We start from the raw sequence: 57671 nt of genomic DNA, 5'->3' as shown, positions 1-57671 counted from the left end.
ATCATAATAGAGTCTAACAATATTATCCCAAAAGAGTTAGCATATAACAATCTTCTTCCTATACTAACTGTTTTTACATCTTCGTTTTCCATTTTTATAAAAGTGTTTGAAAATCAGTATTAGATGATTTTATTTTTATAATATTTTTAATCAAATCATTTGCAAAATTTAGGTCATCCTTTTTTACAGGAACTATAACTTGTGTCGCTTTTGTTTTTACAATCTGTATGAAATACTCTTTCTTATTGTAAAACAGAGCACCACAACTAAAAAGCAAAAGAAAAAGTAATCCTATTGGTGTAAAAATCAATTCATCCTGAATAAAATAGAGGGCAATAAATACGATTATACCAACTGTGGCAAAAAACACATTAAATAAGACATTCTGTTTAAAAATCAACCTAACATAGGATATGTCATTAAGCAAAATATCTTCTTCACTTACCTTTTCTATCGTAACCTTATTTCCTATTACAGAACCTATTTTATTTGAATAATAATATTCTTGTTTGTTTTTTTTTAAATCCATTTTGTTTAAAAAAATATTTATTTCATGATTGAACTTATACATTACCTAATGAATTTTATCTTTCATTTTATAAGACAAAACTAGTTGGTTAAAAGAGACATAGAAATACCTCTTATGGTGGGTTTTTATAACTAATATTGGTGTAAACATTTAAAAAAACTAATATTCAGAATACTCAAATTTTTACAATCACAAGAATGTTTTAAATCTGAAATACTTTGAGTTCATATAAATTTTTTTTCGAAATTATACTCACTCAGTTATTACTCTAATTGATAGAACAATTTTATTAATGAGCTATTCAAAACTATCAACTCTAAATTTTTAAAAAATGTTACTTGGAAATAATCAAAATAGTCTGGCTAAAAATCAGCCAGACTAAATGACCTTTTAATACTCCTATCTTCTTATTCTACTAGTAGATGGATTAACTGGAAAACAAGGTAAGCCACAAAGTAATGGTTTGTAAACAAACATGATATACTTAGTTGAATTTGCGTCTAAAGTTAAACCAGATAGTTCCCAATCACCACTACCATTTAAAGTCATTGCATATTGTTGTTGATTAGCATTAACTGTAAAGTCAGCATTATCATTAACAACCATATACAAGAAGTTATCTGCTGGTATAGCTGGTAACTTAGTTGTAGCTATACTTGTACTTCCTGGAATAGAAATATATAATTCTGGTGCTTGTTTTGTAGTAACAACTTTCCATGTTCTATCTACTTTACTTGCACAAGTATTTCTGGATAAAAGTGCAGGTAGATTAGTTGTATTCCACGTTAAATCACCATTATTATCTCCTAAAACCACATAGGTTCTATCTTCTGTGCCCCAAGGTGTAACATCTTGGCTATTTTCATCTAACATTTCACCATCAACACTAATCTTAATCATGCTACCTGATAACATTGAAGTAGATTGGTTTTGAGTTAAACAACCTGCAATATGACGACCTACACCAAATACTCGATTACCATATGTAGAAATATCGTACAATGTTTCTGTAGCAGCATTGGTACCATCATAACCTGGCGCAAAATAGTTATGCGCTAATGTTTGACCATATTTTATAGCTAAATAGGTGTTGATTTTTTGAACTTCTACATTACTTAAACTCCTATTATAAGTAAACGCTTCTGCAAGACCATAAGTTGCTAAATTACCAGTTGTTACAGGTGTCATTGATGCAAAGCGTAATCTATAGCTGACCGCCGGAGGCAAGTTAGCTGCTGTTAATACAACTGAACTTCCTAAAATTCCATTATTCCAAGTGGCATGGTTTTTTGTTGCATCAGTTGTTCCTGGAGCTGTATTGGCAACCAAAATATTTGGAAGACTTGAAGATGATGGATAATTATTAGTTGCATTATTGAAAAAAGAAGAATTTGCTGCCAAACCAGTTCTATTGAATGGATTGGAGATTCTTCCAAATCCAAACAAGTCTTTATTTGTACCATTACCAACTCCAAACGTTGTTCCTGCATTTACAGAATAAACAGAAGTTTCATTTAAAGCATCACTTTCGTAGTAAATAGCCCCATTTGCTGGTAAATATCTATTGTAATTAAATAAAGTTGATGTACCTGATGTAATATTTTGAGCAGGAACTGGAGCACTACTAGTTACTCTAGTCATATTAAATCCATTACTTGAATTATCGTTTAAAGTTACAGTTGCACCCAGAGCTTGACTACTCATTTTATACCAACTTGTCAAACCACTTGATATTCCGCCTGGTGCTATACATGTAGTTTTAGTAGCAAACGTAAAGTAATCACCATCAGTAAAATTATAGTTTGTATTCCAGTTTGTACCACTTAATAACATTTCTACAACAGCTGTTGGTGAAGTAAAGTCATTAGTACTTGAAACTAATAAATAAACAGATGTGTCTTCAGTTGGTAATTTAGTTGTAAGTGAACTAGAATTATCTGGCACTTCTAAATAAACTGAACCTACTGTTCCTGTTTCTTTTACTCTAAATGTTCTATCTAATCTCACATAATTTTGTAAATTGTAAGTAATAGCATCCTGATCTGTCCAAGTTACATCACCATTATTATCACCAAATAACAAGAATGTTAAATTGGTAGTAAATTTTGCAGGATTCGCAAAGTTTGTTGCTGCTAATCCATTTGGATCATTAGAAATTTTAACTAAACCACCTGTCTCTTGGCTAAATGATTGTCTTTGTTCAAAAGCAGAACAATCATCCATACCAATACCTGTAATTCTATTCCAGTGAGAAGTGTGATTATAAGTAACTGTACCATCACTAGCTATATATTGACCTCCCATTGCAGTTTGGTCTAGTGTAAAACCATACTTAGTAGCCATATAAGAATGTATCCTACGCATATCATAAGAAGTGCTAGCACCTTTATCATCACTGTAAATTACGAATTCTCCAAAGTTGAATCTTCCTGCATTAGTACCGGTATTTCCAAAAGAAAAGCTTCCTATTCTAAATCTACCTGATTCATTTGTAGCATTACTATTTCCAGTTGTTCCCGATCCTACAGTAGCAAGATTACTATAAAGTCTCCAGCTTCCGCCAGCGGTATTGGCAAATGAATAAATTTCTGGTTTTGTAACCGCTGGATTTCTTGTCAATGGATTGGTATTGTTATCACTCCAAAAAGCTTGATTTCTCTCCAAAGTTGTTTTACGACCACTACCATTTGCATCATGATACCAATATACATTTTGCGTATTATTTCCAGAATCTAAACCTGTAAAGACACTTGTCATTTGATTTATTGATCGGTAATCTAATGTTGTAATATTTCCACTAGTTGCCAAAACATCATTTATACCATCAAACAATACCCCTGTGTTGTAATTGAATTGCCCTGGTTTGTATAAAGGATTAGCCCCAGCAACCACTTCTTGAACATTTGCGAATGCCGCACCTGTTTTCATGTTATTGATACTTCTAACAACATCACCATCATTAACTGCTCGGGTAGTTTGTGCCACATCTGTAAAGACATCATAATCAACGTTGAACCAAGTCGTCATATTAGTTTTAACTCCACCAGGCGCTGCTTGAATAAATGCAAGAGTAAAATACTGTCCGTGTGTAAAAGTCACATTATCATAAAACACTTCTCCATTAGAGTTTGATGTATAATTATATATAGTAGCATTGGTAAAATCTGTTGGGCTATTTCCAACAAGCAATACCGGTTTAAATAATGATGCATTAATAGTAACTAAACCTGCTTTACCCATCTTAACAGTTACTGCACCAGGAGTTCCTACTACTTGAGCTTGCCATACACGAGCAAAACGATCATAACAAGTTGTTGTAGAGAGAGCTGCAGGCAATTGCGTACTTACAACACTTGAAAATCCAAGTGATAAATTATTGTGACTCCAAGTTAAAAAACTATTGTTCACAGCAAAATTTCCAGTGTTTAAAGCATTAGTAGTTTGAAAAGTTCCTGTAGACATCGCTACAATATCCTCCCCATCTGTGCTTGTACTTTGCCTCTGGTTCAAGTTACCACAGTCGTCACGACCAATACCTGTTATATCATACTTGAATGCTGTATTTAAAGAAGCATCCCACATTTTTGTAACCCCATCACTAGCAATATAACTAGTTGGCGCTGTTTGATCTAAAGTAGTACCCCATTTAATTGCCAAATATGAATTTACCTTTTGGCGCTCTGTAACCGTTAAGTTCCAAGGGTAATAAATTACTTCGCTGTAACTACCATCCCAGCCATTTGCGTCAACTCTATCAGGAGCATTACCAATTTCTAATTGAGATTGGTCATTCATCCAAGTATCCCATGTTGTTCGGGTACTAGAAAGAGGATCAGACGTAAGAAGACCATTAGCATATATTGCTCCATTGCTAGTAGTGGTAATGTTACCATTAGCGTAAATACCTGATAATATATCTGTTCTTCGTGTTGCACCGTAAGTAAATCCACTTAAATCATTACCCCAACCTCTTAATGATAATACATCTGATGGGGTTTTAAACAGCATAAAATCTCTGTCTGTTGTTTCATCCTGACCATAGCCCGTCAAATTCTCTGAAGCATTACTGGCAAACATATCTGCTACAGCAAAAACGGATTTACCTTGTTTACCAAACGCAAAACCGTTTAGATAATTAAAGTTGCGCATTCTGTCATTTGTAAAGGCAATAACGGGATTAAAGTTACGTAGCTGAGTTACCGTAGTGCTGTAATACGTTGGATTATTTGAAGCTGCTGTGGTAAGGGTATTTGCGTTACCAGAAATATCGTTCCAAGTAGATACAGTTGCACCATTAGCAAAATCACTAGACAGTATATTATCATCTGCAGCATACCAAGCTGATGGGCCTTGAGCCTGAGTAAAGAAGTTGGTATCTGGTATGACAACAAATGAGGTTCCGCTACCGGCATTCCAAGTTAAATCAAAATTCTGTGCACCTGTTAATTCTCTACCACGAATGATAATATCATGATAACCTGCAGAGAGATTAACATTAGATGAATTAGTACCAGTACTAGTTGATGTAATATTTAAAACAGTAGTCCCATCAATAATCAATGCTAGTTGGTCATCGGCAGCACCTCTGAATCGATATGTTGAAGAACCAGTTGGAATAAATAATTTCCCTGTCAATTCTACACCATAACCATCTGCTGCACCATAATCTTGTACTAGCTTGTTAAATGGAAAGTTATGAAAAGAATTGGTATTAGGAAAGTAACCTGAACTTAATAAAACGGGCGAAAACGAACTAAATCCTGTTGAAATACCAGTTCCTGATGTTGTGTTAGTTTTGTATAACTTGTAAGCTAAACCATTTACATTACTAGTTGTGAACCCACTAACTGGAGCTACTATTCCAATCCCAGTTGGTTTACTTACCCCACCAGGAAAACCAAGTGTATAACAAACCGTAAAAACAGCACCGTCTGGCAATGTTACATTATCAAAAGTGGCTACACCAGCAGTAATGTTTGAAGCAGCAACTAATGTTGTTGTACCTGATGCAAATGTTGCATCACCAGCACTATTAATCGCCAATGTTACATTACTCCAGTTAGAGCCTATTCTATTAGTTGCATCACCAATTGCAATTTGTAAAGCATTTGTGGTATTATTAGTGTTTTGAACTTTCCAATTACGGGTATAACGGTAGGGATTACAACTTAAAGATAAATAATTTCCTGGAATGTTATCAGTAGTTCCTGCAAAACTACCACCATCGTTACCTACTACAATAAATTGCTTGTTGGTCGCAAATGTGCCAACATTAGCCGTATTGGTTGTCGCTAATTTAGTTAGACCAAATTTAACATTATCAGTACCGTCAATATAGGTTTTAGATTGTTTCTGAACAAGACCAGAGCAATCATCTCTACCAATACCAAACATACCAAATTTATAGGTAGAATTCCCTGTCCAGATTACAGTTCCGTCACTAGCCAAATAATCAGAAGCAGATGTTCCTAATCCATCTCCCAGCGGTATGCTGTATTTGATACCCAAATAGGAATTTACTTTTTGTATGTCAGTAGTTGAAAGATTGGTGTTGTAGACTATCAACTCCGGAACATAAAATCCATTAAAATTGCCATCACCGCCATCAACATCAGTACCTATCCTGAAATTACCTGATAAAGACAAATTAGAGGTTGTATTGTTTGTAGCTCTTATAATCCCATTAGTCCTCAGCAAGGCCTGGGTACCTGTTGCATTATTACTGTATAATCCAAGATTTGCCATTGTAGGGCCAGCAGCAGCTGAATTTTGCGCAGTACCCTGTCCATAAGCACCATAAGAACCGTTGTTTAATCCAACGGCACTATTCTCCCAGCGATGAACACCGCCTCCAAGGGTTATAATCTCATCGAAAGCTATACCAGATGTAAAAGTTCCTCTCAGGAGATAAAACTCTGAATACGTATTATCACCATTCATACCCAAAGAACTGGAACTTTGAAAATAGGTATTATCTCCATCGAAAAATCGAACGGCTGGATTGTAGTTAAATACATTATCTTCTTTAGTAATTGTACTACCAACTCTTGTTAAGTTGTTACCACTAACATAATCATTCCAAGTATTAATATTTCCTGTGACTAATGAAGTATCATCTGCCTTAGACCATAATTTCAGTCCAGCACTCACTCCACCAGGACTAATTACTGTCCAAGCAATAGTAATTACAGCTCCGTTAGGAATGGAAACATTATCAAAAGTAGCCACACCACTAGTTACAGAAGTAGCTGGAAAAGTATTAACTGTACCATCGGTAAAATCACCATTTCCATCTGTATCAACTAATAAAGTTACACCAGCAGCATTGTTTGGAAAAACATAAGAACCTGAAGTCGTACTACCTGCCACTACCGTAATAGCACCTGGTGCTCCTGTTACTTGTGCTTTCCATTCTCTTCCAATTCTAGCAACATTACATCCCGCTGTGTTAGCAAAAGTTGTAGGTATTTCTGTAGATTGAGCAACTAAGGCACCTGCATTATCTCCTAAAAGTAAATAATCATTATCTGCCAAAACGCCAGTATTAAGTGCATTGGTTGTAGCAACAGTGCCTTTAGAGGTTACTAAAAAATCATAACCTATTGTAGATGTCATTTGCGATTTGCTTTGTTTTTGGTTCAATCCTTCAACCGCTAGTTCACGACCGATTCCAAAAATTCGGTTTTTATAACCCGTATTTGTAGTTCCAGCTACATCAAAAACGACAATTCCCGAAGTATTGATATAATCATGAGCCAAGGTAATACCATATTTTATAGCAAGATATGTATTTACTTTTCTTTCTTCAATCTGACTTAATGCAAAAGGGTAATATATTGCCTCTGGCAAATTTGCTCCATTCATGTTGGCGAAATATAACCCAGCTGCATCATAATCTGCATTCGAAAAAAGAGATGAAGTTGAACCACTATTTCCGTTAGAACGCATTGAAAGAGGATTTGTTCCGTTTGGAGCTAAACCTCCAGTAACTTGATCTAGAAAACCTCCCAGTAATTTAGGTTCATTTGCCGTGTATGTTGAAGCATTTGTAATTCCTGAGCCTTCAACTGCAAACTGATTTCCAGAAGCATCAATTTTATAAAACCCTATTCTTTGGTTACTACTGTTGTCTCCGTGAAAAAACATCCATATGTTTCCTTGTCCAACATTATTTGTATAATTGTTTACCAAGAACATACTTTTAGTAGCTCCTCTAAGACTAAGTCCTTTGATAGTAGCACCAGAGTTAAAAAAATCATCTCCATTAAAGCGAACTGCTGGATTGAAATTCAACAACCTTGTATCATCTTTCTCCGCACTACCAGTACCTGAATAAGCTAAATTACCATTTCCTGTGTAATCCGGTGCCATATTTACAAAAGAGTTTACTTTATCAACTCCGGGACCACCATAATTAGGTGTAATTGTAACATCAGAAGCCTTATACCAAGCTGTCAATTTAGAGTTGTCACTACGAACAAAACGGCCGTCAACATCATGACTAACAGTAATACCTGCCGGATTGGCTCCAAATTTAAGCGTTGCAAAATTTGCTCCTCCCAACTCATACATTTTTACTTTAATAGTGTGATCTCCTACAGAAAGCGCTACACTTCCTGAAGCTGCTACATTAGGAGTTGCCTGTGCTATTAAATTTCCATCAATGTAGAGCCAAGCACGGTCGTCACCTGTTATATTGAATGTATAGTTTCCTGCTACAGTTATTTCAAGTGTACCACTATATTCTAAAGCATAGAAGTCTCCATCAATTGGTTGAAATTCATCCCCTGTAATTTTGTTGCTGTATGCTGTGTTTGCCGGAGTAGCATTAGCCGTTCCTTCTCCAAAGCCGGTTTGATTATTAAACGTTCCGTTATAATAATCTACCTTATACCCACGTGTAGTTCCTGAGGAAACCCCACCAGGATACTGGGCATAAGTAGTATTCGTAATCATCAGCGTAATGATTACAAATAGAAAGTATATGTATTTTGATTTATATTTCATATTATAATTTATTATTTAACAACAAATACTATATTAATAAATGAACAATCTGAAGCACCTGATAAAACATCATAAGTTAACACACCTGATGCTGATATTGAGACATTTTCTAAAACGGTGTTGTCATAATAGGTTATGTAATACTCTAAATCAGTTGGTGCATCAAAAAATGGTATGGTGCCAGCAGAACCTGAACTAGCAATCATAGGTGATGCAAACTGTGCTGCGTATTCTCCGTATAAAGATTTAGTTGCGCCTGTAATTGGAGATGATACATCAATTGAAACACTTGGCATATAGAAAAATTTCAATGCAGGCTTTAAATCTACATTTGGAGAATTTACCATGGCAGAACCAGTTGCTACGGTTGTTGTTTCTGTAGTTAACTCAATCCATTTAGTACCATCAGATTTAATTTTAAAAACAGTCATAGTTGGAATTCCATTAATCCCACCAGTTCCTCTATCAAATAGTGTTGCTCCTGACTGCACAAAACCGCTAGAAAAATTTACTAATGTGTATTCTCTTCCTAGACAAGTAGATGCAGTGGGGATAACAATTGTTCCTCCAGTTCCTCTAAACACTACTGTTTGGTGCGAAGCATCTAAAGCAAAAGCATTGGGATCTGTTATCTCTGTAATTTTTGTTCCAAAAGAACCGTTTACATCTAATGTGCTTTTTGGAGTAGTTGTATTAATACCCGTTTGAGCAAATGAAATTGCAGATGTTAACACTAATGCTAATTGTAATATTATTTTTTTCATTTTTTTATGTTTTAACTTATTTAATTTTTTTACTCTTATTCCAGAATTATAGAAACTCGTCTAGCCAAGTCTAGACCAGTTGTCGTTTTGGGAAACGAACTATCAACTCCTTGTCCTTCAATGGATAATCGATTTGAATTAATTCCTGAAGCTATAATAATATCGTATAATTTTTGAGCTCTTCTTGTTGAAAGAGCTTTGTTCTTACTTTCGTTTCCTCTTACATCCGCATAGCCTACAAGTTTCGCTTTTGCATTTGGATAATGTCTTAAGAAGTTGATTATTTGATATACATTATTAGTAGAGCCTACGTTAGGTGTATCAAGATTTACATCATAGAAAACGTTTACATATCCTTTTTCCATCAATGATTTGATAGCATCTGATTGACTAACTATTGTTTTATTAATACCATCCTTACCATTTGTTGATTTTTCTAATTCGTCAGGTGTGCCGTTATTATTGACATCCATAAAACGTCCTTTAGAATCAACAATAACCCCGTTAGGTGTATTGTTTTGAACATCTAAATAATCAGGAATTCCATCTCTGTCAGTGTCTTGTAACATCGTTTCTAAATCCGCAATTCTGTCCAAAGCTTCTTTATCTGTTGAATTCACAGAAGATTCAAAATACCAATCCGCATGTTTTTCTTTTTTACCTAAATAAAAAGTAAGCCCTAGATTAGTATTAAACATTAAACCCGATAAATTATTAGCATCGGCTGAATAGGTTCCATCCCAGTTAAAGTGCTGACGTACGTTGTTTATTGCAGTAAAATCTGCCGTAATGGCTAACCATTTAGCAATTCTAAACTGTGGTGTTAGTCCAACCATTATACCACCATTATCTTCGGTAACGTACTTGTTTACACCCATTTTTGGTGTGAATTGAGATGCTTGTACTCCAGCGTGGGCTAAAAGTCCAAAACGTTTTGTAAATGACTCGAAATTTAAAATGCTTCCTAAGTTTGCTACTCCTTGTAATCCAACTCTATACTGTTGTGATTTAAATGGTAAAGAACCACTACTCTTTTGATTTTTTATTTCATCAGACGCTATATCTAGTTTAAGACCAAATCTTGGATTGAACATATATCTAACTCCAAAATCAAAGTGATTTACACCACTAAAATTGAAATAATTGGTGGGATCAGACGAGTAATATCCCGATGTGAATGGTCTTACTGCTTTATTCTGTCCTGCATTAAGTTCAATAGACCATGAATTAAATGGCTTACCTTCTTTTTCTTGTGCAAAGACTCCCGAAGAAAAAAGTACAGGTAATACTACCATTGTTGTTCTGTAAATACATTTTATTAGCATTCTATAATTTATTAGCGTTAATTAATTTTTTGGTAAATATTTTCCCGTTATCTAGTTTAAGTTTAGCGATATAAACTCCTTCTGCATGATGGAAAGGATAGGAAAACTGAAGATTGTTCACTTTTTTGAAGTTTTCAACTAATCTTCCCGCTACATCATATATTGCTAGTGATTCAATGATTTCATTAGCTGAACCTAATACAACCTCTTTTGTCAAGAAAACATCAGCCATAATGTTATCATAATCTGTATTTGATAAGGCTTCCGTTTGATACACTACTTCAAAACGATCATTAGTCGCAGTGCCATTTATGAAGAAACTATAGGCACCATTATCGAAATCGTGGTATTGGTTTAATGTTTTATCGTGCAAATAAATTTTTACATCATCTGTTAAAAAAACACCTTCCTTTTCGGAAACAGTCATCGAATATTCCTGAACTTCAGAAGTATCTTTTGAAAGTCCTAACTTTACAATATCTGTTGCGTCAAAAACTCCTTTTCCGTTAATTGCTAACTTAGTATTATCGTCTAGTAAGGAATATAATTGAGAAGTGCTAGTTGAAAATTTAGTAGCGTCATATAATCTATCATAACCAGCAGTAGAATTTTCAGAATACGCAATTAAAATTTGACTGAATACATTATTTGAAGTAGTCAAATTAACTTTAAACTTATCTTTTGTTTCAGTAGTTTCTTCTGAAGCACTTGTTCTAAAGAAATTACCATTAGAACCTGTACTTGTCAAACGCATACAATTAGTAAAAGTCACGCTACCAGAATTTAAAGCTCTTACAATAAATCCTTGACCGCTTGCAATCTTTCCGTTGATTTCCGTGGGAATTGGTGATGTATTTACCGTTCCTGATAAATTCCAAGCCGCAAAATCAGCTTGAGTATAATTTCCAGTTCCTGGATATGGTGTTTTTGCAGCCCATAAATAAACCACACCGTCAATATCTGTATTTTCCTTTAAGAACAAACCAGCATCTATAGCAGATGGATATGGATTAGCTACTAAATTATGGTGTGTTTTAGAAGTTGGTGAAGTTGCTGCTGTGTTGTAAATAATGTTAACTTGAACATCTCCATTATTTGAAACTCCAGCAAATTTTAAATCTATGGCATTAGCAGTTGCATCGTCAACAAAAGGTGCTTGTTGCTTTACTCTCATGATATAACCTTTACCTGTTTCGGTAGTTGTTAGGTTTTGCCATCCATTACCTGGTGCTGGACCTGGAACAAATTTGTATTTAAGGTCAAATGCACCTGGAGTTATAAATCCTTGAGCTACAGCTCCATTCAATTGACTGAAAAAGTTTCCTGCAATTGGTGTTCCCCAATAAACATAATCATAGCGACGCATTGGGCGCGTTGATTTTGTCAATTCAATGTTAGGCGCAAGAGAAGTTGCATTTCGTTGTACAACAATTGCTTCTGAACTCATTATTATTTTTCCTGAACCTGTAACACCATTAACAATTTCAACCGACGTGTCGTCAGCTAATGTTACATTACTGTTCAACTCTAAGGAATTACATACAAATGAAGTTCCAGAATAAGGACTATTAATAATTACTGGATCAGCAAGAGTTGGCGGACTTGGAGACCAACCTCCATTCCAAGTTTTTATATTACCCGATGATGCAATCAATGGAGCGCATCCGTCTTTTCCTGCTAATGTAAAATATTGATAGGTTGCAAGATTTACTTCAGATGTTGATGTTATCGAACCCGATATAAGCGTTGATGTACCACCCAAAATAGAAACCGGGTCTAAACTTGAAGGAATTTCTTCCCACTGAGTTCCGTTCCAACCGGCTATAATTAAGTTCGGCAAATTATTTGCTGAGATAAATGTTGCATTAGAAGATGCTCTATATGTTAAAGTAATTTTAGAAGAAGAGCCAAGCACTCTCCAGTATTCAGTAGTACTAACACTTGAAATTCCAAATCCCAATGTCGTTCCAACCGCTGATGGAGCACTTGCAAAATAAGCACCATCAATTCCTAAATCATTAACAGGATCTACTCCAACTGGAGCAAATATACCTGATTGACCAACTGGTAAAATGAACAAATCTGGACTATATGATCGACCATATCCATCCAAAAAATGTGCATCTGAAGCGTTAATCCAACCCGAATTTTGGGTGAAACTAACTTTTCCATAATTAGCATCTGTTCGTGTTGTTTGTGTAGTAGCATTAGAAATGTTGTCAAAATCAAGATTTCCGTTTTGTATAAAATACTCCGAGTTATCAGAAACATAGATTGTTCCCGAATTTATACTCTGTCCACACAACGAATTACTTAAGAAACCAATCGCTAATAAAAATGTAATTTTTACTCCTCTCATATTTGAACTTTTTTAGTTTGTTGTTTATAACTATTTGAGGCTTTCTTTTGATAAAAAAACCAAACCAATACAAGCAAGATTAAAATTGCAGGTAGCAGATATTGATCAATTGGAGCTGGAGGTGGTTCTGGTGGTCCTTCCTCATCATCATCCATACAAAATCCTAAAAAGGGAGAAAGCAACAAGACAAGTGACATCACATATCTCATTCTTCTATAAACTTTTGCTTTTTTTTTCAAGGTGTTGAATTTCATTTATATATAAATTTAAATTTTAGTTTAAAGCAAAACTATTTCGTTTAGCATTATCTTAGTTATCAGAAATTGACATCAAATATTGGTTATTGACATTATTTTTCAATAAAGAATGAATTGTCATATGCTTTGTGAAGATGATGATGGATTCTTGACTTAATTCTATAAACTTCAGGAGATACACCAGCTATTTTTTTAAAGGCAATACTAAAATTACTATAGCTTTGAAAACCAGTTGCATAGGCAATATCCATTATAGGTTGGTCGGTTTCCTCTAATTTTACTTTTATATTTTCAATTTTCTTTTTAAGAATGTATTGATAAGGAGTTACTCCTATTAGATTAGAAAACATTCTTATAAAATGATGCGCTTTCCAATTTGTTAATTGAGCTAAGGTGTTAATGTCAATTTTTTCATTGATATGTTCATTTATATACTCAACTACACCTCTAATTCGAAATGGAACTTCATCTATACTATCTAATTCATGTTTATTGTTTCTTTTGGGATCTAAATCTCTAAATGAATAGTTATTTAGCACTAAGGAAACTGTAGTTACCAAATCCATTTCTTTGAATGGTTTAACTATAAACCCATAAGGTCTAGTATCTTTAACTCTTTCTAATGTAATTTTATCTGTATGAGAAGAAATATAGATATATGGAATATCATCTGAATTTAACAAATACTTACCTAACTCAATACCATCTTGATCTCCCTTTATACTAATATCTACTAAAATCAAATCGGGTTTCTTGTTCTGTATAATTTCTATAGCTTTTAAATAGTTGTCTACATTTACAATTACATCATAACCTTCTTCCTCTAAAATGTATCTAGCACTTTTTGCTATGAGAAAATCATCCTCCACTATTAGTATTAATTTTTTTTTCATATCACTAATTATTCTTTAGGAAATTCTATTTGATAAAATGTATTATATGTTGATTGAGCAGTAATTTTTGCTTTAATTTGTTTTAACAATATTTTTACCATTTCAATTCCTAAATTATCTTCTTTACGCTCAAGGTTTTCATAAATTGAATCATCAGAAAAACTCAATAGATAGTTTGCTCTTATTTCATCATACTCTAATAATATGCTTACGTTTAAATTTGATATTTTAGAGTTCAATAATGAGCTTAATAAAAACTCGTTAATTATTAAGCCTAATGGCAAAGCCAAATCCATTTTTAACTTGATATTATTAGCATTCAGTTGCAAAAAGCTATCCTCGTCTTTAACATCATATGCTTCTTTCAAATAGGAATATATTTTGTAGATATACATATCCATATCTACTATATTTTCTTTGTAATGAAAATCAATACTTTCATGCATCAACATAATTGAAACTACACGTTTTTGACCTAACTCTAGTTCACTTTTGACTTCATTACTTCTACTTTCTTTTGCCTGAATATTTAAAATACTAACCACTAATTGTAAATTATTTTTGATGCGATGATTTAGTTCATTATGATCTCTTTTCATGGTACATTTCTTCAACTATGTAAGCAAAATTTTATTTAAAAAAAAATAGGTTTTTTACTATATAAAAATCAAATTAACCATAATCAAAATAACATTTTGTTAAAAAATTATGGCAAATAAACAGTTCAGGAAATTATTTTGTTTACCGAAAATTGACTTCACATATCTAAAATTGATGTTAGTTTTGTCTATTTTTATGAAATCGAAATTATTCTACAAAAAAATATAGTTTTAATTCTACAGCATTGTAGAATTAGTTCTATATCACTATATTTGAATTGTTTAAACAAAAACAAAATTAGTGTCTGTAACCTGCTGCAGAAACACCAAATGTGATGGCTGAGATAACTAATATTGGTGTAATGATTTTAAATGTTTATTATGAAAGAGGAGATGGTACAAGAAAAAATTCTTATAGCTGTTGTAGATGATCACATCTTATTAGCCGATTCGCTAAAAAACGTTCTACAACAAGTTGATACTAATTTTGAAGTAGTAGTTTTCTATGATTTAAAAAAATTTGAAAATAGAATAAAACATAGAAATCCATTTAATTTTATATTACTCGATGTTTTAGTAGATGAAGAAAATGGTATTGTATTCTATAAAAATAATCCTGATTTTTTTTCTGAAAAAAATAACGTTATACTACTAACGTCTGTCCATAGCAAGAGTATTGTTATTGAAAATTTAAATTCTGGAATTAAAGGTTTTATGTGTAAAAACTGTGACATAGACGAATTATTAGATGCCTTTGAAAATATAAATAAAGGAAAAATTTATATCAGTGATTTTTACAAGGAACAAATTATATTTTCAAAAACTTCTACAAAAGATTTTAGTGTTATTTTTACACCAAGAGAACAAGAAATTCTCGATTTGCTTTGTGCTTCGCGAACAGCTAAGGAAATTGCCTTTGATTTAAACTTGAGTATAAACACAGTTCAGATGTATGTGAAGAGTTTGTTCAAAAAAACCCATCAAAACCGTACTACCGACTTAGTACTATATTCCATAAAAAATGGTTTAAATAACCCCATTTCATAATCACTAAATGGGAAATATCCCGCTTATCATAGTTCCTTTGTTTATGTTTGATTGAATATGTAATTCACCACCTAAAAGTGCAGCTCGCTCTTTCATATTTTCTAAACCAATTCCACCAGCCATATTGAGATTAAAACCAATTCCATTATCTTCAACTTTGAAATTGCAATTATTGTTTTCAAAACTTACTTCGAGTTTGGCTTTACTTCCCTTTGAATATTTATAAACATTGGTAACGGCCTCAGATAAAATCCTAAGCAGTTGATTTTGTTGATAAACGTTCAATTTTTCATCAACCTCTCTAAAATCTATTAAAAGTTCTGTTTCTATCTCAGAATTGTTTCTAATCATATTACTCAAAAAAATCTTTGAAAAACTAAACTCTTTTGTTCCTTGAGAATAAAGATGATGAATATACTTTCTGAAATTTTCATACAAGCTATTCACTTCCTCTTTTACTATATCAATTCTTTTCTTCTCTTCTTCGCTTTGAGAGCTTCTTACTTTATCGGCAATAAGAAAGTTCAATGCCGCTAATCCTGATGCCATGTCATCATGTAGATTTTTTGCAATTTCCATATTACTTGTATGCAATGCTTTTTTAGCAACCAAATCATTTTTAATTTGGTAAATATTTTCTAACTCTAGTTTTTCATTCATTTCTTTGTTATACTGAATTTCTGATGCAAGGAGTTTTTGTTTTGTTTTAAGTCCAGCATTTCGTTGAGCTAAAAGCACTAAAAATAATAACAATAGAATTAAGCCCAATGATACAGCTATTAAATAATTCTTTTGGCGTTCATTTTTGGCCTTTTCAAATTCAACTCGTTCTTGTTCTCTTGCTTCAAAAACATCGATAAGTGTATTTGATTTTTCTAAATCAACCATAGATTGATTATTAATTAAGATATCATTTAATTCATTTTTTTTATCATAATGAGCAGTAGCTAATTTATGCATTCCTTTCTGTCTATAGCCGTTTGCCAGAAACAGGTTTAAATCACCAAGTATGGGCTCGTCGTTTATTTCTTGATAATAAGGCAATGCCTTTTTACTATATTCAATTGCCATTGAAAAATAATCAAAATTGTGGCAAAATTGAGCTTTTTGAAAGTAGAACATTGATTTCTCAGGATGATTTAATTTTGAAACTACATCTTTTTCAATTCTATTTATTTTTTCCATCAACCCTTTTACATCCACATTATTTTCAACCAACATTTTACAATTCAGTTCATCAAAAAAAACATCTAAATAAAAAACCCAATCTTTTCTTTCCTTAGCGAAATTATATTGTTCATTAAAAATTTGTTGCGCTTTTTGTCTCTCACCAACTGTATAAAAATTTGTAGCTAAATTGGAGTAAAACAGTATTCGCTCCTTATAGGAAGTAGTATCTTTGTCTTTGTAGTAAAGTAACTTGTGAGCAATTTCATTATTTTTTTTCAGATTTTTTAAATATTGTTCTGCTTTATCCTTTTTATTTTTTTTAGAGATATTGTATAAGTCAGCATAATTTTCAGCTATTTTTACATAGGTAAAACCTTTTGGTGTATTTCCTAAGTCATATTTTTTTATTAATTGCAAAGCCTCTATTAGACTAGCGTTTGTCAAGTTGAATTGTTTTATTTCTGTATAAAGCTCTGCTAGATTATTATAAGAAATTACCTTTAACTTATTAACATCTTTACAGTCGGAATCAATGTCAATTACTTTAACACAATTTTTATAAAACTCACGATGATTACCTAATAAGTTGTGATATGATGATTGATTGACGTAATAATACGCCCAAAATCTATCATTTCCACTACCTGATTCTTTTAGAAGTTTTAAGAACTCTTTTTGCTTTTTTGCAAATTTTTCGTAATTGCCCGCATAAATTAATTCTCCTGTAGTAATAGCCAATTCATTTAATGCTTTAAACTTTGGATCAGGTTTCTTTTTTTTGTCTCGCTCACAACCCATTATAAGCAAAACTAAAAATAGTAAAATTATAGTTTTCATGTGGTTGAATTTTACGCTAAATTTAAATATAAACAACTAATTTTCAAAACAATAAAAAAAAATATTGATTAAAAAAATTAAAAAAATTACTAAAAGCTGTTAATTTTATTACAAATAATGCCTTCGTATTTTAAATTGGTAAAATACTAATTATCAACAGTAAATTAATTTACAATCTTTTACTTATAATTCATCAATTTAAAGAATATGATATTATTTACTTTTTCAAGTTCGGGAATGATTGGTCAAAAGAAGTCATATTTCTTTTCATTACTTTTACAACTGAAATAAAAACTACTAAACCTTACCAATGTTTGCATTTTTTCACTTAAAAAGAATACTCTTTTTTGCATTGTTATTCTTAACTACTTCTTATGCCCAAGAGAAAGCCATCGATTCATTAAAAACTGCTCTTCGAAATCCAAAACTACATGAGACAACAAAATTGCAAATGATTCACAATGTTGCTCGTACAAAATTCACGAACAACTTTGATCCGAAGTTTCATCAAGTAGTTGATATGCTTGGTGATTTGGCGTTGAAGAATTATAACAAAAAACAACCCGTTACTCCAAAAAAAATATACATCATGGCTAGCTACCTATTATTCTAGTCTTGCTACACGCTATCTACAAAAAGAAGAATATGACAAAGCTGTTGTTTATTATGACAAAGCCATTGCGCTTTATAAATCAATCAAGTCATATGAAGACATGTACACGGTTTATTTAACAAAATCTGGACTTTATAAAACAACTGGCGAAACTGATAAACAAATCGCATTGATATTTGAAGCGCTGAAATTTTATGAAAAAGATAAAAAGACCTATGTTCATTCGTTGTATTATGCTTACACTACACTAGCTTATGCGTATCGATATCAAAATGAATATGAAAAAGGAATTCAGTATAGTTTAAAGGCAATTGAATCTTGCGACTTGTCGTATAAAGAATATCCGAGCAATCATACCTTGAATTGGAAAGCTTCCAATTATCAAAATATGGCTTATTGCAATGGCAAGCTCAAAAAATATAAAGAAGCCTTGGCAAACACATACAAATCGTTAGAAATTACACGAAAACTTGGCGCGGACACACAAACTGGGTTGGGTTTGTCCGGCGCAGCTGATATGGAAATGAAGCTTGGAAATTATACAGCAGCCGAAAAGCTATTACAGGAAATGCTGGCTATGAAATCAACTTCTACCAACACGATGAGCTTGGCGGCAACTTATCATGGTCTTGGTGAAATCAGTTTTAATAAAGCAGATTTAAAAATGCTGAAGATTATCAAGAGAAAGCGTTTGAATTAAGTAAAAAAACAACCAATAAAACGCTTCAAAAAGATATTGCTGAGATGTTATATAAAATCAACTTAGCCAATAAAAATTATGAAAAAGCACTTCAGTTTTATGAATTTGATAAAAAAATAAATGACTCTACTCGAATTGAAACTTCTAAGAGAGAAATGACAGAGCAGCAGCTCAAATATGAGTTTGAAAAAAAAGAACTTCAGCAAAAAATAATCCAACAAAAGAAATTAGCAGCCGTAACGCTAGAACAACAAAAGCGAGTAGCTGCAGTTAAGCTAGAAGCGCAAAAGAAAACAGCTCTTGAAACGTCAAAAAACAAATTAGCACGTCAGCAATTACTCTATGATTTTGAGAAAAAAGAACTGAATCAAAAAATACTACAAAGCAAGAAAGTAACAGCACTCAAACTAGAAGCTGAAAAGAAAACGGCGGCAAAGAATAATTGGCTTATTGGGTTATCTTCTCTACTCCTATTACTTCTGTTAGGCAGTTATTTCTATTACCGAAACAACAGGCAAAAACAAGCGATAACCGTTTTAGAAAAAAATCAAATTAAGCAAAAGCTACTTATTACTCAGATGAATCCACATTTTATTTTTAATTCAGTACAAAATATACGAAGCTTAATAAATAATAAACAAAACGATGAAGCAGTTGATTATTTAGGTAAATTTTCAAAGTTGACGAGACAAATTCTTGAGAACTCAAACGAAAATTATATTTCGCTTGAAGAAGAAGTAGAAATGATTGAAAACTACCTTTCCATTCAGCAATTGTTGTATGAAAACAAGTTTACATTTACTATTGATGTTGAAGATGCTATTGAAACAGAATCAATATTCTTACCGCCAATGCTCGCGCAACCTTTTATAGAAAATGCTATTAAACACGGATTAAGTAATACTCTAGAAAACGGAAAAATTGCGGTTCATTTTTATTTAAAAGATGAAAAACTCTTCTTTGAAGTGACAGACAACGGTAAAGGATTTGACACAGATAAAAAGGTAAGTAATCATAAATCGTTAGCAATGACTATTACCAAAGAGCGATTGGTTACCTATACTAAAAACAAAGACTTTATTGTGCAAACCGACAACCTTTTCAATCCAGAAGGAAAAGTTGAAGGAGCAAAAGTTGTATTTGAGATTCCTTATATTTACGAAAATTAAACCCTACATATGTTAAGAGCTGTAGTTATAGACGATATTGAAAAAATCAGAAAAGAAAACATTACTATTATCAAAGCTAATTGCCCTAATATTTCAATTATTGGACAAGCCGAATCGGTAGATTCTGGAATAAAATTGATAAAACAGTTAACACCTGATTTGGTTTTTCTAGATGTTGAAATGGCTGATGGTACTGGTTTTGATTTGTTGCAAAAACTCAGTCAAATTTCGTTTAAAGTGATTTTTATTACTGGTTATGAAGATTTTGCTATTAGAGCTTTTCGTTTTTCTGCTATAGATTATTTGCTGAAACCTCTAGACAGCAAAGAACTAATCGATGCCGTTAAAAAAGCGGAAGATTCAATGAGTAAGGAAGTCTTTGAGATGAAACTTCACAACTTGTTCGCCAATTTAGAGCGTCCAAAAAACCTTCAAAAACTTGTACTTAAAACAGCCGATAAGATTTACTCTGTAAACATCCAAGATATCATCAACTGCGAGTCGGATAAAAACTATACTACATTCTATTTTATAAATGCACCTAAGTTAGTAGTTTCTACCAATCTAAAGGAATATGAAACGTTGTTAAGTCCGCATAGTTTCTTTAGAACACACAAATCGCATTTGATAAATATGGCTTATTTTGATTACTTTATTAAATCCGAAGGTGGCAATACAATTGTGATGAAAAACAAGTCGAACATTCCGCTATCCGTTCGTAAAAAAGAAGAATTTTTAGTTCTACTCGACAGTATGTAATGATTGTTGGTTTAAAACGGTTTTATCATAATTCACTACGTTAATCTTCTAAAAAGCTACGTTAATTCATTGACTTAAATTGTCGTTTTTATTTGATTTATTATTCTACTGTAATTCTTTCAAGTAAAGTTTTACAATTGGAATATTATATTTATTTATAAGTTTAATATTATTTATATTTTAGCAACCTATTTATACGATTGATTTTTTTTTCATTTATCAATAGTGTATATTATTAAAAAAAAATTATAAAAACTCCCTATTATAATGATTAGAAAAATTACTCTTTTAGTAATTGTAGCCAGCTTTACTTCGGCATTTTCTCAAAATTTAAGTTTATCAACAAAGCAGATAAGTCAATTGCTCGTGGTGGTTCAACAAGTTATAAAGACCAAAGTGATGATATCGTATATGTAGCAAATGGTTTTTCAACCGATCAACCCTATACATCAGAAATTGAAGCCTATAATTTCTATGAAAATTTATGGTATATCTACACACCATTAACTCCAACCATTGCCAAAAGTTATGGAAATATAGAAATTTTGGGCAATACGATGTATCTATTTAATATAACTACCACTAATGAAATCAACAATAAATTGGAACAAATAAATCTTGAAACAGGAATATTGACTGAAAACACAATATTAAATCCAAATCCCGTTTTTAGTGCTGGAAGTTCAATTTGGGGTGATAATATCATCAGTTTTGGAGTTTGTTCAAGCAACTTTAATGCTCAATATTCTAAAAAATTATACAAAATTTCACCTTGGGGAGAATGGACAGAACTAGCAGACATGCATGTTGGTTTGCAAACCAAAGGTGAAGTTGTTTATGATGGTAATTTCAACTCAAAATTATTTGAAACCGATGTAGCAAATCGACAATCTTCAAACATTTCTTGGTTAGTTTCAAGTCCAATTACTGCATCAAGTTCTGACCAAGTTTTTTTAAATTTTGAAACAAAAGATGGATTTAACAATGGAGAAACATTACAAGTTTATCTAATCACCAATTGGACAGGAGATATAACAACTTCTACTAAAACTTTATTAAGTGCTAACATTGCTAGTGGATCAACAGCTGGATATGATGCTAATTTTACATTTTCAGGAAATGTTCCGCTAACTGGTGATTTAAGCAATTTTAGAATTGGTTTTAAATATGTTGGCGGTTATGCTCCAACTCCAAAAACAACAACCTATCAGATTGATAATGTAAGAGTTTATAAAGCAAAAAAATTTTAACAATATTTACATTTATGATTTTTACAGCAACCAATGGACAACTTCTAATAAATTGTTGCAAATTTCATTATCCGCTTATGCTGTTGCTAAAGGAGAACTTAATGATACCAAACTTTTTATAACAGGTGATTATAGCAACCAAACCTTTACTGGTGTTTATAATACTACAAACGACACTTTTACTACTTTAACACAAACCAACATGATCGCTAGAAGAAATCATACTTCAGAGATATGGCAAGATAAACTTTTCATTTTTGGAGGAAATACAACAACTTTTATTTCTAGCTGTTTAACAAGTACTCAAAATGCTGATTTATCCGCTTTATTAAGTACTGCTCCGATTGCTATTTCTAAACTAAATGTATGTCAAAATCCTGTAAAAGACATTTTGAATCTATTATTTAATAAAGAAATTACAACTGCTTAAATTTACAATTTACTTGGTCAAGAAGTGCTTTCTAAATCAATCAACGCAAACGAAACTTCGATTGATGTTTCTCAATTGCCATCGGGAACTTATTTTGTAAAAGTACAAATAGCGAATACATCTAAAACAATAAAAGTGATTAAGAGCTAAAAACACTTTTTATTATAATTAAATCACAAACCCATTTGAATAAAAATACGTTTGGGATTTTTTCATTAATTTAAATGAGAAAAAAAATAAATTTATGTATGTATTTATTCACGTTTGACTTTTACAACAATTATAAAGATATAAATAAATGACTTCAACTTGGAAATTATTGGGTTTTTATGTTAGATAAATATCTTAACTAATAACTCTTTATACAAGTCGGCATCAGATAAATTAGCAGCTCCAACACCTTTGCTCTTTCCATCAATATCGCGCAAAGAGCTTATAATGGCACTTACTTTTTTCATTGGATAATTTTTGGCAGCAAGTACATAATCATTCACAAAGTATGGATTTACACCCAGTGTTTTTGCAATATTGCCTGGTGATTTGTCTTTTAATCCGTGTAGCGATAACAAGTTGGAATAAAAACTAAACAGTTGTGCTATAACCAAAACCATTGGATTATCCTTTGGATTGTTAGCAAAGTAATTTACAATCTGAAACGCTCGTAGTTCATTTCTATCGCCAAGAGCTTTTCGAAGTTCGAAAACATTATAGTCTTTACTAATTCCAATATTTACTTCAATATCATTTGGTGAAATAACGCTTCCTTTGGGGAGAATAATTTCAAGTTTTGTAATTTCGTTTGCAATTCGGCTCAAATCATTGCCAAGAAATTCCACTAACATTACAATAGCTTTTGGTTCAATTCCGTAACCTCTTCCTTGTAAAACACGTTTCACCCACTCGCCTACTTTGTATTCTTTTAGTTTAACACTTTCAAAAAGAACTCCGTGTTTAGTTATATTTTTTACCCATTTTTTTCGTTTATCAACTGATTTGTATTTGTAAGCAATAACTAAAACTGTTGTGGGTTGTGGATTATCAATATAACTCTCAATTTTATCAATTGTTTTAACTAATTCCTGCGCTTCCTTCACAATTACAACTTGACGTTCAGCCATCATTGGATAACGTTTTGCATTGGAAACAATATCATCAACAGTTGTATCTCGTCCATACATCACCATTTGATTGAAACCTTTTTCATCTTCAGACAAAATATTATCTTCAATATATTCGGTTAATTTATCAATATAATAAGGTTCTTCACCCATCAAAAAATAGATCGGTTTTATATTTCCAGATTTTATATCGTTGATAATTTTTAGTACTTCGTCCATTCTTTTAGTCTTCAGTTGGCAGTAGCAGTTGGCAGTTAATCAATTTTAACTAAATTTGCTCTATGCAAAAACTCAATTTTCCTGATTATTCGTTTCGCTTCAAAAATAGTGAAAATAAAGTGGCTATTTTTGATGTCATCAGGAAAAAATTTATAATTCTAACAGCCGAAGAATGGGTTCGGCAACATGTTGTTCATTACCTAATTAACGACAAGCAATATCCAAAATCACATATCAATGTCGAGAAATTAATTAAAGTTAATGACACAAACAAACGGTATGATATTGTGGTATTTCATCCCAATGGTGAAATTGCTTTGCTTGTGGAGTGTAAATCTACAGCTATTACCATTACGCAAGACACTTTTGACCAAATTGCTCGTTACAATTTAAACCTTAAAGCCAATTATTTGATGGTAACCAATGGACTAAATCATTATTTTTGCCAAATGGACTTTGAAAAGGAAACGTATATATTTCTTCCATCATTACCTCAATTTAAACAATAATAAAATTGAAAAAAATTGCCGTAGTTATTTTGAATTGGAATGGAACAAAGCTATTAGAACAGTTTCTTCCATCCGTATTAAAACATTCTGCAGAAGCAGAAATTTACTTGGCTGATAATGCTTCAACGGATAATTCAATTGCATTTGTAAAAGCAAATTTCCCTACTGTAAAAATCATTCAAAACGAAGAAAACTATGGTTTTGCAAAAGGCTATAATAGTGCAATGCAAAACGTTGAAGAAGACTACTACTGTTTATTAAATTCTGATGTTGAAGTTACTGAAAATTGGCTTAAACCTATACTTACTTGTTTTGAAAACGAACCTCAAACCGCTATAATTCAGCCCAAATTATTGGACTTTAAACGCAAAACACATTTCGAATATGCTGGAGCTGCCGGAGGTTTTATTGATAAATTTGGTTATCCTTTTTGTCGTGGTAGAATTTTTGATACTGTCGAAAAAGATAACGGTCAATACAATGACACTATTTCAATTTTTTGGGCAAGTGGCGCTTGCTTTTTCATCCGAAAAGAGGTTTTTAGAAAACTAAACGGATTTGATGCTGATTTTTTTGCACATCAAGAAGAAATTGATTTATGTTGGCGTGCAAACAATTGGGGTTATACCATAAAATACATTTCAAAATCAGTTGTTTATCACGTTGGTGGTGCAACACTTAAAGATAGTAATCCAAAGAAAACGTTTCTAAATTATAGAAACTCATTACTAATGCTAACAAAAAATTTACCTTTTGAGCAACTCTTCCCAATTCTTTTTATTCGTTTGTGCTTAGATGGAATTGCTGGAATACAATTTATTTTTAAAGGAAAATTGAATCACTTTTTTGCCATTATAAAAGCTCATTTTTCTTTTTATGCTCTGATAAACAAAACCTTAAAAAAACGAAAAGGAAAAACATCCAAAAAATACTATCATACTAACAGTATTGTTTATCGTTACTTCATAAAAAACGGCAAGGTATTTGATGAAATTTAACAATAGTTTATATACTTGGTTTTAAGCCAAACTAAAATAATCCGTACTTTTGTTAAAATTTAATATCTCATCTATGAAAAAAGTAGTTTTTATCCTTTCGATAGCATGCTTAACGCTAACATCTTGTGGTACTAAGAAAAAAATTGCCGCTTTAGAAGCACAAAACAAAGAATGTCAAGATTTACTCAATTCGACGACTGTTAAATTGAATTTATGTCTTTCTGAAAAAGACGCTTTGAGTAAACAAAATGATTACTTAAAACAAAACAACTCTGATTTAATCAATAATCAAAAAGAGTTGACTATGCTAACCTCAAAAGGTGCTCAAAACCTAGAAAAATCATTAGAAAGTTTAAAAGAAAAAGATTTAAAAATCACTCGTCTTCAAGATGCTTTAACTAGAAAAGACAGTGTTACTTTGGCTTTAGTTACTAGTATCAAAAGTTCCGTTGGAGTTTCTGATCCAGACATTGAAGTAAATGTAGATAAAGGTGTGGTTTTCATCTCTATAGCAGACAAATTATTGTTTAAAAGTGGTAGTTATGTAGTTAGTGATAGAGCAAAAGAAGTTCTTGCTAAAGTTGCCAAGATAATCAACGATAAACCTACATTTGAATGTATGGTTGAAGGTCACACAGATAATGTTCCTTTTACTGGAAATGCGGTTTTATTAGACAACTGGGATTTGAGTGTGAAGCGTTCTACTGCAATTGTTAGAGTATTGACAAAAGAATTGAAAGTAAATCCAAAACAATTAATTGCTGCTGGTCGTGGTGAATTTATTCCTTTAGTAGAAAACAACACTACCGAAAATCGCGCAACAAATAGAAGAACTCGTATCGTTATTTTACCTAAAATTGATGAGTTCTACGAAATGATTGAAAAAGAAATGAAGAACCAAAAGAAATAATCCTTTCACCATATTATAAATTCAAACTCCAGTTAATCGCTGGAGTTTTTTTTATTAAAAGCTAGCTAAAAGCCAATAAAAAAAACCACTCATTAGAGTGGTTTTTTAAAGTAAAATAATAACCAATTTATTTAATAAATTCAACTTTCTGAGCTTCTTCGGCATTAATGCTATCAAAGAAACCTTGTTCGTTCATCCAATCGTCGCTAAACACTTTGCTCATGTATCTTGAACCATGATCAGGGAAAATAGCGATAACATTACTGTTTTCGTTAAACTCACCTTCTTCTGCATATTGTTTTATAGCTTGCATTACAGCTCCTGAAGTATAACCAACAAATAATCCTTCTTTTTTAGCAATTTCTCTTGTAGTATGCGCACTTTCCTCGTCAGTTACTTTCATAAAATGATCAATAACATCAAAATCAGTAGCAGTTGGAATTAAATTTTTACCCAAACCTTCAATACGGTAAGGATAAATTTCATTTGCATCGAATTCTTTTGTTTCGTGGTATTTTTTCAACACAGAACCAAATGCATCAACACCTAAAATTCTAATATTTGGATTTTTTTCTTTCAAAAACTTAGCTGCACCTGAGATTGTTCCTCCAGTTCCACTACATGCAATCAAGTGGGTAATTTGACCGTTTGTTTGCTCCCAAATCTCTGGTCCAGTAGATTTGTAATGAGCATCAACATTCAATTGATTAAAATATTGATTGATATAAACAGAACCTTTTGTTTCTTCGTGCAAACGTTTTGCTACATTATAATATGAACGCTCATCGTCTGCTGACACATGCGCTGGACAAACATATACTTTTGCTCCAAGCGTACGCAACATATCAATTTTATCTTTAGAAGATTTTGAACTTACTGCTAAAATACAGTTGTATCCTTTTATGATGCTTACCATAGCTAAACTAAAACCTGTATTTCCAGAAGTAGTTTCAATTATTGTATCACCAGGAGTAAGTATTCCTTGTTTTTCGGCTTCTTCGATAATATATAACGCAATTCTATCTTTAGTTGAATGCCCAGGATTGAATGCTTCAACCTTTGCATAAAAATTTCCTTGTAAAGATTCTGTGATTTTGTTAAGCTTAATTAGTGGTGTGTTACCAATTAAACCAAGTACATTATCGTAAGCTTTTATATTTTCTTTCATAAAATAAATTAGTCAAGGCATTGTAAGGAATCGGTTTAAAAGGACTCCTAAACTTTGCAAATTTAATAAATTATTTTTTAACTAGCTTTTTATTCCTTCTAAATCTAATAAAAAACTGAATTCTTTAGCTATTTCCTTAATTGCTTCAAATCTTCCTGATGCGCCACCATGTCCTGCATCCATGTTGGTATCTAAATATAATTGATTTGAATCTGTTTTAAAAACTCTCAATTTCGCTACCCATTTGGCTGGTTCCCAATACTGTACTTGCGAATCGTGTAAACCAGTTGCAATATAAATATTTGGGTAATTCTGCGCAACTACATTATCATAAGGTGAATAAGACAACATATAATTGTAATATTTTTTAACATTAGGATTTCCCCATTCGTCATATTCTCCTGTAGTAAGCGGAATTGAATCGTCTAACATCGTGGTTACAACATCTACAAAAGGTACTTGAGCGATTACGCCATTATACAAATTTGGTGCCATGTTTAGAATTGCTCCCATCAATAATCCTCCAGCCGAACCACCTTCGGCATACAAATGTTTGGCTGATGTGTAATTATTTGCAATTAAAAACTGTGAACAATCAATAAAATCAGTAAATGTATTTTTTTTCTTTAGTAATTTACCATTTTCATACCATTCTCTTCCCAAATCTTCTCCACCGCGAACATGTGCAATGGCATAAATAAATCCTCTATCCAAAAGTGATAATCGAACCGTTGAAAAATGGCAATCCATCGTCATTCCATAAGAACCATAAGCATAAAGTAATAAAGGATTTTTACCGTTTTTCGATATTCCTTTTTTATGAACTATAGAAATTGGCACTTTGGTACCATCACTTGCTGTTGCCCAAAAGCGTTCTTCAGTATAATTGTTTTTATCAAATTTTCCACCTAAAACTTCTTGTTCTTTTAAGATGTTTTTTTCTTTGGTTTTCATATTAAAATCAATCACCGATGAAGGTGTAGCTAACGATTGAAAACCATATCTGAGAATTTCTGTATCAAAATCTAAATTGGTAGTCGTATAGGCCGAATACGTTTGACTTTCAAAAGGCAAATAATATTCTTTTTTGGTCTTCCAATTAATAATTCGAATGGTATTCAATCCATCAGAACGTTCTGAAACTACTAAATATTCTCTAAAAATATCAATATCCTCGAGCAGAACATCTTCTCTATGAGGAATTTCGTCAACCCAATTGTCTTTGGAAGTTTTATCCAAAGTTGATTTCATAAGTTTGAAATTGGTTGCTTTATCTTTATTGGTGATAATATAAAAATGATCCTCAAAATGCGAAACCGAATACTCCAGTCCACGTGTTCGCTTTTGGAAAACCTTAACTTTACTATCTGGTTGTTCCGAAAGCAACATTCGATATTCAGTTGTCATGGTACTATCCGAAGTAATAAAGATATATTTTCTAGATTTTGATTTAAAGACACTCACATCAAACGTTTCGTCTTTTTCGTGATAAACAATAGCATCACCAGATGGATTTGAACCTAGTTTATGTTTATAAATTGTGTCTGAGCGCAGAGTGGTTTCATCTTTTGTTGTGTAAAAAAGCGTTTTATTATCGGCTGCCCATGTTGCGCTTCCTGTCGTATTCTCTAATTTCGTTGGAAGAATTTCTCCAGTGATTAAATTTTTAATTTGAATAGTGTATTGTCTTCTTGAAACCGTATCAATTCCGAAAGAAATCCACTGATTATCATCGCTCACACTCAATCCTACCATTTGAAAATATGCATGTTCTTTCGCTAATTGATTACAATCAAAAAGAATTTCTTCCTTAGACTCTAAACTTCCTTTCTTCCGGGCATAAATTGGATAATCTTTACCTTTTTCAAAACGAGTGATATAATAGTAACCATTATATAAATAAGGAACCGATTGATCGTCTTCCTTTATTCGGGCTTTCATTTCGTCAAACAATGTCTTTTGAAATTCCTTTGTGTGTGCGGTTGATTGTTGATAATATTCATTCTCTTTATTCAAATAATCAATCACTTCTGGATTATCTCTTTCATTTAACCAATAATAGTTATCGGTTCGAATGTGTCCGTGCTTTTCTAGTTGTTTTGGAATTATTTTGGCTTTTGGCGGCTGAATGGAATTTGACATTTTTTTACTACTATATTGAAATACAAAAATACTTATAATCTGCCTGTAACTATTCTTTATTTTTAGGAAGTTATGCACTTAGAAATTAACAAATTTTATATTTTAGCACCAAATTAAATTACATAACTATGTTTGGAGACATGATGAACATGATGGGAAAACTAAAAGAAACCCAACAAAAGATTGAAGCAACAAAACAACGCTTAGATACGGTTTTAATTGACGAAAAAAGCAATGACGGTTTGCTTGAAGTAACATTGACCGCCAACCGAAAAATTAAGTCTATCACAATAGACGAAAGTTTGTTAGAAGACAAGGAACAACTGGAAGATTACTTGATTTTGGTGCTGAACAAAGCCATTGAACGAGCAACCAACATCAACGAAACAGAATTAGCGGCTGTAGCCAAAGAAGGAATGCCAAATATTCCAGGAATGGATCTATTTAAATAGTTATATTTCAATTTTATTCATTAAATATTTACCATTTTAATTTTATTTTATGAGAATTAACCTCCTATTAATTGCAATGATGTTAAATTACTTCATTTCCTTCTCGCAAAACGAATTGGCAAAAAAAGGCACTATAACATTAGCGGATAATCAAAAAGTAGTTTTTAGTAATTTAACTTTGACTAATGGGAAGTTTATCTTTACAGAAAATAATTCTACATCTAAAACGGAACTTAGCTTAAATGAAGTTAAATATATCGACGATGAAAAAATGTCAAGAATTTTTACAAATAAATCAGTTGAAACTGTAGAGGAAGCAAATAAAATACAAGAGAATATTCAACTTGCGATAATCGAAAGTGAGAAGAAAGAAATGGATGAACGATTACGAATAATGCGTGAGGAAGCAGGTTCTTTGAAACTAAGACGAAATGGAATCTTCAAAACAAAAGAAGATTTTATCTATGATAGAATTGGTTCATTTGAAGAAGTGGTTGCAAAAGGTTTAATAGGTTTTGAAAAAAAACCTTTAGCTAAAATTGAAGACAACTGCTTTTTTTATTACAAAAAAACTGATGAAAAGGTAAAGAATGTTTTTGCAATTAGTTATAAAGGACACCTTTATTTTCAAATCTATGCAATTTTAGAAAATCGAAATAAAACTGACAGAGCACAAACAAACAGTTTTCCCAACTCTTTTGTTAGAGTGTTAAGTGCTGGAGAAAATTATTATTACCTAGAAGCTGATTTAGCAAATGCATGGGCACAAGGTTTTGCTTATGGTGGAATAGGTGGAGCTACTGGTGGTTACTTGGCAGAAACGATGGTAAATCGAAAAGGAGTCGTTTGGGATATAAAAAACAAAGAATTTAATATTTTTAAAAACTGTAAAGATTATAATGAGTTCATCAAAGCTATCTATCCTGATGGTATTCAACAATGTGAAAAACACCAACCTGATATTACTAAAATAAGAGAAGTTATCGAAAAAATAAAGTAATAAATTTATAGTTCTATTTTCTCCAAAGCATCCAAAACATACTCGTGCATTACTTGTTTGTAGTCCAAATGAGTAACCATTCGTAGTGTGTTTTTTGCCATCAAACTTATCGCAATACCTTTCTGTTTCAGCTTTTCAATCACTTGTTTATCTTCAATTGTATCAACAACTGAAAAAACTACAATATTAGTTTCCACAGGTTGAACACTTGAAACCCATGATAATTTTTGCAACGTATTGCCTAATTCCTTAGCGCGATTGTGATCATCTTCCAACCTATTAATATTATTTTGCAAAGCATAAATTCCTGCTGCTGCTAAATAGCCTGATTGACGCAGATTTCCACCAAATATTTTTCGAATTCGCAATGCTTTAGGCATTGTTTCAGCATCAAAAAGCAAAACCGAACCAATAGGACAACCCATTCCTTTTGAAAAACAAACCGAAATAGTGTCAAACAAAGCTCCAAACTGTTTTGGATGTTGTTTTTTAGCAATCATCGCATTCCAAAGTCGAGCACCATCTAAGTGAAATTTTAAGTTATTATCAACACATACTTGCTTAATTTTAATCAACTCTTCAATATCATAACATGCGCCACCAGCTTTGTTGGTTGTGTTTTCAATGCTTACCATTTTGGACAATGGTGCATGATAAAACTCTGGATCGTTAATTCCTGCTTTCACCTGTTCCGCAGTAATCATTCCTCTTTTTCCATCCAATAAATTAAAATTAACGCCGCTGTTAAAAGACGCACCGCCAGCTTCATACAAATGAATGTGCGACCATTTATCACAAATAATTTGATCGCCAGGATTCGTATTCAATTTAATTGCCGTTTGATTAGCCATAGTTCCTGTTGGAAAAAAAAGTGCCGCTTCCATTCCAAATAAATTAGCTACAATACGCTCAAATTCGTTTACAGTTGGATCTTGTTTAAAAACATCATCACCTACTTTAGCATTAAACATAGCTTGCAACATTTCGGGTGTTGGCTTTGTAACTGTATCACTAATCAAATTAATTTCCATATTCAGAATTCTTGTCTTACTTTCGCATTAATAATTTTTTTTAGGAGCTGATTCCCGCTATCCGTTTCAATCTTTTTTTATTTTTTGTCACACTGAGCACAGTCGAAGTGCTTTTGTCAAAAAAAATAAAAAAAGGATTTTCACTTCTATCGGGGCTAAAACCAGCAGTAAAAACACAAAACTACATTATTTATGACAAATACCGAACAAATAAAAGGTATTGTAGAACGTCTTGGTGCGTTGAGGAGGTATCTTTGACATTGATGCCAAACTAATCGAAATTACAAACGAAGAAGAAAAGACCTTTGCACCCGATTTTTGGAACAAAGCGAAAGAAGCAGAAATCATTGTAAAAAACCTTCGTTCAAAGAAAAAATGGGTAGAAGATTTTGAAAAAGGCGAAAACCTTTGTGAAGAACTTCAAATTACTTATGAATTCTTTAAAGAAGGTGATGCCACCGAAGAAGAACTCGATACTCAGTTTGAACTAACCAATGCTCATATTGAAAATCTTGAGTTTAAAAACATGCTTTCTGATGAAGGAGACAGTTTAAGTGCCGTAATTCAAATTACAGCTGGAGCTGGAGGAACAGAAAGTTGTGATTGGGCTTCGATGTTGATGCGAATGTACTTAATGTGGGCTGAAAGACAAGGTTATAAAATCAAAGAACTCAACTTTCAAGAAGGCGATGTTGCTGGAATAAAAACAGTCACCTTAGAAATTGAAGGCGATTATGCTTTTGGTTATTTGAAAGGTGAAAATGGTGTGCATCGATTGGTTCGTATTTCACCATTTGATAGCAATGCCAAGCGTCATACTTCGTTTGCTTCCGTTTATGTTTATCCATTGGTTGATGATACTATTGAAATAGAAATCAATCCAGCCGACATTGAAATCATCACATCACGTTCAAGCGGTGCTGGCGGACAAAACGTAAACAAAGTAGAAACTAAAGTACAACTGTTTCATAAACCCACTGGAATTCAAATTCAATGTTCTGAAACACGTTCACAGCAAGACAATCGCCAACGCGCTATGCAGATGTTGAAATCACAGTTGTATGAAATTGAATTGAAAAAGCAACAAGCACAACGAAGCGACATTGAAGCTGGAAAAATGAAAATCGAATGGGGTTCACAAATCCGAAACTATGTTATGCATCCGTATAAATTAGTTAAAGATGTTCGCTCTGGTTTTGAAACCAGCGATGTTGAAGGCGTTATGAACGGTGAAATAGATGAATTTTTAAAAGCCTATCTAATGATGATGGGGCAAAAAGAAGAATAATTTATTTTATTTGTAAAGTATACTAATCATTTTTATACTTATTTTTGAATAAAGATATGTATTTGAAAAAAACTAATTAACAAAAAACTTTGTTATTTTGAGAATACCACAAACACTAACAGCTAACTTTTCCTAAAGTATTTACATTTATGACTAAAAAATTTACTTTATTTTTTTTATTTTATGGTTTATTGTTTTACTCTCAAAATATCGACAATTCATTTAATTTCAATAATTCTGGACCATATAACGAAAATATTGGTGGTTACGGAATTGTTCTTGACAATGGAAATATCATTACATATGATGGTTACTGTAATTTATTAAATTCTAACGGTGGTTTAATTAATAATGCAGAAACTTTTATCGAACCTATTCAATTTAACACTCTCATAAATGGTTCAAATAATAAGCTAGTAGCTTATAATTGGGAAAATTTAGGGTTACAAGTATATAATATAGATGGTTCTGAAGACACCAACTTTATTACTCCTATTTTTACATCAGCATTATCACCTTCTCTCAGTTGTGTTAAAATGGATCCTGATGGAAAAATTGTTGTAAGTGGTTATTTTGATACAGTAAATGGTATTCCTAGAAAAAATATGGTGCGATTAAATCCAAATGGTTCTGTAGATACAAGTTTTATTAATATTGATGACGAGCTCAATTTTTCAGGCAGTGTTAATTCTTTTATAAGACAAAGTGATGGTAAATACATAATTGGTGGAAAATTTAGAAATGGGTTTTCTGGAAACTATCATAATATTTCACTAACTCGGTTAAATAATGACGGAAGTATTGATGAAAGTTTTTATGATTTTACAGATATATTTTATGGGTTTGGTAGTGATGATACTATAATAAAAAAAATTTTGATACAACCTGATGGTAAAATATTGATAATTGGTCCGAATTTTAAAAGTGGCTCTTCTATTTTATCAAATGCAATTTCAAGACTAAATTCTAATGGAACAAGAGACACTACATTTAATTCATTAGGTATAGGTTTTTATGGCGATGATGCTCTGGTTTTACCTGATGGAAAAATTATCATTTCATATGGTATTAATAATTTAAAAAAACTTAATACTAATGGTAGCGTAGATAATTCATTCAATTATCAAAATACGGAATATTATCATCAAACATATACAGGATTGCAACTTTCAGACAATAAAATTTTAATCAATTGTCCATATTTATCAATACAAGGTATTACAAGAGAGAAAATCCATAGAATAAATAGTTCTGGTAGTTTAGATTACACATTCAACCCACAACAATCGACAAACAAACCCATACAAAATATGGCAGTTTTAAATGACGGCAGTATTTTAATCGAAAGTAATAATTTAACCTCCTATAACGACATTTCATGTAAGAGTTTGATTAAATTAAATAGTGAAGGTAATTTAAACCCTAATTTTAATTTAGATTCCCAAGTTCAATCATTCACAAATGATATTTTTCATTTTAAAGAATTTAGTAATAATAAAATATTAGTAACGGCTGGTTATAATTCTGGTAGTCCTACAAACGGGAGTATATACATCAATTCAAACGAAAAAAAATATTTAAGATTAAATGATGATGGCAGCATTGATAACTCTTTTAACCCTACTATAAATGTAGACTTAAGATGTAGTGAAATTTTAAACAACGATAAAATTTTATATTTAAACTATTCAAATAATAAATTATTCAGATTAAATTATGACGGAACGAATGATTTGACTTTTACACCTTATACTTTTTATTCGAATAGTTCATTTAAAAAATTTAAAGATGGTTCAATTTATATTTATGGCAATACAGTTTCAAACTTTTCAAAAATACGTAAAATAAATTATGACGGAACTATAAATTTAAGCTATAACTCTTACAATCTTACTGATCATTATGTGAAAAGTTTTCAAAAACAAAATGACAAACTTATTGTTAATTATTATGATGGATACGTAAGTAGTCAAATCAAAAGACTAAACCCTGATGGTTCTTTAGATACTTCCTTCAATAGTTTTACGACTGGATGTGAAAAAATTATAATTAATTCAGAAAATAAAATCTTAATAATTTACAGCAATCTAATAAAAAAATATAGTGAGAATGGTGATTTCGAGGATATTATTAATTTAAATTTTGAAATTTCAAAGGTCTGTCAACAATTTTGTGACAAATTGCTAATTCAAGGTGAGAGTAGAATAGATTTAAATAGTTATTCTAATAATTTTGATAATTTAACTAGATATGATATTTCTTCAAATGCAGCTTTTGTTAATACACCGACTGGTTCACCTATTCAAAATTTTTTAGATGGAGACACACTTCAAAATTTAAATGTTTCCGGTGAAAATATAGCATGGTATGAAAATCAAATTGCATGTGAGTTAAATATAAATACCAACGAAACATCATCTTTAAACACGGAAACACCATTATCACTTGACACTGTTTTAATTAATAATACCATTTATTATGCCTCGCAAACAGTTAATAATATTGAAAGTACTTACAGACTGCCTGTAAAAGCAGTTGCATCTTTAAATATCACAATTCCAGAAATTCCAATATTTAAAGTATTAAATCCTATAAAAGATTTTTTAGAAATATCTGGAAATGAAAACATTAAAAAAGTTGAAATTTATAATATGATTGGACACAACTTAAAAAATTTTATTTTAGAAAATGAACCTAAGGAAGTTGAAATTGATATAAAAGATTTAATCCCTAACATTTACATATTAAAAATATTAAGTAGTAATAATATTGTAACTAAAAAAATTATAAAACAATAAAACAAATTTCACTCACATGTAAATTAAATACTACTTTTTTTAAACATTTAGAATTTAAATTAAAGTAGTAAAACTATAAATCCTAAATTCATTAGAGTTTGGGATTTCGTTTTTTAGAAATGATTAACACTATTTTAGAAGTATATGATACGTATTTTTTATATTTTCACACCAAACTAACTTTACTTATTTTATGAATAAAAAAATTGCAATACTAATAGCGTTTTTGAGTATCAACGCATTTGGTCAGTTAAAAAAAATCACGCTTGAAGAATCAGTTCTTCAACAAGGAAGAAAATTTGGTGCTGACAAACTAACCGGTTTTCAATGGATACCAAATACCAACAAATACGTGTATTACACTGATGCTTGGACAAAAATGGTAACTGCAACAACTGCTGATGCTAAAACTTCTGAATTAACCACTTTAGCAGATATTAATGCAGTATTAGGAACGAAACTGAAAAACTTCTTTGGCGTTCAATGGATTGATACTAATACAATTTTAGTCACTGAAAACGGAAAATCATACAGCTATAATCTAACTACAAAATCTGGAAAAAGCATAGCAGAATCTCCAGAAAATGGCGAAAACCAAACCTTTGATAGTGCCTACAAAAACCTAGCATTTACCGAAGGAAACAATCTATTTTTTATAAACGATAAAAAAGAAAAAATAACGGTAACTAATAATTCAGATAAAAATATAGTTTCTGGACAATCCATTTCTAGAAATGAATTTGGAATTTCCGGCGGAATATTTTGGTCGCCAAAATCATCTTTTTTAGCATTTTACCAAAAAGACGAAACCGATGTTGCCGATTATCCATTATTAGACATTAACGAAACTCCAGGAAAATTAGTCAATATTAAATACCCTATGATTGGTCAAAAATCAGAGAAACCAAGAGTTGGTATTTATAATTTGACATCAGGAAAAACCGTATTTATTAAGCCAAAAAATAACGCTGATGATTATCTTACCAACTTAGCGTTCACTCCTGACGAAAAATATGTGTTGATTGCCGAATTAAATCGTGGTCAAAATGATATGAATTTGAATTTATACGAAACTGCCACAGGAAACTTTGTCAGAACACTTTTTAACGAAAAAAACTCAAAATGGGTTGAACCAGAACATGCTGCATTTTTCCCAAATAGTAAATCAAACAACTTCGTTTGGATTTCTGAAAAAGACGGATTTAACAACCTTTACTACTATTCTATCGATGGAAAATTAATCAAACAATTAACTACCAATAAATTCCCAACTCGTGAAATCATCGGAGCAAATCCAACTGGAACTGAAATTTATTTCAAAGCAACTGGCGAAAAAGGAATTAATATGTTGGCTTACAAAGTTGACTTAAAAGGAAAACAAACTTTGATTACCAGAGACGAAGGTATTCACAATGTAGTAATTTCAACGGATGGAAATTGGTTTTTTGATGAATATTCAAATCATTCAACACCTTCAAAATCATTGCTGTATGATAAAAATTTAAAAGCAAAAACGTTATTAGAAAGCAAAAACAAATACGAAGGTTACGAAATTGGAACTGCCGAAATCAAAACCATGAAAGCTGCCGATGGAACGACCGATTTGTACACTCGTTTAATCAAACCAAGTAATTTTGACGCTACAAAAAAATATCCGGTTTTGGTTTACGTTTATGGCGGACCGCATGCACAAATGATTACCAACTCCTATTTGGATGGCGCAAATCTTTGGATGTATTGGATGGCAGAACAAGGTTATTTGGTATTTACCGTTGACAATCGCGGTTCAGACAATCGCGGATTTGCCTTTGAAAGCGTAATCCATGCCAAACTAGGAAACAACGAAATCGACGACCAAATAAAAGGCGTAGAATACTTAAAATCATTGCCTTATGTTGATGGAAATCGTCTAGCGGTTCACGGTTGGAGTTACGGCGGATTTATGACTACTTCGCTAATGACTAGAAAACCTGATGCTTTTAAAGTTGGTGTTGCTGGCGGACCAGTTATAGACTGGAAATGGTATGAAGTGATGTATGGCGAACGCTATATGGATACGCCAGCCGAAAACCAAAAAGGATTTGACGAAGCCAACGTAACCAATTATGCCAAAGATTTGAAAGGAAAACTACTATTAATTCACGGAACAAACGACGATGTTGTGGTAGAACAACACAATTTAGCGTTGGTTAAAAAGTTTGTAGAAGTAGGCAAACAAATCGATTATTTCCCTTATCCAATGCACAAACACAACGTTACCGGAAGAGATAGAGTACATTTAATCCAAAAAGTATTGAACTACGTGATTGAGAATAATAAATAATTTTATTTGGAGCTAATTCCTGCTCCCGAAGTTTCGGGACGTTTCAATCTTTTAAAAAAATGCCGTTTGAAAAAAACGGCATTTTTTTAAAAGGATTTCCACTACTATCAGGGCAAAAAATTCTACTTTCGTTGAACTATTCACAAAATATCTAAAACAATAAAAACTATGAAGAAAATTACACTTTGCATTATTATTTTATTTTCCACATTTTCTAAAGCTCAAAATCTATCTTATGGTGTTTTAATTGGAGGCAATTTTTACCAATCCAATAATAATGGTAGTTCCAACCAATTTGCTTCTGATGGAAATCCGTTTACACTTAATCTCGGTGGTTATTTAGAATATAATTTTAATGAAAATATTGGCATAAAAACTGAGGTTACATTTAATAAAAAAGAATTAAAATATGAAGATTCAATTGATTTTGGATTAAATTTCATTGACATTAGTCCAAATTTTAAATATGATTTTGGCAATGAATATAGAAAAGGGTTTTATATGCTGTTTGGACCAAGATTTTCATTTTTAACTAAAACAGAAGTTGAAGGAAGTGAAACTAACGATATACTTAACAAAACCAATATTGGATTACAACTTGGTTTAGGTCAAAGAATATTTAAGTTTATCGATATCCAAGGTAAATTTGATTATGGCATTACACCATTTTTTGAAGATGGAAATAGTAAAAGTAAATTTTTTGGAACTTATATATCATTAAATGTTGATTTAGAAAAAATGATAAATAAATAGAAAAAACGGAGTTAAATGTAAAATCCCAAGTTTCAACTAAACATTGGAATTTGGGATTTTTTTATTGAAATTTAAAAACCTAAGTCTTCTGCGGTTTCTTTTTAGCTGCAGGAAACAAAACATTATTCAAAATCAAGCGAAATCCTGGCGATGTTGGATGCAAGTCTAAAACCGTTGGTTCATCACCTACTCTGTGTTGATAATCTTCGGGATCATGACCGCCAAAAAAAGTAAAGAAACCTTTTCCGCGTTGTCCATGAATGTAGCGTGCTTCTTCATTTAATTGATTTTCACCCAAAACCAAAACATTTGTTTTGACTAAACTTCTATCAAAAGCGGTAGTTTGTCCCATAAAACCTTTAACCAATTGGGTATGATTTTGGCACAACATACTTGGAATAACATCCCATTTTGCTGAAAATTCCATTAAAGTGAAATAATCTTTCTCCATTGGAATTCGTCTTTTTTCGGTTGTATCAATATCTGAGAATTCATATTTTTCTGGTCGTCTTTCTAAAATAAAATCTTTGAAAGCAAAGGTTCGTGAATAATCAATTTTGGATTGGTAATTGGCTTCGCTTGCATCACCATCAAACATTGGTTCGCAAATATCAACACCTTCAGCAGAAAGTGCAATATCAAAACTATCGGTTGCAGAACACATCGCAAACATAAATCCACCGCCAATTACAAAATCGCGTATTTTTTTGGCAACTGCCAACTTTTCTTCAGAAACTTTAGCATATCCAAGTTTTATTGCTAAGGTTTCGGCATCTCTTTTTTGTTCAATATACCAAGGCGCATTTCTATACATTCCAAAAAACTTACCATACTGACCAGAGAAATCTTCGTGGTGCAAATGCAACCAATCATACAAAATCAATTGATCGGAAAGTACTTCTTCATCATAAATTGGAGTAAAAGGAATTTCGGCATAGGTCAAAACCATCGTTACCGCATCGTCCCAAGGTTGTTTACCTTTTGGTGTATAAACGGCAACTTTTGGTGCTTTTTCAAGCACAACTGTTTCCATATTTTGTGATGGCGAAGCAATTTCTTCAAAAATTTGATTGGCTTCGGCATCAGTTATTGGTTCAAAACTCACACCTCGAATTTGACATTCTTTTCTAATTTCGGGTGCATCAGGTAAAAGAAAAGAACCGCCACGATAATTGAGCAACCAACTGGCTTTGTATTGCTTATCCAAAGCCCAATACGTTATTCCATAGGCTTTCAGATGGTTTTTTTGAGACGTTTCATCCATTGGCAACAAAATAAAATTTGCCTTGGCAGAAACTGAAACCAAAAGTAGAATAAGTAATAGTTTATTTTTAAAAAACTTCATTTTTGTAATCATTATTTGAACGAAGATAGCATTTTAAGTGGCTTTTTAGTAAAAATTTTTGTTAAAAAAATAAAACCAAAAATCCGTATAAATACGTAGATACATGAAAATTTCATTCGTTAATTTTGAAACAATCAAATGACAAGAATTTTATAAATCATTATGATACGAAAAATGAAAAACTTACCACCACATCAAAAAATTGCATTACTATCATTTGCAATATATGTAGTAATAACATTAATAGTTGCTTTGAAATTTATATCAGAGGATTGAGACTTCCTCATGATTATTTGGCGCGAGGACGATGGGAATTGACCTCGCGCTTTTTTATATAATTACAATTTTATTTTGAATTGCATAAACAACTAATCCAGCTATATTTTGTGAACCTGTTTTAATCAAAAGAGTTGTTCGATGTGTTTCAACAGTTCTTGGACTAATAAAAAGTCGTTCAGCTATTTCTGCTGTACTGTGTTGACTACAAATGAGTTCTAGAACTTCTCTTTCTCTAGTAGTTAGTTCTTCTTGTTTAAAAAGTATACTTTTTTGACTTGATGAAGAATTTACTTCAGTCAACACTTTCATCACACTTTCATTATAATAAAATCCTTTGTTTATTACTTCATTAATGGTTAATATCATTTCTTGTGGTGTAGAATTCTTCACTAGAAATGAAGAAGCGCCAACTTCTATCATATTAACAATAAATGATTTAGTATTATAACTTGTTAAAGCAATAATTTTTATTTCAGGAAATTGTTGAGCGATTAATTTTGTTGCTTCTACTCCATTGAGTAACGGCATTTTTAAATCCATCAAAATAATATCGGGATGCTTTGAATTATTTTTCAAAAAATCCATCAGTTGGTTACCATTAGCTGCTTCAAAAATAACTTCGATGTTAGGTTCACGTTGCAATAGAAAATAAATTCCTTTGCGGAACAATTCTTCATCGTCGGCTAAAACAATCTTGATTTTTTTTCCAATCATATTAAAATGTAATATTTATTTCAAAACCGTTATCTGGCGACGTTTTTATTAAATAATTTGCTTTTAAAAAGCTAACTCTACTTTCAATATTAGTTAAACCCATTCCTTTTTTAATAGCTGAATTTTTAAATCCAATTCCATCATCCTTATAAATCAATGCATTACACTTACTCAATCGAATGAATTTAATTGAAACCTGTTTCGCCTCAGCATACTTCAAAGTGTTGTTTAACAATTCCTGAATAATTCTGAAAAAATTTAATTGTTGCTCTTTAGTAAGCAAATCTAAGTTTAATTCGTTTGAAAATGAAACTTCAAATTTATTCGTTGATTTAAACTCTACTATTAACTCTTCAATACCAGCTTTCAGTCCAAATTTATCAAAAACTGGCGGAAATAAATCATGTGCAATTTGCCTCGAATTCTCTAATGCTTTTGAAGTCAAATCATTAATATTATTGGTAATATTTATGATTTCCGCATCGGAAAGATTGGGTGTTTTAAGTAAATGACTGTTTAAAGAAACAACATTTAGTTTTGAACTTATTCCGTCATGCAAATCACGTGCAATTCGTTCTCTTTCGGCTTCTTGCGTTTGAATCACCGTTTGAAGCATTTGCTTTTGATGTGCTATTTCTAAGTTTTTAGTTTCGAGTTGTTGTGCTACTATCTTTTTTCTCGAGTAATAAAAAAAAAGTATTAACACCATGGCCATCAAAATAAAAGCCAAAAAAGTAAATGTAAAAACTTGAATAATTTCTGACTTGGTTTCCATTATATTTTTTTAGGAATTAATTCTTTTAAAATGAATAATTGATAAATTACATACATATAAATGTTTAATGACCAAGTAATATTAATAATCTCTTTAGTTGCTATTAAAGACAACAATCTGTAACTTAAAAAAACGACTGTACTTCCAAAAAGATATAGTAGTAATCCAATGTTAATATAATAAAAATATTTTTTTTCGTTGAGTAAATTATATAAATGAAATGTTGTATAGATCATTAATGGTAATGACATTATGAAAATTTCGAATAAATTGAATGTGAAAAATTTGCTCGGATAAACCGCATATTGTATGCCTAATAAACTTAGGCACACAACAGTAACAATCTTAATAAGCTTTTTCTGGAATGTATCATTTAAAAGCAAATAATAAAAATAACTTAATAGAACAAACTGAGTGACAAAATAGAAATGAGACAAAAAAATATTATTTAAGCTTAAATCAAATAAAATTTTAGTTATTATTTGTATTATGAAAATTAATAAACAATAGACAAAGAAAACTTTATGCTCCTTTGATTTTTTTGAAATTCCGTTAAGTAATAATAAACAGTTTATAAGTTCTAATAAATATCCAATATTTGCAAAAATGTCAGATATAAAGTCTATCATTTAAGCGTAAATAGTGGACTTTCGATATCACATTGTTCTGGACAAGGTCTTGTAAAATCGTAAATATACTCTTTGTTTTTTTCACTAATTAAGTCATTTCCTTGGCTATCAACTCCAACAAGCATTAGTTTCTGTAAACCCGTTTCTGGATCAATTCCTACATAAGCTCTAATGTTTACCACATTATTTTGACTAATTAACTGGGTAAAATCAATCCCAGGAATTAAATAAGCAATAACTGAATTTGGATTTTTTTCTCTGTAAAGTGCTGCCCATTCTTGAGCAGTAGCTAATTCTAAAGTGTTTTGAGACATAATTTATTTGTTAGTATTTGAATTATAAAAATAAGACAAATAGAATAAACTTTAACACTTTTTATTTAAAAATAGGTAGTTATACGTAGTCCATTAAAATGGTACGTCACTATCATCATCTTCATTGTTTGCACTACTTCCAAAAGCTTCATTTGGAGATGGTAAATTCTTCGTTGTAAACGGATTATCATCCATATTCATACGCGATGGTAAGTCATTATAAGAACTTCCAAAATCTTCGAGATTATCAAATTTACCTAAATGACCAATGAATTTTAGTCTTACATTTTCTAATGAACCATTTCTGTGCTTAGCAATAATAAATTCTGCTTGACCTTCGGTTGGTGAATGTTCATCATCATCCCATTCATCAATTTTATAATATTCTGGACGATAAATAAACGAAACGATATCAGCATCTTGCTCAATTGCTCCCGATTCACGAAGATCAGAAAGTAAAGGTCTTTTGCTAGAACCACGTGTTTCAACAGCACGAGATAACTGTGATAAAGCAATTACTGGAACTTCTAATTCCTTAGCCAAAGCTTTTAAATTTCTTGAAATAGTTGAGATTTCTTGCTCTCGATTTCCGCCACCTTTTCCGTTGCTTCCACCAGCAGTCATCAACTGAAGATAATCGACAATGATTAATTTAATGCCGTGTTGCGATGATAATCGTCTTGCTTTTGCACGTAAATCAAAAATTGAAAGCGATGGTGTATCATCAATAAACAAAGGTGCTTTTTCTAAATTTTTAACTTTAGTCGAAAGTTGTTCCCATTCGTGTTTTTCTAGTTTTCCGGTTCTTAATTTTTCTGACGACAAACCAGTTTCTGATGAAATTAAACGTGTAATTAACTGAACAGAAGACATTTCTAGAGAGAACAAAGCGACTGGATGACCAAAATCAATAGCAACATTTCGAGCCATTGAAAGCACAAACGCCGTTTTACCCATACCTGGTCTTGCTGCAATAATTACCAAATCGGATGGTTGCCAACCAGAAGTTACTTTGTCAAGCTTTTCAAAACCTGTGGCAATTCCGCTTAATCCTTCTTTATTGGCAATTTCTTCAATTCTTTTTTTAGCTTGAATAACTAAACTTTGAGCTGTTTCGGAACTTCTTTTGATATTTCCTTGTGTAACTTCGTAGAGTTTAGATTCTGCTTTATCCAACAAATCGAATACATCTGTAGACTCGTCGTATGATTCTTCTATTATCTCAGAAGAAATTTTTATTAAACTTCGCTGTATAAATTTCTGTAAAATAATTCTAGAGTGAAACTCAATATGTGCCGAAGAAGAAATCTTCTGCGTAAGCTGAATTAAATAAAAATCGCCTCCAGCCAAATCGAGTTTTCCATTCTTCTTTAATTGAGCAGAAACTGTTAATAAGTCAATGGGTTGTGAATCTGTGAATAACTGGAAAATGGCTTCAAAAATATGCTTGTGTCCTTCTTTATAAAAAGCATCAGGTTGAAGTATATCTATAACCTCATCAACACCCTTTTTATCAATCATCATAGCACCAAGCACAGCTTCTTCAAGGTCCAATGCTTGTGGTGGAAGTTTGCCTTTTTCTAAATTGATAATAGTAGTTTTATCTACTTTAATTGGGTTAATATTTCTGAGATTTTCCATGTAGCGAAAGTAGTTTTTTAAATACTACTTATGAAATTGAATTGTTAGCAATCGTATGCTAATAATGTGTTAGTAACTAATATTTTTTGTTGATAACCAAAAAAAAATCCGAAACTATAGGGCTTCGGATTTATGATTTATTTTATAAGATATTACTCCTTGTATTCGCCCATCTTACTGTATTTATCCATCCTTTGCGCGACTAATTCTTCTGTTGATAAATCTTTTAATTCGTTAAACGCTTTCATGATATATTGCTCAACAGTTTTAAAAGTAGTTTCTTTATCATAATGTGCGCCACCAAGTGGTTCAGGAATAATATCGTCCACTAATTTTAATTTTTTCATATCAGCAGAAGTCAGTTTTAAAGCTTCTGCTGCTTGTTCTTTATATTCCCAGCTTTTCCATAAGATAGAAGAACAAGATTCAGGAGAAATAACAGAATACCAAGTATTTTCCATCATTAAAACTCTATCTCCAACACCAATTCCTAAAGCTCCACCAGAAGCACCTTCACCAATAATTACACAAATTACAGGAACTTTTAAACGAACCATTTCTAGAATGTTTCTTGCAATTGCTTCACCTTGACCGCGTTCCTCAGCTTCCAAACCAGGATAAGCTCCAGGAGTATCGATTAATGTTACAACAGGAATATTAAATTTTTCTGCCATTTTCATTAATCGTAATGCTTTTCTATAGCCTTCAGGATTTGCCATACCAAAATTACGTAACTGACGCATTTTTGTATTTATCCCTTTTTGTTGTCCAATTAGCATAAATGACTGACCATCAATTTTACCTAAACCGCCAACCATTGCTTTATCATCTTTGAAATTTCTATCTCCAAAAAGTTCTAAAAAAGTTCCTTTTGTTAAGTTAGTAATATGTTCAAGTGTGTATGGTCTATTAGGGTGACGAGATAGTTGAACTCGTTGCCAAGCTGTTAAGTTTTTATATATTTTTCGCTTGGTTTCTTCTAGTTTTTTCTCGATTTGTTTGCAAGTTGCAGTAACATCAACATTTGATTCTGAACCAATTATTTGACATTTATCGAGTTGATCTTCCAGTTCTTTTATAGGAAGTTCAAAATCTAAGTATTCCATAGGTAGTTAGTTTTGTTTAATCGAATAGCAAATATAAAATAATCTATTGTGATAAAAAGAATTTGCATCGATTTATTGTGAACAAAAAAGAATTTAGTTGTTCTTATGAAATCGATTTTTTTCGACTTTTAATGATAACATTCAGCAGTACAGTCAATAAAATTAGCATTGCGCCAAGATAGAAATCAAAACTCATTTGTTCTTTATCTTTAAAAATAAGTACCGCTAAAATTATCCCGTAAATAGGTTCTAAATTAATAGTTAACATAACTGTGTATGGACTTAAAAACTTCATTACTGATGTTGAAGCAATAAATGCATAAGCGGTACAAACAGAACTTAAAATAAACAAGTACATCAAATTATTAGGTGATAAAAGAAAAAATTCTGGTGTAAAACTATTTCCAAGAAGTAGTAAAAATGAAAAGAAAATTACACCGCCACTGAGTTCATAAAATGAAATGATTGTTGCGTCATATGTTTTAACAAATTTACTATTGATAACCGCAAAGAGTGCCGAAAGAAAGGCTGAAGTAAGCGCTAAAATAATTCCATTGAAATAATTAACTTCTACATTAAATATGATATACAATCCTACGACTACAAGAATTCCGAAGAAAACTTCATACCAAACTACTTTCTTTCCATATAAAATGGGTTCGAGTAATGAAGTAAAAAATGCTCCGGTTGATAAACAAGCTAGTGTTATAGAAACATTTGACACTTTTATGGCTTTAAAAAATGTAAACCAATGCAACGCAATAATTAAACCCGCGAAAAGAAATTGGATTACTACTTTTGGCGGAATTTTTAGAGTTAACTTTTTGAAATAAATATAAATAGCAATAAATCCAACAGCGAAAAGCATTCGAAACCAAACTAATGGCAATGCATCCAAAGTGATCAAAGCACCTAGAATTGCAGTAAATCCCCAAATGAATACTATCAAATGAAGGTGAAGATAGCTTTTTGTATTATCGCTTAGCATTTCGAAGGAGAAAAATAGCGGCTATTCCAAAAAGTATATTTGGTGTCCAAACGGCTAACAATGGCGGCGCAGTTGATGCTTCTGCAAGAACTCCAAAAACTTTGTCTAAAAACACAAAAGCAAAGGCTAAAATAATTCCAATAGCGAGATTCATTCCCATTCCGCCACGACGTTTCATAGAAGAAACTGAAACCGCAATAATCGTTAAAATAAAAGCAGATGCTGGAATACTATACTTTTTATACAAAACTACCAAATACGTATTTATGTTAGACGAACCACGAGATTTTTCTTTCTCAATGAACTTATTTAATTCATTTAATGGTAACGTTTCGGCAATGTAAACTACTGGTGTTAAATCATCTAAGTCAAAATTGAAAACAGTATCTTTTTTTTCACCTGTTTCAATTACGTCATTAAACTCTCCTACTTTTCGTTTGGTATAATTGTATATTGTATAAGTGCTGTCTTTTTGATTAAACTTAATTTTATTAGCATTGAGTTTGTATTGTAGCTTGTCTCCTTTGAATTTTTCCATTGAAAAATAAAATGCCATTTTTGACACATCGTTAAAACTACTTACATAAATGTATTCATCTTTACTAGTTTGTCTGAAAACGTCTGATCTATCCTTAACATTTGCGCCATTATTATTACTCAAATATTTATACCTAAAGCTTTTAAATCCAGCGGCTGCGCTTGGCATTAAGAAAATGTTCATTATTAAAGCAAATAATGAAACTATTGTTGCTCCAATAATAAATGGCCTTAGAAAACGTGAAAATGATATTCCTGAACTAAGAATAGCTATAATCTCTGTATTATTTGCCAGTTTTGAAGTAAACCATATAACTGATAAGAATAAAAATATTGGAAATAATAAATTAGCAAAATAAATGGTAAAGTCTAAATAATATTTTGCTACATCAATGAAAGGAACTTTATTGGCTAAAATTTTATTGATTTTTTCAGAAACATCAATAACAATCCCAATAGGAATAAACATTAGTAACATTACGGTGAATGTAACTAGGTAACGTTTAAGGATGTATTTGTCAATTATTTTTAGCATAAATGTTTATTTGGTTATTTAATTATTTGGTTATTCGAAACAAATTAGCGAATTATCAAATCATCAAATCAACTTATAATCTTTGGCTCATATTTTTAACCATCATGTCTTTCCAAGTTCTAAAATCTCCTGCTAATATATGTTTTCTGGCTTCGCGAACCAACCACATATAGAAACCAAGATTATGTATAGTAGCGATTTGCTTTCCAAGTAATTCATTTACAGTAAACAAATGACGAAGATAGGCTTTGGTGTATTGTGTATCAACAAATGTTATTCCCATTTCGTCTATTGGCGAAAAATCGGCTTCCCATTTTTTGTTTTTCATATTGATTGTTCCATTGGCTGTGAAAAGCATTCCGTTTCTAGCGTTACGCGTTGGCATAACACAATCAAACATGTCAATTCCTAAAGCGATATTTTCTAAAATATTAATTGGTGTTCCAACTCCCATTAGATAGCGTGGTTTGTCTTCGGGAAGGATTTCACAAACCACTTCGGTCATGGCATACATTTCTTCGGCTGGTTCACCTACTGATAAACCTCCGATGGCATTTCCTTGTTGACCTGCATTAGCAATATATTCCGCAGATTGTTGACGTAAATCTTTATAGGTACTTCCTTGAACTATAGGGAAAAATGTCTGCTCATAACCATATTTGAATGGTAATTTATCCAAATGCGTTATACATCGGTCCAACCAACGATGAGTCATATGCATCGAACGTTTTGCGTAACGATAATCACATGGATATGGTGTACATTCATCAAATGCCATGATAATATCGGCACCAATAGAACGCTGGATTTCCATAACATTTTCGGGAGTAAAAAAGTGATATGAACCATCGATATGACTTTTGAACTTTACTCCTTCTTCTTTAATTTTTCTATTGGCAGAAAGCGAATACACTTGATAACCACCCGAATCGGTTAAAATATTTCTATCCCAATTCATGAACTTATGCAAACCTCCAGCTTTTTCTAGAATTTCGGTTTGTGGACGAAGGTATAAATGATAAGTATTTCCAAGAATAATATCCGGATTAATATCTTCTTTTAATTCGCGTTGGTGAACACCTTTTACAGTTCCAACGGTTCCAACAGGCATAAATATTGGGGTTTCAATTACACCATGATCGGTAGTAATAGTTCCGGCACGTGCTTTGGAATTGGGATCATTCGCTAATAATTCAAATTTCATATTATCTTTTTACTGAGGGCAAAGATAAAAGAATTATGAGTTATGGATTGTGAATTAGGAATTAAATAACAACTTAAATTTAGAAATTTAATTAAATATATATATATATTTGAGTAAAATAATTTCTAGTTTATGAAATCAAAAATTATAATACTTTTTTTATTGGTTCAATCGATATGTCTTGGTCAAGAAACTTGGCGACCACTAGGAGATGATGACTTTAACAGAGCGACTTGTGGTACCGCAACTTTAGTTGGAAGAAATCCAATAATTATTAAAAATGACCATGTTTTCTTGTCCAATATTGAAAGTGCTGATTATCTAAGCACTAATTATCGCTTTTCTATAGGGAAATTTAATGGAAGTCAATGGGAACATTTAGATTTCCCTTTTTTGTTTTCAAGCATACCACAAATCGATGTTGCAGTAGACAACAACGAAGTACCATATGTGATATTTAATAATAATATAACAAACAATCTACCAATAGTTAAGAAGTATGAAAATGGTAATTGGATAGATGTTGGCTTAGGAATAGCTACGGTAACCTCATCATTTTTGAATATCAATATAGGTACCGATAATTTACCCCAGATTCTATTTCAAGAAGGCAACACTATAAAGTTAAAAAAGTTCGATGGCAACAATTGGAATTTAATTTCACAAACTACCGAATTCATTCCCTATACCTCAATTTCCCTTGAACTCGATAACAATAATGTTCCTTATGTACTTACCAATTATCAGGTTGGTACTACTGCTAATTGCTTCGTAAAGAAGTTCAACGGCTCAGCGTGGGAAGAAGTAGGAATAACAGGGTTTTCAGAAAATGGCAGTTCACTGGTTTTTGATAACCTCAATTCACCTCATTTAATAGTTGGATTATCTATTAAAAAATTCAATCAATCAACTTGGGAAAATTTAACTTTGCCATGCTTAGCATGCGGCTATCCTTTCAGCGTTGGTCAATTAACAAAATTTTATTTTAACAATTCAAACATTTTACATGTAGGTTATATTCAAAACTATTTTAGTAATCCAACATTTTATATTGCAAAATTAATTGATGGAGCATGGCAAAATGTTTTAAGCAACAGTTATCAAGCCAACCGTATTTTTACTGTTTCAGGAGATAGTTCTTACCATGTAAATTCTACTCATTTCCTCTCACCTGACGTAAACAAAATTACTGATGTACAATCAACGCTACTTGGCGGTTCGAGTTCTATCTCATTATCAGGAAATTATGCATATGATTTTTCAATATGCAATGGAATTCCACTATTAGCCTACAAAGGGTTTAATACCAATGGCAAAGCTACAGTGAAAATGTTTGTCAACGATAATTGGACAAATATAGGTGCACTTCAAATTTCTGAAAATGAAATACAAAATGTAATGGTTAAATCTGGTACAGACGGTAACATATACATTGCCTATAACAATAAACTTTCGTCCACTGAAAGTGACACAAAATTGACTGTTAAAAAACTGACTACTGCGGGTTGGGAAGCTGTTGGACCAGTAAACTTTTCTCTTTCGGCGGGTGCTTTCTTTGATTTTAAATTAAGTAATACTAATGAGCCTTATGTACTGTATATGTCGGGCAGAGTACAAAAGTTTGACGGCACTAATTGGGTATATGTCGGTGGCAGTGCCTACACGGGTGACCAACCAGCTCGATTGGCTATAGATACAAACAATCTTCCTTATATAGCTTATCAGGATTCTTCAAACAATGGCAGTATAGCTGTAAAAACAATTAATGGCAATGTTTGGGAATATGTTGACCAAGAGAACCTCACTTCATACACAGCTAATCCAAGAATAGTAATAGATGCTTCGAACACTATTTATCTAGGTTACACAGATGCAGCACTTAAAGTTCACATCAAAAAGTTAAACAATGGTTTATGGGAATCTGTTGGACCAGAATTATTCAATAATGGTAAAACTGACCAATTTGAGATGGCAGTAGACCATAATAATGTTTTGTATGTAATATATAATGAATTGCAGAATAATTTCAGAAGGGAAGCAAAAGTAAAACGATTCAACGGAACCGATTGGGAATTTGTTGGTGAACCGAATTTTTCACCTGCTTCTATTTTTCTAGGAAAAATCGATTTTTTGGAAAACAATACACCAATCGTTTCCTATAGTGCGAGAGAAAATAATAGCCCCTTCATCTATACAAAGTTTTTTGGAGAAACAAATGCATTAAGTGTAAACGATTACCCATCATTTAATGAAAAAACTAAATGGATACTATCACCAAATCCAGCTAAAAACACATTTTCAATTGAAGGAAATGATGAAATACAATCACTGGAAATCTATGAAATCACCGGAAAAAAATTAAAAACGGAACAAACAAATTTTAAAAATATTGATATCTTGTATTTACGTCCAGGAATTTATATTGTAAAAATAAAAAGTAATGATATGACTAAAACCATTAAGTTATTAAAAAATTAAGATTATCATATTATTAAATCCTTAATTAAAATATTTTGAGTTTCAAATTTAATAAATATTTGATACGATAAAGTTAGTTCTACTAATAAGAAAAGTTAACCCATAACGGCGGAAAATATATTGCTAATTAAATAAAACGTTCTGCCAAAATAAAAGAATAAACTTACTTAACTAAAAAATATATTGCTAACGAGTGTGAACATTATGCTAACATGCGAAAATGAATTACCAAATGCACAAAATGTTCTGCGAAAGGTTATAAATGAATTACTAAAAACATTAAATGTTCTGCTAAAGGCTATAAATGAATTGCTAAAAACATAAAATATTAAGCAAAAGGGTAAAAATGAGTTGCTAGAGGTATAAAATGTTCTGCTAAAGAGTAAAAATGAATTGCTAAAGGCATAAAATCTTCTGCTAAATACATTATTTGATGTTAAACTATTTATTAACAACTGTTTGATAAGTAATTTACAAAACTTTTGCCTTTAGGAAAAATAGAATTACTTTTGCGACATTAAATTTTTAACTACATAAAATGTCTAACACACAACATTTACAAGATTTTACAAAACAAGTTAGAAGAGACATTCTTCGAATGGTTCATGCCGTAAATTCTGGTCATCCTGGTGGTTCGCTTGGCTGTGCAGAGTTTTTCACTGTGCTTTATCAACATCAAATGAAACGCAATGCTGGTTTTGATATGAACGGTATTGGAGAAGATTTATTTTTCTTATCAAACGGTCATATTTCGCCTGTTTTCTATAGCGTTTTAGCAAGAAGCGGTTATTTTCAAGTATCGGAATTGGCAACTTTTAGAAAACTAAATTCAAGATTGCAAGGACATCCAACTACACACGAAGGTTTACCAGGAATTAGAATGGCTTCGGGTTCATTAGGACAAGGATTATCCGTATCGATTGGAGCTGCACAAGCTAAAAAACTAAACAAAGACAACCATTTAGTTTATGCTTTGCTAGGTGATGGCGAATTGCAAGAAGGTCAAAACTGGGAAGCGATTATGTATGCTTCTGCTAAAAAAGTGGATAATTTGATTGCTACTGTTGACTTCAACGGTCAGCAAATTGATGGTTCAACTCATGATGTTTTATCTTTAGGAAATTTGAAAGCTAAGTTTGAGGCATTCGATTGGGATGTTTTAGAAATCAAAGAAGGAAACAATATTGACGCTATCATTGCTGGATTGGAAGATGCTAAAAGTAGAACAGGTAAAGGAAAACCAGTTTGTATTTTGTTGCACACGGTTATGGGTAACGGCGTTGATTTTATGATGCATACGCATGCTTGGCACGGAAAAGCACCAAATGATGATCAATTAGCAACAGGTTTGGCTCAAAACGCTGAAACTTTGGGAGATTATTAGTATTAAGTTCGAAGTATTAAGTGTTAAGACTTTTTGATGAAGAAGTTTTCAATTTAATTCTATGAAAAAATTTGCGCTTTTTATTTTATTCTTTTTTTGTAAAAGTCTTTTTTGTCAAGAATATCATTTTGATGGCTTTTTAGAATACAAAAATTCTATAAGTGGTAATAATAGTTTATACTTCTACAATTCTAATAATAAAGTATATTATTTAAACGTTTACAAAAAATTTGAAACTATTTACGGTGGAATTAGAGACACCGAAAATAAAATCCTCCACGAGTATGGAGTAACAAACAAAGTAAATTCAATAAAATTCAATTATCTTTTTAGTAGAAAATTGAAACTGAAAAAGAATAGTAGAAAATACTTTTATGACATTACAGAAAAAAAAATCGACAGTTCAAAAACTGAAGTTATAATTCTAGTTTATAATGATAAAAAGAAGAAAAAAAGCTCTAGTAAAATTGAACTTATTATTGATAACTCAGAATTAATTGCCAATGAAAATATTCTTTTTTCTTTTACTGACGGAATAGTTAATGATGTCAATTCTAAAATAACACCAGGAATTCCAATTTCTATTAAAGTTGACTTTCCTACTGGACTAAAATGTTATTACACATTAATAAAAAAAGAAAAAACAAATACAATACTAACAGTAGACAACGTAAAAATAAAAAACTTTTAATGAAACGAATTTTTCAATTAATTATAATTTTATTTTGTCAAAATCTTTTTTGTCAAGAATATCATTTTGATGGCTTTTTAGAGTATAAAGACAGTAAAGATGATAATCGATATCATATGTACTTTTATAACTCTAATGATGAAAGCTATGAACTATGGGTTTTTGATAGATCTGGCGAAATTTATGGTGGAATTACCGATACTAAAAAAAAACTCATTCACGAGCATGAAGTTATAAATATCGATAATTCTATAAAATTCAATTATCGCTGTAGCAGAAAATGGGAAGAAGAATCTAATCATTACAGAACTAACCCTTTTTATAATGTCACAAAAAAAGAGATAGACAGTACAAAAACAGAAGTCACAATTTTAATTTATCGTAACGAAAAGAAAAAAAAAGTTGATTCTAAAATAGAAATAATTATAGATAACTCAGAATTAATTGCTAATAAAAATATTATTTTTCCTTTAGTCCATGGAATTAATCTAAATAATATATTTCCAGAAATTCGAGGGATTCCAACAAGCATTAAAATTAAAAATCGTTATGGATTTAAAACTACACATACTTTAGTGCGAAAAGAAAAAATAAACACAATACTAACCGTTGACAACATAAAAATAAAACAATACAACTAATGAAAAAATACGAAAATACAGGAAGTAAAGATACACGTTCAGGATTTGGTGCAGGAATGACCGAATTGGGACAAAAAAATGAAAACGTCGTAGCACTTTGTGCGGATTTAATTGGTTCATTGAAATTTGACGATTTCAAGAAAAATCATCCAGAGCGTTTTTTCCAAATTGGAATTGCAGAAGCTAATATGATTGGAATTGCTGCTGGATTAACCATAGGTGGAAAAATTCCTTTTACAGGTACGTTTGCCAATTTTTCTACTGGAAGAGTTTATGATCAAATCCGTCAATCGGTTGCTTATTCTGATAAAAACGTGAAGATTTGTGCTTCGCATGCTGGTTTGACACTTGGAGAAGATGGTGCAACACACCAAATTTTGGAAGACATCGGTTTGATGAAAATGTTGCCTGGAATGACAGTAATCAACACTTGTGATTATAACCAAACCAAAGCCGCAACGATTGCATTGGCAGAACATCATGGTCCAGCATATTTACGTTTTGGTCGTCCAGTTGTGCCAAACTTCACTCCTGCTGACGAACCTTTTGTAATTGGAAAAGCAATTATGCTCAACGAAGGAACTGATGTAACGATTATTGCCACTGGACATTTAGTTTGGGAAGCGCTTATTGCTGCTGAAGCTCTTGAAGCGAAAGGCATTTCTGCAGAAGTTATTAATATTCATACTATTAAACCACTTGACGAAGAAGCTATTTTAAAATCGGTAAAAAAGACTGGTTGCGTAGTTACTGCCGAAGAACACAATATTATAGGTGGTTTAGGCGAAAGCGTTTCGAGAACTCTGGTACAAAATCAATTAGTTCCACAAGAATTTGTAGCGGTTAATGATAGTTTTGGCGAAAGCGGAACACCAGACCAATTAATGGAAAAATACAAGCTAAACAATCAAGCGATTGTAGAAGCTGTTGAAAAAGTTTTGAAGAGAAAATAATATAAATTATAAGAAGAATCAAAAATCCCGTATCATTTCAAACGATACGGGATTTTTTTAAACTTAGCTTAAACTTGCTTTAAAAATGCTACAGCTTCTTTCGCGTTTGATAAAGTAGCATATTTTAATGCTGTATTTCCCCTTTCATCTTTTGCATTAATTTTTGCTCCTTTTTCAACTAAAATTTTTAAGATATCAACTCTGTTGTAACGAGCTGCAGTCATCAATGGTGTCATTCCGTTTTGAGTTTCATTAACATCAGCACCATATTCAATAAACTTTTTAACCGTTTCCATATCACCTTTTGCAATTGCATTGCAAAGTGGTGTGTTTGTGTTGTAAACTAATTCTTTTTGATTACTGAAATTTTCTGCAGTTGATGCAAAAGTTACATTTGCAATTGACACTAAAGCCAGTCCTAAATAAATGATTGTTTTTTTCATGATGATTAAATTTTGATTAAACTTTTTGATTAATACTAGAATAGACGACAACAGTTAATCATCGTTACATCAAAAAGATAACTATAACATTAATTTAACATTTGAAATAAAAAAAGCCCCGATTTACGAGGCTTTTGTATTTTTATTTTTTTAATACTTCTTTAAAAAATTCATGACATTTTGCTCAATTCTTTGATGAATATTTGAAATATCTGCTTTCACAAATTGTTCGCCTAAAATATTTTCATACAATTCAATATATCGTTCCGAAACCGAATGGATGTATTCTTCATTCATATCCGGAATTTGTTGACCTTCTTTTCCTTGAAAACCATTTTCAATTAACCATCGACGAACAAATTCTTTGGACAATTGCTTTTGTTCTTCTCCTCTATCTTGTCTTTCTTGATAGCCTTCTAAATAAAAATAGCGCGACGAATCGGGTGTATGAATTTCATCAATTAAAACAATTTTACCCTCTTTCGTTTTACCAAATTCATACTTTGTATCTACTAAAATTAAACCACGAGAAGCTGCAATCTCTGTTCCTCTTTGATATAAAGCTCTTGTATATTTTTCTAAAACTAAATAATCCTCTTCAGAAACAATTCCATTTGACAAAATAGCTTCGCGTGAAATATCTTCGTCATGTGAACCATTATCTGCCTTGGTTGTTGGTGTAATGATTGGAATGGGAAACTTGTCATTTTCTTTCAAACCTTCTACCATTGTTACACCACAGATAATTCTTTTTCCAGAAGCGTATTCTCGTGCTGCATGACCAGAAAGATAACCTCGAATGACCATTTCTACTTTAAAAGGTTCGCATAGATGTCCAATAGCGACGTTAGCATCTGGTGTAGCAATTAGCCAATTTGGCACAATGTCTTCTGTTAATTGCATAAATTTTGTTGCAATTTGATTAAGAATTTGTCCTTTGTATGGAATTCCTTTTGGCATTACAAAGTCAAAAGCTGACAATCTATCGGTAGCTATCATAACTAATAGTTCATCATTAATGTTATAAACTTCACGAACTTTGCCTCTATAAACTGATTTTTGATTTGGAAAATTGAAATTGGTTGTAGTTATTGTATTCATTTTATTTTGTGTTGTGTTGCGCAAAAATACTTTCTTTTCAGTTTAGAAACAACTTCTTGTTATCAAATAGAAATATTTTAAATAGATTTGTTTTAGTATACCATAAAAAATGAAAAAAATCATTTCAAAAAGAATAGTTGTTTCTCTAATCCTTTTTTTTATTGGGATTTTATTTCTGATGAATTATCGCATTCCATTTTTCAAACAGAATGCTGGTGTTTGGTCAATTGGATATGGGATTGGTAATGAATTTCCTGAGAAGATGGAAGTTGAAAAAAATCCAATCTTTAGTTTAGAAAAACTACAAGAATACATTCCAGACAGCGAATTTCTGGCTGATCCATTTTTCTGGAAAGAAGGTGACAACCATTATATTTTTTTTGAACATAAAAAAGTTAAACTACATGCTGCTTCTATTGGAATATTAGTTTCAGAAAATGGAAAAGATTATGAATTTAAAGGAACTGTACTAAAAGAAAAATTTCATTTATCCTAT

The 57671-nt window shown here is 31.6% G+C and carries 49 protein-coding genes (2 of these 49 running past the window's edge); 23 read left to right on the top strand and 26 right to left on the bottom strand.

Features of this window, described 5'->3' with window-relative positions:
• The 9 genes from BC748_RS03590 to BC748_RS03550 all read right to left on the bottom strand — a co-directional run.
• Window positions 1–92, bottom strand: the start of a protein-coding gene (locus BC748_RS03590) for a hypothetical protein (protein WP_133532089.1). 352 nt of this gene lie to the left of the window's left edge; 92 of the gene's 444 nt are visible here — the first part of the coding sequence; the start codon lies at window positions 90–92; the stop codon falls past the left edge of the window.
• Window positions 93–94: 2 nt separating this feature from the next.
• Window positions 95–529 (bottom strand): hypothetical protein, encoded by a 435-nt coding sequence (locus BC748_RS03585; protein WP_133532088.1) that lies wholly within the window; start codon window positions 527–529, stop codon window positions 95–97.
• Between the two features lie 399 nt (window positions 530–928).
• Window positions 929–8536, bottom strand: coding sequence for a DUF8202 domain-containing protein (locus BC748_RS03580; RefSeq protein ID WP_133532087.1), 7608 nt, complete (start codon window positions 8534–8536; stop codon window positions 929–931).
• Window positions 8537–8547: 11 nt separating this feature from the next.
• On the bottom strand, window positions 8548–9300 hold the full coding sequence (locus BC748_RS03575; protein WP_133532086.1) for a hypothetical protein: 753 nt from the start codon (window positions 9298–9300) through the stop codon (window positions 8548–8550).
• A 35-nt stretch (window positions 9301–9335) separates the two neighbouring features.
• Window positions 9336–10625, bottom strand: a complete 1290-nt coding sequence (locus BC748_RS03570) for an OmpA family protein (protein ID WP_133532085.1) — start codon at window positions 10623–10625, stop codon at window positions 9336–9338.
• 1 nt (window position 10626) lies between these two features.
• Window positions 10627–12984 (bottom strand): T9SS type A sorting domain-containing protein, encoded by a 2358-nt coding sequence (locus BC748_RS03565; RefSeq protein ID WP_133532084.1) that lies wholly within the window; start codon window positions 12982–12984, stop codon window positions 10627–10629.
• Entirely contained in the window at window positions 12981–13238 is a 258-nt protein-coding gene (locus BC748_RS03560; RefSeq protein ID WP_133532083.1) for a hypothetical protein, read from the bottom strand. The genes BC748_RS03565 and BC748_RS03560 overlap by 4 nt, the downstream gene beginning before the upstream one ends.
• 95 nt (window positions 13239–13333) lie before the next feature.
• Window positions 13334–14134 carry a response regulator transcription factor gene (locus BC748_RS03555; RefSeq protein WP_133532082.1) on the bottom strand — a complete coding sequence of 267 codons (801 nt, stop codon included), beginning with the start codon at window positions 14132–14134 and terminating at the stop codon, window positions 13334–13336.
• 8 nt (window positions 14135–14142) lie between these two features.
• On the bottom strand, window positions 14143–14733 hold the full coding sequence (locus BC748_RS03550) for a sensor histidine kinase (RefSeq protein WP_133532081.1): 591 nt from the start codon (window positions 14731–14733) through the stop codon (window positions 14143–14145).
• Window positions 14734–15114: 381 nt separating this feature from the next.
• Between BC748_RS03550 and BC748_RS03545 the strand changes: the two genes are divergently transcribed.
• Entirely contained in the window at window positions 15115–15780 is a 666-nt protein-coding gene (locus tag BC748_RS03545) for a response regulator (protein WP_162846398.1), read from the top strand.
• A 3-nt stretch (window positions 15781–15783) separates the two neighbouring features.
• Here BC748_RS03545 and BC748_RS03540 read toward each other — a convergent pair whose 3' ends face one another.
• A complete protein-coding gene (locus BC748_RS03540) occupies window positions 15784–17787 on the bottom strand; it encodes a sensor histidine kinase (protein WP_133532079.1) in 2004 nt (667 codons plus the stop codon).
• 310 nt (window positions 17788–18097) lie between these two features.
• Here BC748_RS03540 and BC748_RS03535 point away from each other — a divergent pair, with 310 nt between their 5' ends.
• From BC748_RS03535 to BC748_RS14375, 7 genes are all read left to right on the top strand, one after another.
• On the top strand, window positions 18098–18400 hold the full coding sequence (locus BC748_RS03535; RefSeq protein ID WP_133532078.1) for a hypothetical protein: 303 nt from the start codon (window positions 18098–18100) through the stop codon (window positions 18398–18400).
• 100 nt (window positions 18401–18500) lie between these two features.
• Complete coding sequence (locus BC748_RS03525) at window positions 18501–19100, top strand: tetratricopeptide repeat protein (RefSeq protein ID WP_133532077.1); 600 nt, start codon at window positions 18501–18503, stop codon at window positions 19098–19100.
• Between the two features lie 44 nt (window positions 19101–19144).
• Window positions 19145–20269 carry a sensor histidine kinase gene (locus BC748_RS03520; protein ID WP_133532076.1) on the top strand — a complete coding sequence of 375 codons (1125 nt, stop codon included), beginning with the start codon at window positions 19145–19147 and terminating at the stop codon, window positions 20267–20269.
• A 9-nt stretch (window positions 20270–20278) separates the two neighbouring features.
• A complete protein-coding gene (locus tag BC748_RS03515; RefSeq protein ID WP_133532075.1) occupies window positions 20279–21028 on the top strand; it encodes a LytR/AlgR family response regulator transcription factor in 750 nt (249 codons plus the stop codon).
• Between the two features lie 602 nt (window positions 21029–21630).
• Window positions 21631–22278: a choice-of-anchor J domain-containing protein gene (locus BC748_RS03510; RefSeq protein WP_162846397.1), complete on the top strand. Its 648-nt coding sequence runs from the start codon at window positions 21631–21633 to the stop codon at window positions 22276–22278.
• 55 nt (window positions 22279–22333) lie between these two features.
• The gene (locus tag BC748_RS03505) at window positions 22334–22708 is read left to right on the top strand and encodes a hypothetical protein (protein WP_162846396.1); all 375 of its coding nucleotides are present in this window, start codon (window positions 22334–22336) and stop codon (window positions 22706–22708) included.
• Window positions 22709–22858, top strand: a complete 150-nt coding sequence (locus BC748_RS14375) for a T9SS type A sorting domain-containing protein (RefSeq protein WP_133532181.1) — start codon at window positions 22709–22711, stop codon at window positions 22856–22858.
• Between the two features lie 182 nt (window positions 22859–23040).
• Here BC748_RS14375 and holA read toward each other — a convergent pair whose 3' ends face one another.
• Window positions 23041–24045 (bottom strand): DNA polymerase III subunit delta, encoded by a 1005-nt coding sequence (gene holA / locus BC748_RS03495; RefSeq protein ID WP_133532072.1) that lies wholly within the window; start codon window positions 24043–24045, stop codon window positions 23041–23043.
• Window positions 24046–24107: 62 nt separating this feature from the next.
• On the opposite strand from holA, the gene BC748_RS03490 reads away from it, so the two are divergent.
• From BC748_RS03490 to BC748_RS03480, 3 genes are all read left to right on the top strand, one after another.
• A complete protein-coding gene (locus BC748_RS03490; RefSeq protein WP_133532071.1) occupies window positions 24108–24554 on the top strand; it encodes a type I restriction enzyme HsdR N-terminal domain-containing protein in 447 nt (148 codons plus the stop codon).
• Window positions 24555–24559: 5 nt separating this feature from the next.
• On the top strand, window positions 24560–25552 hold the full coding sequence (locus BC748_RS03485) for a glycosyltransferase family 2 protein (protein WP_133532070.1): 993 nt from the start codon (window positions 24560–24562) through the stop codon (window positions 25550–25552).
• A 73-nt stretch (window positions 25553–25625) separates the two neighbouring features.
• Complete coding sequence (locus BC748_RS03480; protein ID WP_133532069.1) at window positions 25626–26462, top strand: OmpA/MotB family protein; 837 nt, start codon at window positions 25626–25628, stop codon at window positions 26460–26462.
• A 127-nt stretch (window positions 26463–26589) separates the two neighbouring features.
• Here BC748_RS03480 and capA read toward each other — a convergent pair whose 3' ends face one another.
• Window positions 26590–27630: a cysteate synthase gene (capA, locus tag BC748_RS03475; RefSeq protein ID WP_133532068.1), complete on the bottom strand. Its 1041-nt coding sequence runs from the start codon at window positions 27628–27630 to the stop codon at window positions 26590–26592.
• 81 nt (window positions 27631–27711) lie between these two features.
• Window positions 27712–29772 (bottom strand): S9 family peptidase, encoded by a 2061-nt coding sequence (locus BC748_RS03470; protein WP_133532067.1) that lies wholly within the window; start codon window positions 29770–29772, stop codon window positions 27712–27714.
• Between the two features lie 128 nt (window positions 29773–29900).
• On the opposite strand from BC748_RS03470, the gene BC748_RS03465 reads away from it, so the two are divergent.
• Window positions 29901–30224, top strand: a complete 324-nt coding sequence (locus BC748_RS03465) for a YbaB/EbfC family nucleoid-associated protein (protein ID WP_133532066.1) — start codon at window positions 29901–29903, stop codon at window positions 30222–30224.
• A gap of 49 nt (window positions 30225–30273) precedes the next feature.
• On the top strand, window positions 30274–31224 hold the full coding sequence (locus BC748_RS03460; protein WP_133532065.1) for a hypothetical protein: 951 nt from the start codon (window positions 30274–30276) through the stop codon (window positions 31222–31224).
• A gap of 5 nt (window positions 31225–31229) precedes the next feature.
• Here BC748_RS03460 and BC748_RS03455 read toward each other — a convergent pair whose 3' ends face one another.
• Window positions 31230–32255: a threonine aldolase family protein gene (locus BC748_RS03455; RefSeq protein WP_133532064.1), complete on the bottom strand. Its 1026-nt coding sequence runs from the start codon at window positions 32253–32255 to the stop codon at window positions 31230–31232.
• A 192-nt stretch (window positions 32256–32447) separates the two neighbouring features.
• On the opposite strand from BC748_RS03455, the gene prfB reads away from it, so the two are divergent.
• The 4 genes from prfB (at window position 32448) to BC748_RS03435 (ending at window position 39417) form a co-directional block, all read left to right on the top strand.
• Window positions 32448–33543 (top strand): peptide chain release factor 2 gene (prfB, locus tag BC748_RS03450; RefSeq protein WP_133532063.1). Its coding sequence is split into 2 segments (ribosomal slippage): window positions 32448–32510 and window positions 32512–33543, totalling 1095 coding nucleotides; the frame shifts between segments, so codons are not numbered across the junction.
• A 149-nt stretch (window positions 33544–33692) separates the two neighbouring features.
• Entirely contained in the window at window positions 33693–36341 is a 2649-nt protein-coding gene (locus BC748_RS03445; protein WP_133532062.1) for a T9SS type A sorting domain-containing protein, read from the top strand.
• Window positions 36342–36534: 193 nt separating this feature from the next.
• Window positions 36535–38664 (top strand): S9 family peptidase, encoded by a 2130-nt coding sequence (locus tag BC748_RS03440; protein WP_133532061.1) that lies wholly within the window; start codon window positions 36535–36537, stop codon window positions 38662–38664.
• Between the two features lie 168 nt (window positions 38665–38832).
• Window positions 38833–39417, top strand: coding sequence for a porin family protein (locus BC748_RS03435; RefSeq protein ID WP_133532060.1), 585 nt, complete (start codon window positions 38833–38835; stop codon window positions 39415–39417).
• A gap of 79 nt (window positions 39418–39496) precedes the next feature.
• On the opposite strand, the gene BC748_RS03430 is transcribed toward BC748_RS03435, so the two are convergent.
• The 10 genes from BC748_RS03430 to tgt all read right to left on the bottom strand — a co-directional run bounded on the left by BC748_RS03430 (window position 39497) and on the right by tgt (window position 49484).
• Entirely contained in the window at window positions 39497–40762 is a 1266-nt protein-coding gene (locus BC748_RS03430; protein WP_133532059.1) for an asparagine synthetase B, read from the bottom strand.
• A gap of 330 nt (window positions 40763–41092) precedes the next feature.
• Entirely contained in the window at window positions 41093–41752 is a 660-nt protein-coding gene (locus BC748_RS03425) for a response regulator transcription factor (protein ID WP_211338543.1), read from the bottom strand.
• A gap of 4 nt (window positions 41753–41756) precedes the next feature.
• Window positions 41757–42530: a sensor histidine kinase gene (locus tag BC748_RS03420; RefSeq protein WP_133532057.1), complete on the bottom strand. Its 774-nt coding sequence runs from the start codon at window positions 42528–42530 to the stop codon at window positions 41757–41759.
• Window positions 42530–42781: a hypothetical protein gene (locus BC748_RS03415; RefSeq protein ID WP_133532056.1), complete on the bottom strand. Its 252-nt coding sequence runs from the start codon at window positions 42779–42781 to the stop codon at window positions 42530–42532. Before BC748_RS03415 ends, BC748_RS03420 begins: the two co-directional genes overlap by 1 nt.
• Window positions 42782–43155: 374 nt before the next feature.
• Window positions 43156–43473, bottom strand: a complete 318-nt coding sequence (locus tag BC748_RS03410; protein WP_133532055.1) for a hypothetical protein — start codon at window positions 43471–43473, stop codon at window positions 43156–43158.
• Between the two features lie 93 nt (window positions 43474–43566).
• A complete protein-coding gene (dnaB, locus tag BC748_RS03405; RefSeq protein ID WP_133532054.1) occupies window positions 43567–45114 on the bottom strand; it encodes a replicative DNA helicase in 1548 nt (515 codons plus the stop codon).
• Window positions 45115–45266: 152 nt separating this feature from the next.
• A complete protein-coding gene (locus BC748_RS03400; protein WP_133532053.1) occupies window positions 45267–46220 on the bottom strand; it encodes an acetyl-CoA carboxylase carboxyltransferase subunit alpha in 954 nt (317 codons plus the stop codon).
• Between the two features lie 103 nt (window positions 46221–46323).
• Window positions 46324–47208 carry a DMT family transporter gene (locus tag BC748_RS03395; RefSeq protein ID WP_133532052.1) on the bottom strand — a complete coding sequence of 295 codons (885 nt, stop codon included), beginning with the start codon at window positions 47206–47208 and terminating at the stop codon, window positions 46324–46326.
• Window positions 47195–48280: an LptF/LptG family permease gene (locus BC748_RS03390; RefSeq protein WP_133532051.1), complete on the bottom strand. Its 1086-nt coding sequence runs from the start codon at window positions 48278–48280 to the stop codon at window positions 47195–47197. The genes BC748_RS03395 and BC748_RS03390 overlap by 14 nt, the downstream gene beginning before the upstream one ends.
• 73 nt (window positions 48281–48353) lie before the next feature.
• Window positions 48354–49484, bottom strand: a complete 1131-nt coding sequence (gene tgt / locus BC748_RS03385) for a tRNA guanosine(34) transglycosylase Tgt (protein ID WP_133532050.1) — start codon at window positions 49482–49484, stop codon at window positions 48354–48356.
• Between the two features lie 132 nt (window positions 49485–49616).
• Between tgt and BC748_RS03380 the strand changes: the two genes are divergently transcribed.
• From BC748_RS03380 to BC748_RS03360, 5 genes are all read left to right on the top strand, one after another.
• Complete coding sequence (locus tag BC748_RS03380) at window positions 49617–51962, top strand: T9SS type A sorting domain-containing protein (RefSeq protein ID WP_133532049.1); 2346 nt, start codon at window positions 49617–49619, stop codon at window positions 51960–51962.
• A gap of 538 nt (window positions 51963–52500) precedes the next feature.
• The gene (locus BC748_RS03375; RefSeq protein ID WP_133532048.1) at window positions 52501–53346 is read left to right on the top strand and encodes a transketolase; all 846 of its coding nucleotides are present in this window, start codon (window positions 52501–52503) and stop codon (window positions 53344–53346) included.
• A gap of 61 nt (window positions 53347–53407) precedes the next feature.
• A complete protein-coding gene (locus BC748_RS03370) occupies window positions 53408–54037 on the top strand; it encodes a hypothetical protein (protein ID WP_133532047.1) in 630 nt (209 codons plus the stop codon).
• On the top strand, window positions 54037–54678 hold the full coding sequence (locus tag BC748_RS03365; protein ID WP_133532046.1) for a hypothetical protein: 642 nt from the start codon (window positions 54037–54039) through the stop codon (window positions 54676–54678). Before BC748_RS03370 ends, BC748_RS03365 begins: the two co-directional genes overlap by 1 nt.
• Window positions 54678–55631, top strand: coding sequence for a transketolase family protein (locus BC748_RS03360; RefSeq protein WP_133532045.1), 954 nt, complete (start codon window positions 54678–54680; stop codon window positions 55629–55631). The genes BC748_RS03365 and BC748_RS03360 overlap by 1 nt, the downstream gene beginning before the upstream one ends.
• A 68-nt stretch (window positions 55632–55699) precedes the next feature.
• On the opposite strand, the gene BC748_RS03355 is transcribed toward BC748_RS03360, so the two are convergent.
• Entirely contained in the window at window positions 55700–56074 is a 375-nt protein-coding gene (locus tag BC748_RS03355; RefSeq protein WP_133532044.1) for an ankyrin repeat domain-containing protein, read from the bottom strand.
• 150 nt (window positions 56075–56224) lie between these two features.
• Window positions 56225–57175, bottom strand: coding sequence for a phosphoribosylaminoimidazolesuccinocarboxamide synthase (locus tag BC748_RS03350; protein ID WP_133532043.1), 951 nt, complete (start codon window positions 57173–57175; stop codon window positions 56225–56227).
• A 109-nt stretch (window positions 57176–57284) separates the two neighbouring features.
• On the opposite strand from BC748_RS03350, the gene BC748_RS03345 reads away from it, so the two are divergent.
• A protein-coding gene (locus BC748_RS03345) for a glucosamine inositolphosphorylceramide transferase family protein (protein ID WP_133532042.1) crosses the window boundary here: on the top strand, window positions 57285–57671 show its 5' portion. Its footprint extends 630 nt past the window's final position; the window shows 387 of its 1017 coding nt (coding positions 1–387); it begins with the start codon at window positions 57285–57287; the stop codon falls past the right edge of the window.

Origin of the sequence: Flavobacterium dankookense (assembly GCF_004362665.1) — a bacterium.
GTDB classification, from domain to species: Bacteria; Bacteroidota; Bacteroidia; order Flavobacteriales; family Flavobacteriaceae; genus Flavobacterium; species Flavobacterium dankookense.
The sequence above is the reverse complement of the archived record's forward strand: the minus strand, read 5'-3'. Positions and strand labels throughout refer to the sequence as shown.

Coding starts and splice junctions, on each gene's coding strand:
- BC748_RS03465 (WP_133532066.1), top strand. CDS start 29,901: ATGTTTGGAGACATGATGAACATGATGGGAAAACTAAAAGAAACCCAA.
- BC748_RS03575 (WP_133532086.1), bottom strand. CDS start 9,300: ATGAAAAAAATAATATTACAATTAGCATTAGTGTTAACATCTGCAATT.
- BC748_RS03555 (WP_133532082.1), bottom strand. CDS start 14,134: ATGAAAAAAAAATTAATACTAATAGTGGAGGATGATTTTCTCATAGCA.
- BC748_RS03445 (WP_133532062.1), top strand. CDS start 33,693: ATGACTAAAAAATTTACTTTATTTTTTTTATTTTATGGTTTATTGTTT.
- BC748_RS03410 (WP_133532055.1), bottom strand. CDS start 43,473: ATGTCTCAAAACACTTTAGAATTAGCTACTGCTCAAGAATGGGCAGCA.
- BC748_RS03350 (WP_133532043.1), bottom strand. CDS start 57,175: ATGAATACAATAACTACAACCAATTTCAATTTTCCAAATCAAAAATCA.
- BC748_RS03455 (WP_133532064.1), bottom strand. CDS start 32,255: ATGGAAATTAATTTGATTAGTGATACAGTTACAAAGCCAACACCCGAA.
- BC748_RS03430 (WP_133532059.1), bottom strand. CDS start 40,762: ATGAAGTTTTTTAAAAATAAACTATTACTTATTCTACTTTTGGTTTCA.
- BC748_RS03435 (WP_133532060.1), top strand. CDS start 38,833: ATGAAGAAAATTACACTTTGCATTATTATTTTATTTTCCACATTTTCT.
- BC748_RS03565 (WP_133532084.1), bottom strand. CDS start 12,984: ATGAGAGGAGTAAAAATTACATTTTTATTAGCGATTGGTTTCTTAAGT.
- BC748_RS03585 (WP_133532088.1), bottom strand. CDS start 529: ATGGATTTAAAAAAAAACAAACAAGAATATTATTATTCAAATAAAATA.
- BC748_RS03420 (WP_133532057.1), bottom strand. CDS start 42,530: ATGGAAACCAAGTCAGAAATTATTCAAGTTTTTACATTTACTTTTTTG.
- BC748_RS03365 (WP_133532046.1), top strand. CDS start 54,037: ATGAAACGAATTTTTCAATTAATTATAATTTTATTTTGTCAAAATCTT.
- BC748_RS03545 (WP_162846398.1), top strand. CDS start 15,115: ATGAAAGAGGAGATGGTACAAGAAAAAATTCTTATAGCTGTTGTAGAT.
- BC748_RS03400 (WP_133532053.1), bottom strand. CDS start 46,220: ATGGAATACTTAGATTTTGAACTTCCTATAAAAGAACTGGAAGATCAA.
- BC748_RS03355 (WP_133532044.1), bottom strand. CDS start 56,074: ATGAAAAAAACAATCATTTATTTAGGACTGGCTTTAGTGTCAATTGCA.
- BC748_RS03460 (WP_133532065.1), top strand. CDS start 30,274: ATGAGAATTAACCTCCTATTAATTGCAATGATGTTAAATTACTTCATT.
- tgt (WP_133532050.1), bottom strand. CDS start 49,484: ATGAAATTTGAATTATTAGCGAATGATCCCAATTCCAAAGCACGTGCC.
- BC748_RS03470 (WP_133532067.1), bottom strand. CDS start 29,772: ATGTCAAATTCCATTCAGCCGCCAAAAGCCAAAATAATTCCAAAACAA.
- BC748_RS03570 (WP_133532085.1), bottom strand. CDS start 10,625: ATGCTAATAAAATGTATTTACAGAACAACAATGGTAGTATTACCTGTA.
- BC748_RS03415 (WP_133532056.1), bottom strand. CDS start 42,781: ATGTCATTACCATTAATGATCTATACAACATTTCATTTATATAATTTA.
- BC748_RS03490 (WP_133532071.1), top strand. CDS start 24,108: ATGCAAAAACTCAATTTTCCTGATTATTCGTTTCGCTTCAAAAATAGT.
- BC748_RS03540 (WP_133532079.1), bottom strand. CDS start 17,787: ATGAAAACTATAATTTTACTATTTTTAGTTTTGCTTATAATGGGTTGT.
- BC748_RS03515 (WP_133532075.1), top strand. CDS start 20,279: ATGTTAAGAGCTGTAGTTATAGACGATATTGAAAAAATCAGAAAAGAA.
- BC748_RS03360 (WP_133532045.1), top strand. CDS start 54,678: ATGAAAAAATACGAAAATACAGGAAGTAAAGATACACGTTCAGGATTT.
- capA (WP_133532068.1), bottom strand. CDS start 27,630: ATGAAAGAAAATATAAAAGCTTACGATAATGTACTTGGTTTAATTGGT.
- BC748_RS03370 (WP_133532047.1), top strand. CDS start 53,408: ATGAAAAAATTTGCGCTTTTTATTTTATTCTTTTTTTGTAAAAGTCTT.
- holA (WP_133532072.1), bottom strand. CDS start 24,045: ATGGACGAAGTACTAAAAATTATCAACGATATAAAATCTGGAAATATA.
- BC748_RS03390 (WP_133532051.1), bottom strand. CDS start 48,280: ATGCTAAAAATAATTGACAAATACATCCTTAAACGTTACCTAGTTACA.
- BC748_RS03380 (WP_133532049.1), top strand. CDS start 49,617: ATGAAATCAAAAATTATAATACTTTTTTTATTGGTTCAATCGATATGT.
- BC748_RS03480 (WP_133532069.1), top strand. CDS start 25,626: ATGAAAAAAGTAGTTTTTATCCTTTCGATAGCATGCTTAACGCTAACA.
- BC748_RS03375 (WP_133532048.1), top strand. CDS start 52,501: ATGTCTAACACACAACATTTACAAGATTTTACAAAACAAGTTAGAAGA.
- BC748_RS03560 (WP_133532083.1), bottom strand. CDS start 13,238: ATGAAATTCAACACCTTGAAAAAAAAAGCAAAAGTTTATAGAAGAATG.
- BC748_RS03440 (WP_133532061.1), top strand. CDS start 36,535: ATGAATAAAAAAATTGCAATACTAATAGCGTTTTTGAGTATCAACGCA.
- BC748_RS03580 (WP_133532087.1), bottom strand. CDS start 8,536: ATGAAATATAAATCAAAATACATATACTTTCTATTTGTAATCATTACG.
- BC748_RS03520 (WP_133532076.1), top strand. CDS start 19,145: ATGTTATATAAAATCAACTTAGCCAATAAAAATTATGAAAAAGCACTT.
- BC748_RS03395 (WP_133532052.1), bottom strand. CDS start 47,208: ATGCTAAGCGATAATACAAAAAGCTATCTTCACCTTCATTTGATAGTA.
- BC748_RS03535 (WP_133532078.1), top strand. CDS start 18,098: ATGTTTGCATTTTTTCACTTAAAAAGAATACTCTTTTTTGCATTGTTA.
- dnaB (WP_133532054.1), bottom strand. CDS start 45,114: ATGGAAAATCTCAGAAATATTAACCCAATTAAAGTAGATAAAACTACT.
- BC748_RS03525 (WP_133532077.1), top strand. CDS start 18,501: ATGTACACGGTTTATTTAACAAAATCTGGACTTTATAAAACAACTGGC.
- BC748_RS03550 (WP_133532081.1), bottom strand. CDS start 14,733: ATGAAAAGAGATCATAATGAACTAAATCATCGCATCAAAAATAATTTA.